Source organism: Flavobacterium sp. GL_143 (assembly GCF_057834355.1).
The window spans coordinates 3517962-3575632 of sequence record NZ_CM174401.1 but is presented as its reverse complement, the minus strand read 5'-3'; the positions used below and the strand labels follow the sequence as shown (position 1 = coordinate 3575632).

General features: G+C 32.8%; 42 protein-coding genes (1 of these 42 only partly in view). 16 read left to right on the top strand and 26 right to left on the bottom strand.

Annotated features, from left to right (window positions below; all coding sequences use genetic code 11):
- From AC3IPI_RS15320 to AC3IPI_RS15280, 9 genes are all read right to left on the bottom strand, one after another.
- A protein-coding gene (locus AC3IPI_RS15320) for a glycoside hydrolase family 125 protein (protein ID WP_039114115.1) crosses the window boundary here: on the bottom strand, positions 1-154 show its beginning. Its footprint begins 1307 nt before the window's first position; only the first 154 of its 1461 coding nucleotides appear in the window; its start codon is at positions 152-154; the stop codon falls past the left edge of the window.
- A 4-nt stretch (positions 155-158) separates the two neighbouring features.
- Positions 159-2441: a GH92 family glycosyl hydrolase gene (locus AC3IPI_RS15315; RefSeq protein ID WP_489153804.1), complete on the bottom strand. Its 2283-nt coding sequence runs from the start codon at positions 2439-2441 to the stop codon at positions 159-161.
- 286 nt (positions 2442-2727) lie between these two features.
- Entirely contained in the window at positions 2728-5004 is a 2277-nt protein-coding gene (locus tag AC3IPI_RS15310) for a GH92 family glycosyl hydrolase (RefSeq protein ID WP_489153802.1), read from the bottom strand.
- A 355-nt stretch (positions 5005-5359) separates the two neighbouring features.
- Positions 5360-7348, bottom strand: coding sequence for a beta-mannosidase (locus AC3IPI_RS15305; RefSeq protein ID WP_489153800.1), 1989 nt, complete (start codon positions 7346-7348; stop codon positions 5360-5362).
- 491 nt (positions 7349-7839) lie between these two features.
- Positions 7840-9354, bottom strand: a complete 1515-nt coding sequence (locus AC3IPI_RS15300; RefSeq protein WP_489153797.1) for a SusD/RagB family nutrient-binding outer membrane lipoprotein — start codon at positions 9352-9354, stop codon at positions 7840-7842.
- Between the two features lie 16 nt (positions 9355-9370).
- Positions 9371-12460 carry a SusC/RagA family TonB-linked outer membrane protein gene (locus AC3IPI_RS15295; protein ID WP_240474734.1) on the bottom strand — a complete coding sequence of 1030 codons (3090 nt, stop codon included), beginning with the start codon at positions 12458-12460 and terminating at the stop codon, positions 9371-9373.
- 310 nt (positions 12461-12770) lie between these two features.
- Positions 12771-13781 carry a LacI family DNA-binding transcriptional regulator gene (locus AC3IPI_RS15290; RefSeq protein WP_039114058.1) on the bottom strand — a complete coding sequence of 337 codons (1011 nt, stop codon included), beginning with the start codon at positions 13779-13781 and terminating at the stop codon, positions 12771-12773.
- 337 nt (positions 13782-14118) lie between these two features.
- Positions 14119-15084: a type I phosphomannose isomerase catalytic subunit gene (locus AC3IPI_RS15285; protein WP_489153794.1), complete on the bottom strand. Its 966-nt coding sequence runs from the start codon at positions 15082-15084 to the stop codon at positions 14119-14121.
- Between the two features lie 280 nt (positions 15085-15364).
- The gene (locus AC3IPI_RS15280; RefSeq protein ID WP_489153792.1) at positions 15365-17467 is read right to left on the bottom strand and encodes a glycoside hydrolase family 97 protein; all 2103 of its coding nucleotides are present in this window, start codon (positions 17465-17467) and stop codon (positions 15365-15367) included.
- A gap of 268 nt (positions 17468-17735) precedes the next feature.
- Here AC3IPI_RS15280 and AC3IPI_RS15275 point away from each other — a divergent pair, with 268 nt between their 5' ends.
- The 14 genes from AC3IPI_RS15275 to AC3IPI_RS15210 all read left to right on the top strand — a co-directional run bounded on the left by AC3IPI_RS15275 (position 17736) and on the right by AC3IPI_RS15210 (position 34162).
- Positions 17736-18092 carry a DUF6769 family protein gene (locus AC3IPI_RS15275; protein ID WP_039114054.1) on the top strand — a complete coding sequence of 119 codons (357 nt, stop codon included), beginning with the start codon at positions 17736-17738 and terminating at the stop codon, positions 18090-18092.
- 164 nt (positions 18093-18256) lie between these two features.
- A complete protein-coding gene (locus AC3IPI_RS15270; RefSeq protein WP_489153789.1) occupies positions 18257-18619 on the top strand; it encodes a heavy-metal-associated domain-containing protein in 363 nt (120 codons plus the stop codon).
- A gap of 165 nt (positions 18620-18784) precedes the next feature.
- Positions 18785-19273, top strand: coding sequence for a TlpA family protein disulfide reductase (locus AC3IPI_RS15265; protein WP_240474733.1), 489 nt, complete (start codon positions 18785-18787; stop codon positions 19271-19273).
- Between the two features lies 1 nt (position 19274).
- Positions 19275-19802 (top strand): heavy-metal-associated domain-containing protein, encoded by a 528-nt coding sequence (locus tag AC3IPI_RS15260; RefSeq protein WP_240474732.1) that lies wholly within the window; start codon positions 19275-19277, stop codon positions 19800-19802.
- A gap of 2 nt (positions 19803-19804) precedes the next feature.
- Complete coding sequence (locus tag AC3IPI_RS15255; RefSeq protein ID WP_489153786.1) at positions 19805-20611, top strand: hypothetical protein; 807 nt, start codon at positions 19805-19807, stop codon at positions 20609-20611.
- Between the two features lie 583 nt (positions 20612-21194).
- Positions 21195-21554, top strand: a complete 360-nt coding sequence (locus AC3IPI_RS15250; RefSeq protein WP_409416259.1) for a hypothetical protein — start codon at positions 21195-21197, stop codon at positions 21552-21554.
- A 155-nt stretch (positions 21555-21709) separates the two neighbouring features.
- Positions 21710-22192: a TlpA family protein disulfide reductase gene (locus AC3IPI_RS15245; RefSeq protein ID WP_489153784.1), complete on the top strand. Its 483-nt coding sequence runs from the start codon at positions 21710-21712 to the stop codon at positions 22190-22192.
- A gap of 266 nt (positions 22193-22458) precedes the next feature.
- Positions 22459-24429, top strand: coding sequence for a protein-disulfide reductase DsbD family protein (locus tag AC3IPI_RS15240; protein WP_489153782.1), 1971 nt, complete (start codon positions 22459-22461; stop codon positions 24427-24429).
- 392 nt (positions 24430-24821) lie between these two features.
- Entirely contained in the window at positions 24822-25502 is a 681-nt protein-coding gene (locus tag AC3IPI_RS15235; RefSeq protein ID WP_039114045.1) for a response regulator transcription factor, read from the top strand.
- A complete protein-coding gene (locus AC3IPI_RS15230; RefSeq protein ID WP_489153779.1) occupies positions 25499-26884 on the top strand; it encodes a HAMP domain-containing sensor histidine kinase in 1386 nt (461 codons plus the stop codon). The genes AC3IPI_RS15235 and AC3IPI_RS15230 overlap by 4 nt, the downstream gene beginning before the upstream one ends.
- Before the next feature lie 905 nt (positions 26885-27789).
- On the top strand, positions 27790-28872 hold the full coding sequence (locus AC3IPI_RS15225) for an efflux RND transporter periplasmic adaptor subunit (protein ID WP_489153777.1): 1083 nt from the start codon (positions 27790-27792) through the stop codon (positions 28870-28872).
- Between the two features lie 196 nt (positions 28873-29068).
- Positions 29069-32167 (top strand): efflux RND transporter permease subunit, encoded by a 3099-nt coding sequence (locus AC3IPI_RS15220; RefSeq protein WP_489153775.1) that lies wholly within the window; start codon positions 29069-29071, stop codon positions 32165-32167.
- A 26-nt stretch (positions 32168-32193) separates the two neighbouring features.
- Positions 32194-33486, top strand: coding sequence for a TolC family protein (locus AC3IPI_RS15215; RefSeq protein ID WP_489153773.1), 1293 nt, complete (start codon positions 32194-32196; stop codon positions 33484-33486).
- A gap of 16 nt (positions 33487-33502) precedes the next feature.
- Complete coding sequence (locus tag AC3IPI_RS15210) at positions 33503-34162, top strand: outer membrane beta-barrel protein (protein ID WP_489153771.1); 660 nt, start codon at positions 33503-33505, stop codon at positions 34160-34162.
- A 633-nt stretch (positions 34163-34795) separates the two neighbouring features.
- Here the strand turns inward: AC3IPI_RS15210 and AC3IPI_RS15205 are convergent.
- The 3 genes from AC3IPI_RS15205 to AC3IPI_RS15195 form a co-directional block, all read right to left on the bottom strand.
- Positions 34796-36178, bottom strand: coding sequence for a PepSY-associated TM helix domain-containing protein (locus AC3IPI_RS15205; protein WP_489153769.1), 1383 nt, complete (start codon positions 36176-36178; stop codon positions 34796-34798).
- Positions 36179-36458: 280 nt separating this feature from the next.
- Positions 36459-37691, bottom strand: coding sequence for a DUF4374 domain-containing protein (locus tag AC3IPI_RS15200; RefSeq protein WP_039119101.1), 1233 nt, complete (start codon positions 37689-37691; stop codon positions 36459-36461).
- Between the two features lie 26 nt (positions 37692-37717).
- Positions 37718-40114, bottom strand: a complete 2397-nt coding sequence (locus AC3IPI_RS15195; RefSeq protein WP_489153766.1) for a TonB-dependent receptor — start codon at positions 40112-40114, stop codon at positions 37718-37720.
- A 108-nt stretch (positions 40115-40222) separates the two neighbouring features.
- Here AC3IPI_RS15195 and AC3IPI_RS15190 point away from each other — a divergent pair, with 108 nt between their 5' ends.
- Positions 40223-41254, top strand: coding sequence for a helix-turn-helix domain-containing protein (locus AC3IPI_RS15190; RefSeq protein WP_489153764.1), 1032 nt, complete (start codon positions 40223-40225; stop codon positions 41252-41254).
- Between the two features lie 436 nt (positions 41255-41690).
- Here the strand turns inward: AC3IPI_RS15190 and rclC are convergent, their stop codons facing one another.
- From rclC to AC3IPI_RS15125, 13 genes are all read right to left on the bottom strand, one after another.
- Positions 41691-42248 carry a reactive chlorine resistance membrane protein RclC gene (gene rclC / locus AC3IPI_RS15185; RefSeq protein ID WP_489153762.1) on the bottom strand — a complete coding sequence of 186 codons (558 nt, stop codon included), beginning with the start codon at positions 42246-42248 and terminating at the stop codon, positions 41691-41693.
- 82 nt (positions 42249-42330) lie between these two features.
- On the bottom strand, positions 42331-43179 hold the full coding sequence (locus AC3IPI_RS15180; protein WP_489153760.1) for a helix-turn-helix domain-containing protein: 849 nt from the start codon (positions 43177-43179) through the stop codon (positions 42331-42333).
- 7 nt (positions 43180-43186) lie between these two features.
- Entirely contained in the window at positions 43187-43534 is a 348-nt protein-coding gene (locus tag AC3IPI_RS15175; protein ID WP_489153758.1) for a hypothetical protein, read from the bottom strand.
- 106 nt (positions 43535-43640) lie between these two features.
- Complete coding sequence (locus AC3IPI_RS15170) at positions 43641-43880, bottom strand: hypothetical protein (protein WP_039114035.1); 240 nt, start codon at positions 43878-43880, stop codon at positions 43641-43643.
- 88 nt (positions 43881-43968) lie between these two features.
- On the bottom strand, positions 43969-44211 hold the full coding sequence (locus AC3IPI_RS15165) for a hypothetical protein (RefSeq protein ID WP_039114033.1): 243 nt from the start codon (positions 44209-44211) through the stop codon (positions 43969-43971).
- A gap of 281 nt (positions 44212-44492) precedes the next feature.
- Positions 44493-45275 (bottom strand): hypothetical protein, encoded by a 783-nt coding sequence (locus AC3IPI_RS15160; protein ID WP_489153755.1) that lies wholly within the window; start codon positions 45273-45275, stop codon positions 44493-44495.
- Positions 45276-45474: 199 nt separating this feature from the next.
- On the bottom strand, positions 45475-45687 hold the full coding sequence (locus tag AC3IPI_RS15155) for a DUF5808 domain-containing protein (protein ID WP_039114031.1): 213 nt from the start codon (positions 45685-45687) through the stop codon (positions 45475-45477).
- Between the two features lie 87 nt (positions 45688-45774).
- A complete protein-coding gene (locus AC3IPI_RS15150; protein ID WP_039114030.1) occupies positions 45775-47124 on the bottom strand; it encodes a DUF4302 domain-containing protein in 1350 nt (449 codons plus the stop codon).
- Between the two features lie 44 nt (positions 47125-47168).
- Positions 47169-48035 (bottom strand): zinc-binding metallopeptidase, encoded by an 867-nt coding sequence (locus tag AC3IPI_RS15145; protein ID WP_039114029.1) that lies wholly within the window; start codon positions 48033-48035, stop codon positions 47169-47171.
- A gap of 19 nt (positions 48036-48054) precedes the next feature.
- Positions 48055-49530, bottom strand: coding sequence for a RagB/SusD family nutrient uptake outer membrane protein (locus AC3IPI_RS15140; protein ID WP_489153752.1), 1476 nt, complete (start codon positions 49528-49530; stop codon positions 48055-48057).
- Between the two features lie 12 nt (positions 49531-49542).
- Positions 49543-53250: a SusC/RagA family TonB-linked outer membrane protein gene (locus AC3IPI_RS15135; RefSeq protein ID WP_086895868.1), complete on the bottom strand. Its 3708-nt coding sequence runs from the start codon at positions 53248-53250 to the stop codon at positions 49543-49545.
- Between the two features lie 154 nt (positions 53251-53404).
- Positions 53405-54538 carry a FecR family protein gene (locus AC3IPI_RS15130; RefSeq protein WP_489153749.1) on the bottom strand — a complete coding sequence of 378 codons (1134 nt, stop codon included), beginning with the start codon at positions 54536-54538 and terminating at the stop codon, positions 53405-53407.
- Positions 54539-54627: 89 nt separating this feature from the next.
- Positions 54628-55239, bottom strand: a complete 612-nt coding sequence (locus AC3IPI_RS15125) for an RNA polymerase sigma factor (RefSeq protein ID WP_039114026.1) — start codon at positions 55237-55239, stop codon at positions 54628-54630.
- Between the two features lie 754 nt (positions 55240-55993).
- Here AC3IPI_RS15125 and AC3IPI_RS15120 point away from each other — a divergent pair.
- Entirely contained in the window at positions 55994-56863 is an 870-nt protein-coding gene (locus AC3IPI_RS15120) for a cupin-like domain-containing protein (protein ID WP_039119115.1), read from the top strand.
- 139 nt (positions 56864-57002) lie between these two features.
- On the opposite strand, the gene AC3IPI_RS15115 is transcribed toward AC3IPI_RS15120, so the two are convergent.
- On the bottom strand, positions 57003-57629 hold the full coding sequence (locus AC3IPI_RS15115; protein ID WP_039119116.1) for an alpha-ketoglutarate-dependent dioxygenase AlkB family protein: 627 nt from the start codon (positions 57627-57629) through the stop codon (positions 57003-57005).
- Positions 57630-57671 lie beyond the last annotated feature (42 nt).

The window sequence follows — 57671 nt, the reverse complement described above, 5'->3', positions numbered from 1 at the left end:
ATTTTCTTTCGGCTAATGGCGGTCTTTTGGTAATAAAATCTTTTAATGCAAAATTGAAAGCATCCGACTGCATTCCGAAAACATCAGATTGAAGTGCCAATAATCCTGCTGAAAAAATCCCTGTGTTTTTTATAAATTTTCTACGTGATTGCATAGTATTATTTTGAAGTTGAATAAGAATATGGATAGGCACTTGCTGAAGTTCCTCTTTGTAAATTAGGTTTGCTGGTCATGTCAAAATTTAATTCACCACCTTTTAATACATCAAAATGATTGATATAATTTTTGGTATGAGTTGCATTATTCCATTTTAAATCCTGAACATATTTATTAGTTTCAGAATTATTTTGAGCATTTATAATAAGCTCCTTTCCGTTTTCTAACTGTAATGTTACTTTCTTAAATAATGGTGCTCCCAGAACATATTCGTCTGTTCCCGGGCAAACTGGATAGAATCCCATTGCTGAGAAAACATACCAAGCCGAAGTTTGTCCGTTATCCTCATCTCCGCAATATCCATCTGGAGTTGGTTTATACAAACGGTTCATTACTTCTCTTGACCAATATTGTGTTTTCCAAGGTTCGCCAGCATAATTATACAAATAAATCATATGCTGAATTGGTTGGTTTCCGTGTGCATATTGTCCCATATTCATGATTTGCATTTCGCGGATTTCATGAATAACTGCTCCATAATAACTATCATCAAAAACTGGTGGAGTGGTGAAAACTGCATCTAATTTGGCTGTAAATTTTTTCTCGCCTCCCATTAAATCAATTAAACCATTTATGTCGTGAAATACACTCCAGCTGTAATGCCACGCATTTCCTTCGGTAAAAGCATCTCCCCATTTAAACGGATTGAAATTTTTAGGAAAACTTCCGTCTTTATTTCTACCGCTCATTAATCCAATTTCTGGATTATAAAGTTTTTTATAATTCATCATTCGTTTTTCGAATAAACTAATTTCTTTTTTCGGACGGTTTAGAGCTTTCGCCAATTTCCAAATCGTGAAATCATCATAGGCATATTCTAGTGTTCTTGCAGCATTTTCGTTGATTTTTACATCATAAGGTACATACCCTAAAGTGTTGTAATACTCCACTCCTTTTCTTCCCACAGCTTCTAACGGTCCTTCGTTATTGGCTCCATGCAACAAGGCTTCGTATAATTTATTGATGTCATAACCACGCAATCCTTTGATATAAGCATCAGAAACTACAGATGCCGAATTGTTTCCTACCATTACGTTTCTAAATCCTGGACTTGACCATTCTGGCAAGAATCCGCCTTCTTTATAATCGTTGATTAATCCTTCTTGCATTTCTTTGTTTATAGTAGGATAAACTAAATTAAGCAAAGGATATAAAGCACGGAATGTATCCCAAAACCCTGTTCCTGCGTACATATAACCCGGCAATACTTTGCCATTGTAAGGACTATAGTGCACAATTTCTCCCTTAGCATCTATTTCGTATTGTTTTTGAGGAAAACAAACAGTACGGTATAAACAAGAGTAGAATGTTTTTAGTTGCTCTTCGCTTCCACCCTCAGCATTTAATTTTCCAAGAACTTTATTCCATTCTTGTTTAGATTCGGCTACTGTTTCATCAAAAGATGCTTTTCCTAACTCGCTATTCAAATTTAATTCGGCTTGCTCTATACTGATAAAAGATGATGATACTTTTACATTTACTTTCTCGCCTTTTTTGGTTTTAAATCCAACTATTGCACCTACATGATTATCTTTTAATTCTAGTTTGTCTTTTTCCAGAACCTTATCATGCCATGTATAATTTGTTGCAAATGGTTTATCGAATTGTAATACAAAATAGTTTTTGAAATTCTCTGGAACTCCTCCACTATTGCGAGTTGTATATCCTATAATTTTATTTTCTGACGGAATTATTTTGATATAAGAACCTTTGTCAAATGCATCGATTACAATAGAAGATTGCTCGTTTTCTGGGAATGTAATCTGAAAATGTGCTGCTCTTTCGGTTGCTGTAATTTCGGTTGTAACATCATAATCGGCTAGATATACGCTGTAATAATAGGGCTTTGAAACCTCGGCTTTGTGGCTAAACCAACTTTCTCTTTCGTCTTCTGTAAAAGCTAATTTTCCTGTTACTGGCATGATTGAAAACTGCCCGTAATCATTCATCCATGGCGAAGGTTGATGTGTTTGTTTGAATCCTCTAATCTTTTCGGCTGTATAAACATACGCCCATCCGTCACACATTTTTCCTGTTTGTGGTGTCCAAAAATTCATTCCCCAAGGTCGGCAAATTGCAGGATACGTATTTCCGTTAGAAAGGCTATGCAAAGACTGTGTTCCCATTAATGGATTAACATATTCTACTGGATCAAGGGTTTTGTTCTGTGCATTTACTGCAAAAAACTGCATTAATCCTAAAAAAATTAAACTCTTTATTTTCATATCTATGTTGTTATCCTACAAGGTTTTTAAAACCTTGTAGGTATTATGTATTTGTATAAAATGCAAAAAGTGAGTATATACTCTAAACTCTAATTCTTAAATCTTTGTCGAGCTACTTGCGAAGATCCCTCGTTCCTCGGGATAACAAAAATGCGCAGACTAACTTTGACAGAGCTTACGTAAACCAGAAAACTTAAAATATACCTACAAGGTTTTTAAAACCTTGCAGGAATGCTGAACGTTCCTACTTCTTAAATCTAAAATCTGAACTCTTAAATCTAAAATCCTAAAGCGGTCTGTCTTCTTTCTTCACTCCAAACGTCGTTGAAGGTTTACTTCCCATATACAATTTTAATTCTCCTCCTTTTACAATCATATCGTGTGTGATGTATGATTTTGTGTATGGTTTTCCGTTGTACTCGGCTTTTTGGATATAGATATTGGTTTTACTATTATCTATTGCTTTTAATGTAAATGAAATTCCTTCTTTGTGATGGATTGTCGCTGTGTTTACTAAAGGGCTTCCTAAAACATAAATTCCGTTTGCTGGATTAACGGAATAGAATCCCATTGATGAGAATACATACCAAGCCGACATTTGTCCTAAATCCTCATTTCCGCATAATCCATCTGGTTTTGTCGAGTAGAATTTATCATCGATTTCACGGATTAATTTAGCGGTTTTCCAAGGTTGTCCTGCGTATGCATACAAATACGGAATATGGTGATTTGGTTCATTTCCTTGTGCGTATTGACCAATTAATCCACTGATATCTGGTGAAATCTCTTCGCCTTCTACTTTATCTGTTATCAGGAAAAGTGAATCTAATTTGGCTAAAAATTTATCTTCGCTTCCAAACAATTCGATTAAACCGTAAGGGTCTTGCGGAACTAACCATGTGTATTGCCAAGCATTTCCCTCTACATAATCGTCTTTACGATGTGCTGATGAAAGTGGGTTGAATGGCGTTCTCCAATTTCCATCGGTTAATTTTCCTCTCATAAATGTAGTTTCTTTATCGAAATACAATTTGTACAAATTGGCTCTTTTTGAGAAATAATTGTAATCATCAGTTTTGCCTAATGATTTTGCCATTAATGCCACACAATAATCGTCAATAGCATATTCTAAAGCATTACCAACTGATTCTAATACTTTATCGGCTGGAATATATTCTAGTTTCTGAACATAATCCATTCCGTCACGCGTTTGCATCGCTGTTTTTTTTATGGCTTCATACGCCAATGCAGTATCGTAATCTCTATATCCTTTCATGTAAGCATCTACAATAACGGCAATCGAGTGATTTCCGTTCATTGTATTGGTTTCATTCCCCATTAAATGCCAAACTGGTAATCGCCCTTGTTGCTCGTAGATTGCTAAAAATGATTTAACGATATCATTGATTTTATCGGGTTGCGTGATAGTATATAATGGATGTAAACCACGATAGGTATCCCAAAGTGAAAAAGTTGTGTAATTGGTAAAACCTGCTTTTTCGTATACTTTTTTATCGGTTCCTCTGTAATCTCCGTTTACATCATTAAAAATTGATGGTGCAAACATGGTATGATATAAGGCTGTATAAAAAACTTTTGTTGTTTTATCGTCTGCTTTTATCTGAATTTTATTTAGCTCTTTATTCCATTTTGAAGTCGCTTCTTTTGCTACAGCATTAAAATCCCAACCCGGAATCTCCGCTTTGATATTCGCGGAAGCGTTCTCATAACTTACTGGAGAAATCCCAACTTTTACTAAAACTTGTTTATTTTTTAAAGCTTTAAAATCTAAAACCGCTTTCATACGTACTGCTTCGCCTTCGTTTCCTGGAACTGGAGTTGTATTATCATATAAAGCTATATTTGAAATTGGTTCAGAAAATTCCATTGTAAAGAAAATACGCTGATCTGCAGCCCAACCCGCAGAATATCTATATCCTACAAGTGTTGTTTCGTTGATTTTTTTGATGAATGTTTTTACGGGTTTATCCCATCCCACACCATCGGCTAGATCTAATAAAACGTGATTATCTGTAGTGGTATTAAATGTGTATTTATGAAAACCTACTCTTTCGCTTGCTGTTAGCTCTGCTTTAATTTTGTATTTATCAAGAATAACGCTGTAATACCCTGCTTTGGTTACTTCGTTTTTATGAGAGAAATAGGAACCATAACCTGTTGCCATATCTTCTTTTGTGCCTTTGGTAAGTGGCACTTTTCCTGATACTGGCAACAACAGAATATCGTTTAAATCTCCAATTCCTGTTCCGCTTAAATGTGTGTGCGTGAACCCTAATATGGTATTACTTGCGTAGTTGTATCCGCTGCACCAATCCCAACCTTCAAAAACATTTACTGGACCAAGTTGTACCGCTCCAAAAGGAACATTGGCACCAACAAATACGTGTCCGTGTCCCGCAGATCCTATCAATGGATTTACGTATTGAGTGTAATCTATACTAGTTTGTTTTGCTTTCTTTTCCTGTGAAATTACAGGATTAGCAAAAAATAGATTTAAAGCGATAATACCACTAAAAGCTATTTTGTTATATATTTTAAACATATTTTATTTTTTTATTTGACTTGTGTAATGGCACGCAGATGACACGGATTAAACAGATTTACGCGGATATTTTTTTAATCTTTGAACATAAAAATTTAACCGCAGAGTTCGTAAAGTTTCCCTTTGGAGCCTTTAGACGCACTGCGGTGCGTCTCTACAGAAAACCTTTGAACATAAAATTTAACCGCAAAGTGAGCAAAGATTTTCGCAGAGATCGCAAAGTAGACGCACTGCGGTGCGCCTCTACAGAAAACCTATGAACCTCTTTTTATTCGCAATACAAGAAACCTTTGTCGCTTTGAGCCTTTTTTTATTCGCAATACAAGAAACCTTAGCACCTCAGAACCTTAGTGCCTTAGTACCTTCCTAAAACATCATAAAGAGAATAAACCTTAACCTCTGGCTTAGCTATTTTCCCTTCGAACGTAATTGTTCTTTCTTCTCCTGCTTTTAAGTCGATGTAGTTATCGCTCCATTTGCCAGTGTATCCTTTTATGGAAACATTTACATATTTAGCAAATTTTGATGCTTTTAGAGTCAGTTTGTTTCCTTGTACTTTCCAAGTGATTTTTGGGTCTTCGAGTTTTAAATCTATCGGACGTGTCAAATCAATTGTCGGAGTTATATCATCTCTGTAAGCTTCTTTCATGGCGTACCAAGCAGCTTTAGGTTGTCGATCATAATAATCGGTTACACTCCAACTTGCTACTGGCCAACAATCGTTAAGTTGCCAAACCAATGTTCCCATATTATAAGGTGCTTTTGAGCGATGGATTCCGATAATGTTTTTAAGCGAATAATATTGTAAACACTGTGTGAGGTACGTATAATCCTCGACATTCATTTTCTTTATTTTGGTCGAATCAATAAAATATCTATTCAAATAAGAATCTAATTTCATGAATCCTTTCCCTGCTTTTTGATGCGCTTGCAAAATATCTGAATATAAATATCGGTCTTCAGCTTTTGTAAATCTTTCAATAGAAGAATAATTTGGCATCGCTTGCATTCCGTATTCACTCACAAAACGACCAGTTTTTTTCTGTACTGCTTCTATATCTTCTAATCCCCACCAAGTTCCCCAATAATGGCTATCTCCTTCGGTAATACTTTTTTCTTTTGACCAATGAAATAATGGTGATGAACTAATGTATGGTCTTTTATTATCGACTTCTTTTACCCATTTTGGAATACTATCCTGAAACAAACGAACATAATCTTTCCATAAACGCGTCGAGTCTTGTTTGGACATATTCATGCTTTTTTGCCAACCCCAGTTTTTAAATGCTTCGTCGGCTTCGTTATTTCCGCACCACAAAACAATACTCGGATGATGACGTAAACGCTTTACTTGATATTGCACTTCTTTTTTTACATTGTCAAAGAAAGCATCATCTCCTGGTACCATCGTTCCTGCAAACATAAAATCTTGCCAAACATTAATTCCGTATTTATCGCATAAGTCATAAAAATAATCATCTTCATAAACTCCTCCTCCCCAAATACGTAACATATTCATATTGGCATCTTTTGCCATACCAACTACTTTTTCGTATTCTTTTTTGGTAACTCTAGAAAGAAATGCATCCGACGGAATATAGTTAGCTCCTTTCATATACACTGGCTTTCCATCGATTTTAAAGTAAAATGATTTACCTAAACTATCCGGTTGCTGTACCAACTCTATCTTACGATTAAGCACATATGGTTTCTCTGGAGTTTTTTCGTCATAAGCTTCCAATCGTGGTGTTTTCCAAATTCCGCAAGTGGTGAATTTTGGTCCCCAATCCCATCCAAAATGGTATTGCGCTTTACGCACATAAGCACGAGGATTATCTGGAATTACAAATGGTAAATCTTTCTTTGCAAGTGAATCGACTACATTTTGTGCCGATTTAAATACGATTACTAAATCATTATTTCCTGATTTAATTATTTTCTTTACATCAACTCTCCATTGGCGGAACATATTATCGGCCTTTAAAACCAATTGATTGTTCAGGTAAACTGTTGCGTAAGTATCTAGCCCGTCAAAAACTAGTTCAGCATTTTTTTTGTTAAACGTTGCTGATGTAACCTGAAAAGTCGTTTTATACTCCCAATCTTTCTTTTCTATCCATTCTAGTTTTTTCTCATTGTCCCGATAAAATGGATCTGGTATTAATTTATTGTTTAACAAATCGGTATGAATCTCTCCAGGAACTGTTGCCGGATTCCACTTTTCAGTTTTTACTTCCCGATATTGCCAATCTTTTTTTATATCTATATTTTGTGCATTTAATGCAAATGAAAAATTTGCAAGACATATGCCGACAAACCAATAAAAGCTTTTTTTACATTCCATTTTTACTGAGTAATAAAATTATTATTTATGTCTAATTTTTAAGTGTGTGTTTGCAAATAGCAAAAGGTAATTTAACCGTTGGCAGTGGGAGAAGGATAATTGCTTGCACAATTAATTCCTTCTCTTTTAGGTTTTATATCCTAGAATAAGAGTAACTAACAAAAATATCTAGACATTATTTCCTTTTTTACGGCTGCCAAACTTATATTAATTTTAGATCGGTGATTTTAGTTCCAATCCCGAAACGCTGGGATGGTATTAGATTTTAGATTGCTCAAAAAATCATTCGTTTATTTTAAGTTCTTTGGAAAGTAATTCCATCTTTTTCAGCAAAAAGCAGTTGTGCTGATTGCGAAAAAAAAGGTACTAAAAAACAATATATTAACCTCTTTATAACAAATGTTTTTTTTATAAAAATCAAAATAGAAACTTAAAAATAAGCCGGGAGGGTATATCCTACCCGACTTATTATAACTAATCAACCAAATTAATTATTTATCCCACCAAATTCTAGTTGTCATTAAATCCAACCCTTGACGTTGTATTGCTTCTTTGTAGTTTGCTCCGTTTGTAATTAACTCCGATTGATCGTATATTAATCTTCTTGGAATTGTACCGTCAGTTTCTCCTAAAGGATCATTTACTGGTACTAAAACTGGATATCCTGTTCTTCTCCACTCAGAGAATGCTTCGAAACCATTAAATAATAAAACAATCCATTTTTGAGTAATAATTTGCTCTATTTTCTCTGCTTCTGTTCCTGTAGCTTTAAATGGATTTGCTGTAATATAATCGTTATACTCTGCAATGGTAACTGCTGGTACTTTGTCTCCAAAAATTGATAGGATTTGCATCGCTCCTTTTACTCCATCTTCGTAATGTTGCTGAGCTGTTCCTGATACATTCCAACCTTTTGCTGCTGCTTCTGCCAATAAAAATTCTACTTCGGCATAAGACATGATTAAAGTAGGTGCATCTAAACGTAATACTGTAGAAGTATTAGGATCTGAGAAAAGTTTTTTGTCTCCACCCGGAAACTCTTTTGCATCATTTGCAAGTCCTTGCTGATCAGCAGGATTATTATTTCCTGAAGCTTCTAATTTTGCATAAACTCTTAAACGGGGATCGTTTGTATTCTTTAATAAGTCTATAAAAGTTTTACTGTATTTTATATTTGATTCTCCTCCGTTTAAGTCATTTCTAACCCAAGATGATGTTATTGGGTTTGTTCTAACTCCTTGTGGTCCTGAATCATGTTTTAACACTGCACTATCTATATTAGAATTAAAAACTCCTTTTGCAAAAGCTTTTTCTACATATTGTTTTGATTTTGCAGGATCTACTTTGGACAAACGCATTGCAACTCTTAACATTAATGAGTTTGCAAACTTTTTCCATTTTGCTACATCACTTTGGTAAAATAAATCGGCATTACCTACAAAAGGTTTATTAGCATCTAATGCGTCTCCTGCTTCGTCTAATTCTTTTAATAAATCATTGTAAATGACTTGTTGCGTGTCGTATTTAGGAGCAAAAATGTTTCCGTTAAATCCTTGTCCTGCTTCAAAATATGGAACCTCTCCATACGTATCTGTCAGTTTCTGGAACATGAATACTTTCATGATTCTACATGCCTGAATCATATTTGAGTTTTCTGCAGTTTCTGGTAAAACAGACATCAACTGAAGAATTTGATTTAATCCCTTACCGTATGATTCTCCAAACAATGAACCTGAATATTCTGATGAATACGAATATTTTGAACCTGGCCCTCCTAATGAAGAAAAGTGTTGTACTATTTGTGCAGCATATCCATTATTTCCTCTTGTGTTAGAATAATCTTGTCCGTCGATATATATTTCAGCAAGTGTGAACATCGATTTTGGTGCTGGATCTATTAATGCATTTGGATTCTTGTTTAAATCCTCGAATCCTTCATCGCATGCTGTGAATGTCATTGCACTAACAATAGCGATACAGAATATTTTTATATATTTATTTTTCATCTTTCTATTTTTATTATTAGAATTTGACATTAAGTGTTACACCATAATTTCTAGTTAAAGGCATAGAAGCTCTTTCAAGTCCTTGTGCATTGCTATTAGAATAATTTGACTCTGGGTCAATGTTTGGTGTTGCGCTATAAATTGTCCATAAATTATGAGCAGAAAATGCTAAACTAATAGATTGAAATGGCGAATGTGCCAAATATGCTTTTGGGAAATTGTAGCTAAAAGAAACTGCTCTTAGCTTAACAAAATCGGCATCATAAACAAAATTTGATGTTATATCGCTATAACTTCTCCAATAATCGTATGCCGAAACGTGTGCGCTTACGCTATTTCCAATAGGTCCAACTCCCTCTACGTCAAATCCAGTTTCACGTCCTTCAACAGTCTTATCCGTCAATCCATAACGTGTTCCTAACTGGTTTGTGGCCGAATAGATTTCTCCTCCAAATTTAGCGTCTACAAAAACCGAAAGTGTTAAGTTTTTATAAGTAAAATCATTAGATAATCCCATAGACGTTGGAGCTACTCCTTGTCCTGCAATGATTAAATCTCCTCTCATGAATTTACCATTAGAATCTAATGCAATGTTTCCTTTTTCGGTTCTTAAATAATCATATGCTTTAATTACTCCAAAAGGCTGTCCTTTTTCTAAAACTACCGAAGCTCTGGAATCTCTATTTCCTTCTAATGTTTTGGTATTAATTTTGTCTGATAAACTCAATACTTCACTATTATTGTAAGCAAAATTATAACCTACATTCCAACTGAAATTTTCTGTTTTTATCGCTTTTAGATTTACTGCAAACTCAACCCCTTTATTTAAAATCTCTCCCACATTAATCTTGGTTGTTCTGTAACCCGAACTTTGAGAAATATCTGCATCAGTAATATCATTAGTTGTTTTCTTGTAGTAGAAAGTTAAATCTGTACTAAGTCTATTATTGAAGAATGTGTTTTCGAAACCAAACTCAATTGTACTTACATTATAAGGTTTTAGGAATTTATTAGGAACTGTTTCTCCTTTAATACCCAAAATTGGTTGTCCTAATGCATCTGTTTGTCCGTCTGGTGCAGTATAATTCAATGATAAAGCATACGCTTCTTGCAATCCACCTCCTACGTTACCCCAACCTGCTCTAAATTTACCGTATGACATCCACTCTGGAAAATCGATAACTTCTGAGTAAACAAAACTTGTACTTACAGATGGGTAAAATGTACTGTTATTAGCAGGGTCTAAAGTAGAGAACCAATCTTCACGTCCTGTAACATTTAGATATAAGAAATTTTTATATCCTATATCGGCAGAATAAAAAAGAGAGTTTACTTCGGTTTCACCATATAATTTCTCCGTTTTGTCTGGCATCGTATTTCCATAAAAGTATTTAAACGGAACGATAAAGTTGTTCCCTTTCATTTTAATACCACTAAATCTGTTATGCTGACGGTTTGCTCCAATAAAAGCATCTAATGAAAAGTCTTTACCGATATCGCCTTTGTATCCTAAATAACCAGATGCATTAACTTCTGAACGGTTTTCAATCCTGTTTTCATAAGATCCTCCTGGGTTATAATTAATTCCTGTAGGTTCTATTTCAGTATATTCGTAATTAATATCATCAATTCCAATTACTGCTTTAGCGTAAATTTTGTTTGTGATGTTATAGTTTACTTTCGCAGAACCAATAAAACGTTTTCTAAGATCATCATTTAATGTTTCTTGTGTTGCAAAATATGGGTTAGTTTGGTACGTATTTGCTCCAAAATAATCTGCTTCTCCTCCGTTTTCATCATATCCGTTACTTAACCATCTAATATCTGATCCTGGAGTTAAAAATGTAGTAGGAAAAGATGCATTTCTTGGTGAATCATTCAAATAAGGTCTGTTATGACTTTTCTCAGAAATATATTGTGCATTAGTTTCAATACTTACTTTTTCATTTACTGTAGAGTTTAAACTCAAAGCAACATTACTTCTTCCAAAATCTGTTCCTGGTAAGATTGACTCATCTTTTGTATTTCCGAATGATAATCTAAAATTTGTATTCTCGTTACCACCAGACACTGCTAAAGTATTACTGAAAGAAAATCCTGTTCTGTAAAAGTTTTTCACATTATCTTTTCCGTAGGCTTGGTATGGTCTAGTTTGCCCATCAAGAGAAAGTGAAGGTGTTCCGTCATATTTATCTCCCCAAGCAAAATAGTAAGAATCTCTAAGTTCTTGCAAGTTATTAAATCTTGTAGCAACTCCATTTACTGGTGCCCCCGCTCCGTATTGGTCTTGCCATTTTAATAAACTTACTGGTGTATTAAATGTAGCGTTTGTGCTAAAATCTACTCCAATTCCTTTTCCTGCTTTTCCTTTTTTAGTTGTAATTAAGATTACTCCATTTGAACCTCTATATCCATAAAGTGCAGATGCCGCACTACCTTTTAATACTGACATAGATGCAATATCATCCGGGTTAAATGATGACATACCATCACCTTTATCTGCTCCACCCCACATATTTGCATTTCCTTGCTGGCTATTATCAATAGGAATACCATCTACTACATACAAAGGTTGGTTAAGTCCTGAAGCCGAAGTTGCTCCACGAATTACCACACGACTTGAACCTGATGGTCCAGAAGCTGGTGCAGAAACATTCACCCCTGCTATTTTACCCTGAAGTGCATTTCCTAAGTTGATTTCTTTGGTTTTTGTCAAATCATCTCCTTTGAGTTCTCCAACTGCGTATCCTAAACTTTTCTTTTGTTTTTTTACTCCAAATGAAGTAATCACAACATCTTTTAATTCTTCTACGCTAGATAGTAATAATATATTAATAGTATTTTCTTTCTCTCCTACTTCTATATATCGTGTAACATAACCAATAGATGATACTGTTATACTAATTCTTCCTTCCGGAACTGTCATTGAAAAACGTCCATCGGTATCCGTTATAGCACTAATGGATTTTCCTTTTACCTTTATTGTTGCAGAAACAATTCCCTTGTTATCTGCATCTGCTACTATGCCTGTTATTGATCGATTTTGTGCCACAGCCCCTAAGCTTGTCAACAATACCATTCCTAACACTGCTAAAATTTGTTTCATACGCATTCGTTTTGGTTTATTTGTTTTGATTTGTGTTTGTGTTTGACTTGTTTGTTTTTAAAATATTAATAAAAAATATGAACTCAATTTTAATATGCCATTCGTAATCTCTAAACTATGAATGTCATTGATTAGCATCAACTTGATACTTCCGCCATTTTGCTAAATCGATATAGTAAACTGATCAAAAAATTTTAATAATTCTTCTTTTTTGATAAATTAAAACTTACTAAAACGATTTAGTAAAAAGAATAAAAAAAAACCAAAGTTCCCTTCATTCTTTTTTTTTAGAAAATGGCATTTTATTATATTATACAGATTCTCTTATTATTAAATTTCCTTTTTTACGTATTCCTTCAATAACAAAAGGTTTAATCCCTGTCATTTGATCCATCAATAATTTTATTGCATTTTCGGCGATTTCTTTAATCGGTTGTGCAATAACGGATATCGTTGGTGTATGTAATCGAAAACTATCGTGATCATCAAAACTTATAACCGAAACATCTTCTGGAATCCTAAACTTCATTCCTCTAAAAGCCTGAAGTCCTGCTAATCCCATATAATTTGCCAAAAATAATACAGCATCGATCTTTGGGTTCTTTGTAAAAAAACTGAATATATCGGCAATTTTACTTTCCTCACTACTATTGTAATCCATATGGAGAACAAGGGAATCATTATAAATACCTTCTTCTTTTAAAGCATCTCTATATCCCTCTTCTCTAAGCTTCATCTGGATCATTCCAGAATTAGTATTAACAACAGCAATATTTTTTCTTCCTTTATTTAATAGAAATTTAGTTGCAGAATGCGAGCCTTCGTAATTATCCATAACTACATGACTTACTTTCTGGTTAGGAAAATATCTATCTATTAATACAACTGGTTTTTGCAATTTTAAAAGTAGGTCTATGCTTTTTTCCAACTTTTCTGTTGGTGTAATTATAAAACCATCCACATTAGCTTGCAAAAGACTATGTATCAATTCTTCAGAACGTTCATCATCACCACCTGTACTACAATAAAAAACTCTATAATCAATACTCTTAGCTTCATCCTCTATAACTCTGGCAAGATCTGCAAAGAACTGATTCGAAATATCTTCAACAATAAGTCCGATAGATCTAGTCTTTCCTGTTCTAAGACTTGTCGCAATCATGCTAGGTCGATAATTAAGCTTTTCGGCAACTTCTTGCACTTTTTTAATTACCGCAGGACTAATGCCCATTTTTTCGCCTTTATCATTAATGACAAAAGATACAGTAGATATAGACACTTGCGCCTCAGTGGCAATATCCTTAATAGTAATCTTTTTCATCTAGCGAGTTAATTTTTTATTAAGCTGTTATTAATTATATCACAAATATATATAAAAATAGTTACTAAAACGATTTTGTAATTATTTTTTTGAATAAAACATTATTTTATAGACACTTCTAAGAATTATCATCAGTAATCATAAGTGTTTACCAATTAATTAGCATATTTACTTAGTGGTCAGTATTTAGTCGCAGTATTCAGTTTACAGTCTTCAGTAGCAGTGTTCAGTCTCAAAACCTTTGCCTCTTTGTGCCTTAGAATCTCAGAACCTTTGTCACTTTGAACCTTTGCCTCTTTGAACCTCTGAACCTTAGCATCTCAGAACCTTTGAACCTCTAAATAGTAACTTCCAAAATTGATGCTTCTCCATTTAGCACATAAGCATCCATAGCTGCAGGAATTAAAACCGTATCTCCTTTTTTATATTGATACGTTACATTTTCATATCTAATTTCAAAAGTACCTTCAATACACATATAGACTGTAAAAGTATCTCCTTTTTTATTTACTTTCACTACTCCCTTTAGCGGAATATAATTTGTTGTAAAATATGGACAATCTACAACTACATTAGATTTATTTACAGTCTTTTCATACTTCTTGTACGTATCAACTTTATTATAATTAATGGCGTCTAAAGCTAAATCAACATGTAATTCTCTTTTATTTCCCTGAGCATCTACTCTATCAAAATCATATAAACGATACGTAATGTCTGATGTTTGCTGAATCTCGGCAACAACCAATCCTGCTCCAATAGCGTGAACAGTTCCTGTTTCCAGAAAAAACACATCACCCGCTTTGGCTTTTACATCATCAAGAATAGAAACCAACGTTTTATTGTTTAGATTTTCTAGATATTCTTCTTTACTCGAATCTTCTTTAAAACCAACAATAATCCTTGCATCGGTATCAGCTTGCATTACATACCACATTTCGGTTTTACCAAATGAATTATGACGCTCTTTTGCCAACTGATCATTAGGATGTACTTGTATCGATAAATCTTCGCGAGCATCTAGATATTTAAACAACAATGGAAATTGTTTTCCGAATCGGGTATAAACAGCTGTTCCCAGAATTTCGTTAGGCAATGCATCAATTAAATCTGTTAATGATTTTCCTTTTAATTCGCCATTGGCAACAACACTTATATCTCCTTCTACTGTAGATAATTCCCAACTCTCTCCTGTAATTTTAGAAATGATAGGTTTGTTAAGAATTGTTTTTAATTTTTCGCCACCCCAAATTCTCTCTTTTAAGATTGGTTCAAATTGCAAAGGGTAAATTTTTATGCTCATATTATATTTTTTTAATTGTTTTGTTTTTTTTTGATTGTCTAAAAGGGAACGCGGATGACGCAGATTCGCTATCGCGAAGACACGGATAAAAGCGGATTTTAAAACAATACTTTGTTTTCTTTCTAACTTAAATCTGCTCAATCTGCCAAATCTGCGAGAGAAAAGTTTAACCACAGATCGAGCAGATTTTTTAATCAATGCTTAAAATAAAAAATCCGTTTTTATCAGCGTCTTTCCTTTAGGAAATCCGCGTCATCCGCGTACCATTCTCAAACAAAATCTATTTTATGGAAATTGCCACACCACCACTTGCTGCTAATTTTTGTTTTAATTTAGTTTTACTGTTTACAGTTACTTTTCGGATGTTGTACGATTGCGGATTGGTTTTATAATCTGCCGTTTTTCCGTCTTCATAGATTGTTGCAGTAAATGATTTTTCTTTTGGTAAAAAGCTAAAATCAATCATAGCCGTACGCGAATTTTCATCGGTTATTCCGCCTACAAACCATTCTTGTTTTCCTTTGGTTTTTCTTGCAATGGTGATATAATCTCCCGGTTCGGCTTCGAGGATGTATGTTTCGTCCCAATCTAGTGCAACATCTTTTATAAACTGAAATGCATCTGGAAAACGCATATAATTTTCGGGTAAATCGGCAGCCATTTGCAACGGACTGTACATGGTAACATACAATGCCAGTTGTTTTACTAATGTTGTGCTTAACTTATTCTTTTTGGATCCATAAACCGATAAATCTCCCTGAAAAATCCCTGGTGTATAATCCATCGGACCGCCCATTAATCGGGTAAAAGGTAAGATTGTAGTATGATCTGGATGAATTCCCTCCATGGCTTCAAACTCTGTTCCTCGTGCCGATTCCTGAGCAAACCAGTTAGGATACGTTCGGTGCAAACCTGTAGGTCGAACTGCCTCATGAGAATCTACCATAATCTTATGCTTCGCAGCCTCTTTGGCAACATACGTATAATGATTCACCATTTGTTGTCCGTCATGATGCTCTCCTCTCGGAATAATTGGTCCAACATACCCTGTTTTGACCGCATTATAATTATTATCGACCATAAAATTTAATGCGCCATTTAATTGTCGCTCATATTCGCCAGTCGAAGATGTTGTTTCATGATGCATCACAATCTTCACGTTTTTTTTACTTGCATAATCGCTTAAACCTTTTACATCAAAATCAGGATATGCTTTAGTGAAACTATAAATGCGTTCTTTCTTAAAAGCCGTATTATCTTCCCATCCTTCATTCCAACCTTCGACTAGAACAGCATCAAAACCGTTTGCAGCAGCAAAATCTATATATTCTTTTACATGTTTCGTATTTGCTCCATGTGTTTTATTAGGTTTTAATTTAGAGAAATCGGTAGAACCAATAACAACATCTTGATTATCTGAATACGCCCAAGTAGATCCGCCACCTGTAAAATATTCCCACCAAACACCAATATATTTTACTGGTTTAATCCAAGAAGTATCTTCAAAATTGCATGGCTCGTTAAGGTTCAATATCATCTTTGAAGCTAAAATATTTCTAGCATCATCACTTACAACAATTGTTCGCCAAGGCGTAAAACTTCCTGTTTGTATATATCCTTTATTACCCAAAGCGTCAGGAACAAGATGTGAACTCAGCGAATAGGTTTTATCATCGACATTAAGGCACATGGCAGGATAATTTTTTAAAGCTGCTTCATGAATATTGATATAAAGTCCTGCATCGGTCTTTATCATTAAAGGTGTTTGTGTAGCCAGATTTTTAATAGTCGTTTGTGCAGCCAAAGAAACATGAGTTGCATTATATACCAAAGATTGCATCTCGGATATTTTAGAAGTTGTATAACTATATTCGTTGGTATCATAATCTCCCGGAATCCAAAAAAGTTTATGATCTCCTGTCAAGTTAAACTCGGTTGTTTCTTCTTGAATAATAAAATGACGCAAGTTATCTTGTACAGGAAATTCATATCTAAACCCTAAACCATCATTAAACAAACGGAAATAAATTGATATTTTTCGTTTGCTTTTCTCTTGAACAAGCTCCGCTTTTAATTCATTATAGTGATTTTGTATTTCTTTTTGCTCTCCTAAAACAGGTTTCCAAGTACTGTTTTCTGATTGAAATTTGGTGTCAGCAATCTTGAAACCTTTATTCAGCATAATATCAGATTTTATGATAAAGCCTAATTTACTTTCCTTAATCACTTCTTTTTTCTTATAACTCAAAGAATAAATTGGTGTTCCTTCAGGATTTAAATGAAACTCTAAAATCAAATTTCCATCGGGCGATTTAAGTTCCTGAGCATTCACAAATGCAGTTGAAACGAAAGTAAAAAAGCAGATAAAAAGTATATTTTTCATAATTTTAAGAAAGTTATATGAATTGCTAAATCGATTTAGCAAACATAATAAAAAATGTCATACTTGCATACTTAATACAAAAATTATGATTATAAAATAATTAATCTCGCTTGAATATGAGAATATATCTAGTTAGTATTCAAAAAATTGCAAATAATTACAAACCTAAAACCAAGCATTAAAAAGTACCAAAAATCAATCAACCTAAAAGGTTTATAAAAAAATTAACAACTACGACAGCCAAGAAAAAGTATCTTTGCCCTCAACTATGACAAAAAAGTTCTACATATTGCTACTCGTTACGCTTGGTTTCCTTATGGGACCAACGCTTACTTATGCGCATGGAACAAAAAATGAAATGTCATGTTGCAAAAAAGAATCTACAACAAAAGACTGTTGCAAGAAAAAGCATTCTAATAAAAAAGAGCATAATTGCGATAACAGTTGTTCAGGGAATTCTTGTGGTTCTACAACTGCAAACTGTGGCTTTTCGCCAATGGCACTTTTTCAAACAGAAAACAATTCACTTTTTAGTTTTTCTGAAAGAAAGCAAAATTACTATTATTCAGAAATCTTTATTTCTTCAGATTTCCGTTCTATCTGGCTTCCACCTAAAATAAGCTAGATTTAATTTCCCGACAGCCATAAGTCTGTCTCATTCAAAGTCATTTTAAGGCTTTAAATCAAAAAAAACATTTTTTAATCCCAATTCTATTCGCAGAAATAGCTGTATTTGCTATAGTTTCTGTTATGTTTTAGGATTAATCCATCCAAAAAAAATTACATACAATGAACTCAATAAAAAAATTATTGATGGTAATGACTCTATTACTATCAGTTACTTACGCCAGCGCGCAAATAAAAAACAAATCTACCGAAACTGTAAAAATCAATGGTAACTGCAGTATGTGCAAGAAAACCATCGAAACTGCAGCAAACATAAATAAGGAAGCCAAAGTAAACTGGAATGAAAATACTAAAACGGCAACTATTACTTACGATAACAAAAAAACTAATCTTGATGCTATACTAAAACGTGTTGCTGATGCAGGATATGATAATGAAAAATTTACTGCACCAAATACTGTTTATGATGAACTACACGGATGTTGTCAATATGATAGAGAAGCAAAGCCTAAAAAAGCAGAGTAATCATAATCAAAAACATTTAAATAACATTGTTTACCTGTAATGCTAAATGGAGCGCAGCTTGAACCATATAAGTCATTTAAGAAAATATAAGTTTTAGATGCTTCTCTTAAATGAACTTACATTACTTACATGGTTAGCCTACACACAAACATTAAAAAAAATATCATGTTCAAAATAAAAAATATAATCACATTATTCGTCCTTGTAGCGACTGTTTCTATAGCAAGTGCACAAATAAAAATAGGAGATTCTTTTCCAGATGTTCAGCTTCAAAACAATAAAAATGCTACCGTTAAACTAAATTCTTTTAAAGGAAAAACAGTTTTAGTAGACTTTTGGGCTTCTTGGTGTGCTCCTTGCAGAATGGCCAATAAAAAATTGGTAAAACTATATGACCAATACAAAGGTCAGAACTTTGAGATTGTTGGAATATCAATAGACATCGACAAAACAAAATGGTTAAAAGCGATTGAAAAAGATAAAATGAAACACCAGCAATTAATCGACCCTAAAGGTTTTGATGCTAAAACGGCTGTAACTTTTGGAGTTGATGCTTTGCCATCGACCTATCTTTTTGATGCATCAGGAAAACTGATTGCTATAAACCCAACTGAAGCGCAAATAATTGCTCAAATCAAAAAAAACAAAAAATAAAATGAAAGCCTTACATATAAAATTCATAGCCGCAGCACTTTTAACAGTAATAACAAGTGTAAATTCTTATTCTCAAATCACTAAAGCCGAAATAATGGCAACAGGATTAACTTGTTCTATGTGTTCTAATGCCATAAACAAACAATTAAAATCTTTTACAGAAGTAGATAGTATCGCTACAGACTTAAACACAAATACGTTTACAGTTTACTTTAAAAAAGATAATTCATTACAACCTAAAGTATTGAAAAAAGCAGTTGAAAAAGCTGGTTTCTTCGTAGGTTCACTGGTTTTAACAGCTAAATTTCATACTGATAAAATCGAAGATAATACAACCTTAAAAGTTGATGATGCTACTTATACTTTCATCGATATTAAAAACCCAGTAGCTCATGCTGAAGCAAAATACAGAGTTCTGGATAAAGGTTTTGTAACCCAAAAAGAGTACAAAAAACTAGTTAAATCATATTCTAAGTATCCTGGTTATGCTACAGAAAATGAGGATGAATATTACTTAAAAGCATTATAAAAATGAAATATCTATCATTAGTCTTCCTATTTTTTATTTCATATAATATAGATGCCCAAGAATTATTTGTAGTAACCGAACCCGCTAGTAACGCTCCGGCGGGTTCTATCGGGGTTCGTGTTGGGCAATCACTTATGGATAACAAACACGAAAGTGGTTCTATGTACAATTTAACGCCTGAAGTTACTTGGGGAATTAATAAAAATCTGATGGTTCGTACCTCAGCGTTTTTAAGCAACCAAGAAAACGGATTGGGGCTTAAAGGTGGTGGTTTTTATGCCAAATACCGATTCTTTTCTGTAGATGATTTACAGAGTCATTTTAGGATGGCTGCCTTTGGACGATACAGCTATAATAACTCATTTTTTAATCAGGAAGCTATAGACCTGACCAACGGAAATTCTGGTTACGAAGCAGGTTTAGTAGCAACTCAGTTAATTCATAAAGTTGCCTTGAGTTCATCTGTAAGTTATGTGCGTGCGCTTAACAACCCAGATTATAGCTTTCCAGATGCTTTAGGTAAAAATGCAGTAAACTATACGTTTTCGGTAGGTAAATTAATGTATCCTAAAAAATATACAAGTTATAAGCAAACCAATATTAATGCAATGTTGGAATTTACGGGACAAACAATTACTGAAAATGGAAAATCATATATGGATGTAGTTCCTTCTATTCAGTTTATCATCAACAGCCAGGCGAGAATTGATCTTGCTTACAAAAAAGAATTGTATAGCTCGATGCAACGTGCCGCATCTGATGGTGTTTTCTTAAAATTGGAATATACTTTTTTTAACGTGACGAAGTAAGGGTTTAATTCTATCTTGTAGTTTTTAATCTTTGGCTAGAATTATTTCTTGCAGATTTCAAAAAGATTTAAGCTGATACGAGCAAATTTATTTATAAACTAAAATTGAATCTGCTCTAATCTGCAAAATCTGCGTGAAACAAAAGTTATTTTTAATCTTTGGTTAGAAATAATTTCACACAGATTTCAAAAAGATTTAAGCTGATACGAGCAAATTTATTTATAAACTAAAATTGAATCTGCTCTAATCTGCAAAATCTGCGTGAAACAAAAGTTATTTTTAATCTTTGGTTAGAAATAATTTCACACAGATTTCAAAAAGATTTAAGCTGATACGAGCAAATTTATTTATAAACTAAAATTGAATCTGCTCTAATCTGCAAAATCTGCGTGAAACAAAAAAGTTTTTACTCTTCGGTTAGAAAAAAATAAAGATCGAGACATACTTTTGATTGTGTAGAAGGTCGTTTTACACAATAAATTAAGTCTCATTCCAAACCTAACAGGTTTTAAAAATCTGTTAGGTTTAATTATATAGAAATTAACACCTAGTCTGATAATTAAATTTTATTTTCGCATTTCTTATGGCAAAAAAATTCTACATACTATTAATTATAACGTTTGGTTTCTTTTTGGGACCTACGCTTAATTTTGCCCGTGGAATTAAAACAGAAAAGATATGTTTTAAAAACAAAACATTCTTAAAAGCCGCTTGTAAAGAAACAGACTTTAAAACAAAAGAACACAGATGTGCTAATGGTTGTATAGAAAGTGCCGCAGATTGTCCTGTAGTTTACTGTAGTTATTTTTCACCAATGATTTCTTTTCAAATAGACAATCATTCATTTTTTAATTTTTCTGAAAGAAAGCAAAACTATTATTATTCAGAAATCTTTATTTCTTCAGATTTCCGTTCTATCTGGCTTCCGCCAAAAATAAGCTAGATTCCTTTTGCGACAGCCATAAATGCGTTTTATCCAAAACCAAATTAAAGCTGTAAATCATTAAAAAAAAATCCAATCCTATTCAGGGAATATAGCAGTATTTGTTATGTTTTCTGCTGTGCTTTGGAATTAACTCTTTCAAAATTACAAAAACAATGAATTCAATAAAAAATATATTGATAGCAATAACCTTATTACTATCTGTCACTTCTGTTAATGCACAAATCAAGAAAGGTGATGCATATCCAAATATCCAATTACAGAATAATAAGAATAAAGTAATCAAACTAAATTCTTATACAGGAAAAACAGTTTTAGTAGAATTTTGGGCATCTTGGTGTCCGTATTGCCGAATAGCCAACAAAGATTTGGTGAAGCTATATGACAAATACAAAGGGCAAAATTTTGAAATTGTTGGAATATCAGTAGATATTGAGAAAGCAAAATGGTTACAAGCCATTGAAAAAGACAAACTAAAACACCCACAATTAATAGATCCAAAAGGATTTGATGCAAAATCGGTAGCAATCTTTGGAGTAAAAGGAATACCTAGTACCTATCTTTTTAATACTTCCGGGAAATTAATTGCCATCAATCCAACAGAAGCACAAATTATTGCTCAAATCAAAAAACAATAATTATATCAACCCGTTGCGTGCAATTCTTAAAAAATTATTTAACACATAGAAACATAGGTTTTATGTATAAAAAAGAGAACAAAAAGAAACATATTTCTTTCACATAGTTAGGCAAGCTATGTGCATTTAAAACAAGTGAAACGCCTTTTTTGCGTGTACAAGATCTATGTTTCTATGTGTTAAAAATTGCACCCAACAGATTAATTATATCAGTATATAAAAATCAAATTATCACCAGAACAACTCGTTCTTATTAAACTTATAAAATGAAGAAAATCTTATATTTATTACTCCTGGTTTTTGCTTTTGCCAAAGTTCAGGCACAGATTATAAATCCTGTGAAATGGGAAGCTTCAATTGAGAAAAAAACCGATGCCGAATTCATTCTTTCTTTTAAAGGAGCTATCGAATCAGGCTGGCATGTATATTCTCAGTTCACTCCCGAAGATGGTCCGCTGCCTGCCGAATTCCTTTTTCATGATAACAAAAATAATTATGAACTAGTTGGAAAAGCAACTGAAAGTGAAACTAAACGTGCCTTTAATGAAATCTTTGGCGTAGATGAAATCTTCTTTTCAGATAAAGTAGTTTTTACTCAATTAGTCAAACAAATTAATCCTAAGAAAGAGACAATACAAGTAGAGCTAGCTTATCAGGTTTGTAAAGAAAACTGTATTAGCGAAACAAAATATTTTGAGTTTAATCTTAAAACGCTCGAGGCAAAAGAAATACAAGCTGCAGATATTACAAACGAAAAAACGACCAAAGTTGATGCAAATACTGTGGTAAAAAAGCAACCAGAATCGGATAAATCTGACTCTAGTTTATACATGATTTTCTTTATTGCTTTCTTATCTGGTTTTGCAGCATTGCTTACTCCATGCGTATTCCCGATGATCCCAATGACGGTAAGTTTCTTTACAAAACAAAGTAAAACCAAAGCCAAAGGAATCAAGAATGCGATTATATATGGCGTTTCTATCATCTTAATTTATGTATTTCTAGGAAGCGTAATTACTTTACTATTTGGTGCCGATGCTCTAAATGCATTATCTACCAACGTTTGGTTTAATGTTATTTTCTTTGTGTTATTGGTCGTATTTGCTCTATCTTTTTTAGGTGCCTTCGAAATCATGTTACCTAATTCCTGGGCTAATAAAGTGGATCGTCAAGCGGATAAAGGAGGAGTATTAGGAATCGTGTTCATGGCATTGGCACTAGCAATCGTTTCTTTTTCTTGTACTGGACCAATTATCGGAACTTTACTTGTAGAAGCAGCATCTAAAGGCGGTATTGCTCCAATTGTAGGAATGCTAGGTTTTTCATCTGCTTTAGCATTACCATTTATGTTGTTTGCAATGTTCCCCGGTTGGTTAAATACATTACCAAAATCTGGTGGATGGTTAAATACTGTAAAAGTTTTTTTAGGTTTTCTAGAACTGGCTTTAGCATTTAAGTTTTTATCAAATGCTGATTTGGTTCTGCAATTACATTGGTTTGAAAGAGAAATTTTCTTAGCCATTTGGATAGCGATATTCGGTACATTGGCATTCTACTTATTCGGAAAAATAACTTTACCACATGACTCTCCTACAACTTCTATTTCAGTAGGAAGATTGTCTATAGGATTAGTTGTATTGGTATTTACCATTTATATGATTCCGGGATTATGGGGCGCACCTTTAAAACTAATAAGTGGCTTCCCTCCTCCTATGACGTATAGCGAATCTCCTTATGGTGTAGGTGGCTCAAACAAGCAAACTGCATCGGCAATAGCATTACCAGACGGAGCACATAAAGGTCCGCATGATATCATGGCATTTACCGATTATGAAAAAGGATTGGCCTACGCCAAAAGTGTAAACAAACCAATTCTCTTAGATTTTACAGGATTTGCTTGTGTAAATTGCCGAAAAATGGAAGATTACGTTTGGTCTGATCCACGTATTTTATCAATCTTAAATAATGAAGTTGTATTGATTTCATTATACGTTGATGACAAAAGAGAATTACCTATCGAGGAACAATATGTATCGAAAGAAACAGGCAAAAAGATAAAATCAATAGGTAATAAATGGAGTGATTTTCAGATTACCCGTTATAAAGCAAATGCCCAGCCGTATTACATTATATTAGATACTAATGAACAAAGCTTAAATAAACCTACTGGATATACGCCAGACATTACTGAATATGAACAATGGTTGAAATCTGGAATTCAAGGATTTAAAAAATAGTTTCTAGGAAATATTAACCGAAAAGTTCGCAAAGTACGCGAAGTTTCAAAATCTGTGCCTAAAGATGGAACGCGGATGACGCGGATTCGCTATCGCGAAAACACGGATAAAAACGGGTTTTTAAAAAATTAAAATCTTTTAATCTGTGGCTAAAGAAGTATTCAGTACAAGTATACAGTCTCAGGACCTTTGCATCTCTGTACCTTTGAACCTTTGAACCTTTGCATCTCAAAAACTCAGAACCTTTGCAACTTAATAAAAAAGGCTATCCAAAAATAATTTGGATAGCCTTTTTTTGTAATAATTTCATTACTAGAATCATCATAGACAAAAAATATCTTATTTTTTATATTTGAAGGCTAATCTAAAAAGGAAATAGTAACTTTATAACGATGAATATTTTAGTAATAGAAGACAACCAAAGAGTAGCAGAACTAATCCTAAGAGGACTTGAAGAACATGGATTTATACCTACAATCGCTTACGATGGTCGCTCAGGAAAAAAGTTAGCCCTTAGTAATCAGTATGATTTGATTATAACAGATATTATTTTGCCAAAACTCGACGGACTTGATTTATGTAAAGAAATACGATTAGTAAAACCCGATTTACCTATAATAATGCTGACAGCTTTAGGCACAACCGACGATAAAGTAGAAGGTTTTGATGCCGGAGCAGATGATTATCTGACTAAACCTTTTGAAATGAGAGAGCTTTTGGTACGAATAAGAGCTTTATTAAAACGTAGTAATAACAACATAAATAATACTGGATTTATCTTAAAATATGCCGATCTTGAAATGAATCTGCAAACCAAAAGCATAATAAGAAATGAGACTGCAATAAACCTTACTCCAAAAGAATTTAAACTCTTGGAATATATGCTGCAAAATTCTGAGCGTGTTTTATCCCGAACAGAAATTGCTGAAAAAGTATGGGATACCCATTTTGACACAGGCACCAATTTTATTGATGTATATATAAACTATCTGAGAAAAAAAATTGATAAAGATTTTGATAAAAAACTCATTCATACCCGATCTGGCATGGGATTTATTTTAAAAGCGGAATGAAAATCAGAACTCGATTAACCATATTATTTACATTTATAACAGCCACTATCTTATTAGTGTTTGCTTCTATTATACTTATTTCTGCTAGAGAAAATAGAGAGAAAGAATTTTATGCATTATTAAAAAAAGAGGCAATTACAAAAGCCAATTTATTCTTTAATGCCAAAGTAAATAGTAAAACATTACAAAACATTTACAGAAACAATAGGGAAACATTAAACGAAGTAGAAGTTGCCATTTACACAACTTCATTTCATTTATTGTATCATGATGCTGTAGACATTGATGTTGTAAAAGAAACAAGACCAATGATAGATGAAATCGCTAAAAAAAGCGAAATACAATTTTATCTAAATGATTGGCAAGTAATTGGAATTAAATATAAATTTCAGGAAAAAGAATATATTGTTACTGCTGCGGCTTACGATGGATTTGGGTATATCAAGCTAAATAATTTGCTTAAAACCTGTATTATTGTTTTCATAATATCCATTTTACTGCTTTATATGATTGGTCGTTTTTTTTCAAAAAAAGCGTTCGAACCTATTGTTAAAATGACCGATAAAGCCAAAACAATTTCAGCTACAAATCTGGATTTACGATTATACACAAACGAAAGTAAAGACGAAATTTCTGAACTAGCAACGACCTTTAACAAAATGCTGAATCGTTTAGAAAACTCATTTGATTCTCAAAAACAGTTTGTTTCTAATATTTCTCATGAACTCCGAACACCTCTTTCGGCTATTATTGCAGAACTAGAACTATCAACTCATAAGGAACGTAATAATAACGAATATAAAGTTGTTATTCTTAACACCTTGCAAGATGCCAAAAAGCTAGCTAAACTATCTAATAGTTTGCTGGACTTTGCCAAAGCAAATTATGACCCTTCAGAAATTGCATTCAAACAAGTTCGCATCGATGAGATTTTACTCGATGCCAGACAACAAGTCCAAAAATCAAATCCTTCTTATAATATTGCAATTCATTTTGAAAGTGATTTTGAAGATGACAATCAAATTTCGATAAATGGAAACGAATACTTACTAAATGTAGCATTTATAAACCTATTTGAAAATGGTTGTAAATTCTCTGAAACCAAACAAAGTAAAGTTATTGTTTCACTCGAAAAAGAGAAGATTATTTTACAATTTATCGACAATGGTATTGGTATTCTGGAAGAGGATTTAAAACATATTTTTAAGCCATTCTACCGAGGATTAAATAAAATCTATGCCGACGGTAATGGTATTGGATTGTCTTTAACCCAAAAAATCATCTTACTTCATAAAGGAACTATCTCCGCTACTTCCGATAAAAAATCAGGTACTATATTTACTGTTGAGCTTTATCATGGTATAAAAAACGCTACAGTTTAAAGTTGGAGCCTATAAAAGGAACGCGGATGACGCAGATTCGCTATCGCGAAAACGCGAAAAAAAACAGATTTTCTCTCAATTTCATCCTGAAGCTTCGGGATTTAGATTGGATTATTTTTTTAAAATCTGTTTTTATCAGCGTCTTTACTTTTGTAAATCCGCATCATCCGTGTTCCATTATAAGATACGAAACTGTGCGTGAAAAAGAACGCGGATTAAACAGATTCGCTAAGGCGAAAACACGGATTAAAACAGATTTTCTCTCAATTTCATCCTGAAGTTTCGAGATTTAGATTGGATTATTTTTTTAAAATCCGTTTTTATCAGCGTCTTTACTTTTGTAAATCCGCATCATCCGTGTTCCATTATTTGACGTTAATCTTTTAGCATCTATGTGTAAATCCATATCATCCGCGTCCCACTATAAGATGCGGTTTCTAATAAAATTCTAATTTTTTTCTAAAACATCTCTAACGGCCCCTCTTCAGGGGTTGTTCTATTTTTGCACCATTATAAACGGAAAATAATTTATTCAATAATATCAAAATGGATATTCCTCCTCCCAGTAAACAAAAATTATAAATTTCGCTTCTGCAGATATGTCATTGACTTTTTCGCAGCAGCGAATTAAAATCAAAAAATCATGTCAAAAAACTTCTTTAAAACTCCACTTAAAAAATTTAATGCTGATTAAAAATTAGTATTAAAAACACCTAACTCAATCTTTAATCTGACTTGTGTCTCAACTTTATTAGAGATACAGACTTGTTATTGCTTGTTAATACAATTCGTAAAATATATTAATAAAAACTACTATGATTCCTAAAAGAAACCCAAACTGCAGAATACAGATATTTAAAGCTTTAAACAGAAAATTAGAACATCCGAATATTATAATTTATTTCATGATAATCACATTTTTCACTGCTTGCAATGATAAAAAAGCTGTAACCGAAAATGAAAATTATTCTCTGAAAGGTGACACAATTATTGTTCCTGCAACATCGACAATTGCTCCCAAATTAAAACTTGAAACGGTCACGAATGAACCCTATCAATTAGAACTAATAACGGCAGGAACTGTAAAAGCTATTCCTAATTTTTATGCCGAAATTGCTCCTCCGTTTTCTGGCAGAGTTACTAAAGTATATTTAAAACTAGGAATGAAAACTCAGGCTGGAACGCCCCTTTTTGAAATGGTTTCGCCTGATTTTATCGATGCTCAAAAGAACTTCTTTCAGGCAAAATCAGCTTATCAGGTTGCTAAACTTTCATTAAAACGTCAGCAAGATTTAAAAAGTAATGGAGTTGGTTCTCAAAAGGATTTAGAAGAAGCTGAAACCAATTTTGAAGTCAACGAAAAAGAATATCAAAATGCAATTGCAAGCCTAAAAATATTTGGGGTAAATGTAAATAAACTAGTCTTTGGTCAGCCACTTGTAATCACCTCTCCTATTGCTGGAGAAATTATTACAAACGAAGTCGTAATGGGACAATATATAAAAGCTGATGATACGCCCAAAGCTAAAGTTGCCGATTTAAAAAAGGTATGGGTTGCAGGGCAGGTTAAAGAAAAAGACATTCGTTTTATACACGAATTAGATGGTGCCGAAATTCAGGTTGCTTCCTATCCCGATAAAAAAATTACAGGAAAAATATACCATGTCGATGAAATGGTTGACGAAGCCACCCGAAGCGTACAAGTATTAATAGAATGTGCCAATAATGACCATGCCCTAAAACCGGGTATGTATGTAACTGTGAAATTTATCGATACTCCCGAAAATACTTTGTTTGTTCCTGCTAAAGCTGTCTTACAATTTAATGACAAAAGTTTTGTCCTTGTACAGATTACCAAAGGAAAATACGCCAGACGCTATGTAGAAACTGGAATTTCCAGCAAAGGAAAAATAGCAATCCTATCCGGATTAAATCCTAATGAAACAATTATAAGCGAAGGTGCTTTTTATCTGCTTGAAGCGAAATAAAGTCAAGAGGTTCTGAGTTGCAAAGGGACAAAGGGACAAAGGTTTTCTGTAGATAGCGTTAAAAAACTTTTGAATCTTTTTAATCCTTTATCCCAATAGCTATCGGGTGTGGTAAAAAAAATACCCAGTCTTAAAACCTTAGTATCTCAGAACCTTTAAGCCTTTGAACCTTTGAACCTTATCAAAAAAATGAAAAATGAAAAAAAATATATTTGAAACAACAATAGCAAAACGCTGGCTAATTCTAGCGTTATTTTTACTCCTATCCTTATTTGGGTATTATTCATGGACACAACTTTCGGTAGAAGCTTACCCAGACATTGGCGATGTAACCTCGCAAGTCGTAACACAAGTTCCCGGATTGGCAGCAGAAGAAATAGAACAGCAAATTACAATTCCGATAGAACGTGCTATAAATGGTTTACCTGGCATGCATGTTATGCGAAGCAAAAGTACTTTTGGTTTATCTATGGTAACCATTGTTTTTGATGATGGTGTCGAAGATTACTTTGCCCGAACAAGAATTCAGGAACGTTTAAACGACGTCGAATTACCTTATGGAGCAACGCCAGGTTTAGACCCGCTTACATCTCCTACTGGCGAGATTTACCGCTATATCATCGAAAGTAAAAGTCATGATTTACGAGAATTAAGTGAATTACAAGAATACACTATTATCCCTCGTATAAAGCAAGTTTCGGGTGTTGCCGATGTTACCAATTTTGGAGGAATCACAACTCAATATCAAGTTGAACTTGATCCTCGAAAAATAGAGCAATATGGTTTATCACTAAGTGAAGTAACCGAAACTATCGAAAAGAATAATGCCAATGTTGGCGGGAGCGTCATTAATCGCGGAGATCAATCGTATGTTGTACGTGGAATAGGTTTGGTGAAAAATCTGGAAGATATTGGGCGCATCGTGGTGAAATCTGTAAATGGCGTTCCTATTTATCTCAATGATATTGGTACATTAAAATACGGAAATCTTGAGCGCAAAGGTGCTCTAGGATATTCAGATAAACGTGGTGCAGATTATTCCGATAATATCGAAGGGATTGTGCTTTTGCTAAAAAACCAAAACCCATCGGTAGTTTTAAAAGGTGTAAACGAAGCAGTTGATGATTTAAACAAAAATTACCTTCCCGAAGGTGTTCAGATTCATGCTTTTTTAGACAGAACCGATTTGGTTGATACAACACTTACAACCGTTTCTCATACTTTACTGGAAGGGATGTTACTGGTAATTATTGTATTAATCGTTTTTCTGGGTAGTTGGAGAGGCGCATTATTAGTCGCGATTACAATTCCTATTTCGCTTTTGATTGCATTTATCTTAATGAAATTAACCAACATTCCTGCCAATTTACTTTCGCTGGGAGCGATAGATTTTGGAATTATTGTAGATGGCGCAATTGTAATGATGGAAACTATTCTGAAAAAACGAGAAGATAATGAAGCCGAAGAACTCACAGAAAAAAGCATTGCCGAGAGAGTAAAAAGTGTCGCTCGTCCTATCTTTTTTGCCACCTTAATTATCATTACTGCTTATTTACCATTATTTGCTTTTGAGCGTGTCGAGAAGAAACTATTCACACCAATGGCATTTACTGTTGGCTATGCACTTTTTGGAGCATTATTGGTGGCATTATTACTTATTCCGGGATTGGCTTATTTTATTTATCGCAAACCACAAAAAATGTATCATAATAAGTGGCTGGATAAACTGACTAATTCCTATCATAACAGAATTCTAAAAATAATGAAAACTCCAAAAAAGGTATTTGCTCCTTTAATTGGTGTATTATCCCTTGCTTTTATTCTTACTGTAATGGTCGGGAAAGATTTTTTACCTCCACTGGATGAAGGGTCAATCTGGTTACAGGTTTCGTTACCACCGGGTATTACTTTAGAGAAATCGAAAGAAATGAGCGATACGCTTCGCCATCGGACTTTAAAACATGATGAAGTAACTTATATGATGGTTCAAGCAGGACGTAATGATGACGGAACCGATGCATGGACGCCTTCTCATTACGAATGCAGTATTGGCTTAAAGCCCTATAGTCAGTGGAAATCGGGTAAGACTAAAGCCGATTTAATCAAAGAACTTGCTGCTGAATATGCTACAATGCCCGGATATAATGTTGGTTTTTCGCAACCTATGATAGATGGTGTAATGGATAAAATCTCCGGAGCGCATAGCGAATTAGTAGTAAAGATATATGGAGAAGATTATAAGGAAACCCGCCGAATTGCCGAGGATATTATTAAAACCCTAAAAGATGTAAAAGGCGCTGTAGATCTTGCTATAGATCAAGAACCACCATTGCCACAAATACAAGTTATTGCCGACCGCCAGAAAATCGCTCAATACGGATTGAACGTAGATGATGTATCGGAATTGATAGAAGTTGCTATGGGAGGAAAAGCTGTTTCGCAAATTTTTGTAGGCAATAAAGTTTATGATATTATAACAAGATACAATGAAGAAAGTCGCAATAATCCTGAAAAAATAGGAAACCTAATGTTGACGAATTCCGAAGGTATTAAAATTCCATTATCTCAAGTATGCGATATCAAACTCAATACTGGAGAAAGTACTATTGCCAGAGAAATGAACAAACGCCATCTTACGGTTCGGTTAAACTTAAGAGGAGCCGATTTAAGTTCTTTTCTTAAACAAGCACAAGCTAAAATTGAACAAAATGTAAAATACGACCATGAGCAATTTAAAATAAAATGGGGCGGGCAATTTGAAAATCAAGAGCGTGCCTATAGCCATTTGGCAATAATAGTTCCGCTGGCTTTGGCATTAATGTTTGTATTATTATATGGTGCATTTGGTAAATTCCGTCAGGCAGGATTATTAATGAGTATCGTTCCGCTGGCATTATTTGGAGGAATGCTGGCGCTTAATGTTCGTGGCATGACGCTCAATGTATCATCTGCAGTAGGTTTTATTGCTTTGTTTGGGGTTGCAATACAAAACGGAGTCATCATGATTTCGCATATTAATCAGCTTCGTAAAAACGGAATGGATTTACTAAGTGCCGTAACAAATGGTGCTAAACAACGCTTTCGCCCTGTATTAATGACTGCAACTGTTGCCGTATTAGGATTATTACCTGCTTCATTAGCAACTGGTATAGGCAGCGATGTACAGCGACCTCTTGCAACGGTAATTGTTTACGGACTTATGTTTTCTACAATACTGACACTATTCGTTTTACCTTCTCTTTATTATCTCATCGAGAAAAAATTTGATACAGAAAACGAAGCACTACAACATTAAATCGATAATCTATAAAACGATATATTATGATTAAAAATATAAAACATAAATGGGTATTTCTTTTGTTACTGCTGAATATTTCGGCAGTAATAAATGCTCAAATTGATACCACATTTACACAAGTAAAAATGAATTATCCTGATTTCTTATCCCTAGTAAATAAGAACAATTTAGGATATGCAGCCGAAAAATTTAATATGAATATAGCTGAAGCTAATGTAGAAGCTTCAAAAGTATTTCCTGATCCTGAACTCGCTATTGGAGCTAGTGATAATGGACAAGGCAGAATGCAAATGGGCTATGGTTTTTCGACTGAATTAAGTTGGACATTGGAACTTGGTGGAAAACGAAAAGCCCGAATAAATGTAGCAAAAAGTACTAGCGAACTAACAAAAGCTTTATTAGAAGATTACTTTTGTAACCTACGTGCCGATGCAACTTTAAATTATTTAACCAGCTTAAAGCAAAAGGAAATATTTAAGGTACAATTAAACTCTTATACGATTCTTAAAAATATAGCTGTAGCCGATAGTATTCGGTTTAAGTTGGGTAGCATAACCGAAATTGATGCACGCCAAAGTAAACTAGAAGCTAATACGATGCTAAATGAGGTGTACCAAAGTGAAGCCGATTGGAAAACTACTCTATTAGAACTAGGAACTTTGGTAGGAAATCAAAAAGCAGATACTTTGTATTCACCTATTGGGGATTTAGTAAAATTCGATCGCTTATTTGATTTGAATGAACTTATAATTTCTGCCGAAAACAATCGAGCCGATTTATTGGCTGCACTTAAAAATAAAAATGTATCACAGGATATTTTAAAATTAGCCAAGGCAAATAGAGTTCTGGATTTAGGATTAAATATAGGAGTAGAAAGTGCTTCTGTAGTAACAAATAGTGTTGCTCCTACCCCATCTTCTTCGGCTGTTTCTGGAGGTATTTCTATTCCGCTTAAGTTTTCTAATCGAAATAAAGGCGAATTAAAAGCAGCTGAATATAGTGTGCAACAAGCTGATGTATTGTACAAACAAACAGAATTACAAATCCAGATAGAAGTACGAAAAGCATGGTTTAATTATCTCACTACACAAAAACAAGTACGCCAATTTAATACTGGTTTATTGGCCGATGCACAACGTTTGCTCGATGGAAAGGTTTATAGCTACAAACGCGGTGAAACCAGTTTACTCGAAGTATTAAACGCGCAACGAACCTATAATGAAACTCAACTTAATTATTATGAAACTCTATATAATTATGCTGCAGCACTGGTTGAACTAGAAAAAGCAGCTGGTATTTGGGATATTAATTTTTAAAATAATACTTATAACAATGAAAAATACATATACAATTTGCATCATGCTTTTTTTTATACTCAAAATTAGCGCGCAACAAGATGGTCTCAGCTTTGGTATAAGTGGTGGCATAAACTGGACATCATTAACAGGTAGAGATGTTGATAGTTTATCTAATGATGGATCTCAGAAAAGTTTAATCGGACAATCAATCGGGATTACGCTCGACAATAAAACATCTAAATACTTCGGACTGAAACACGAATTATTTTACAGCCAGCGAATAATGTCTATCAAAATTGATGATGGAATAAATCCCGAATTCTCAAGTAAATTTAAACGTCAGTATATTGATATATTCCCCGTTAGTCCAACTTTTTATTACAAAGGATTACAAGTTTATGCAGGACCATATCTGGGCGTTTTATTAAATACTTCCATACAACGTAAAGGTGCCGATGGAAACCTATATACCGATAAATTGATTTATGGTTCTGGCGAAGCTTCTAGTAATTATAGTCAGAAAATGGATGTTGGGTTTGTTGCAGGTCTAAATTATGAATTCAAAAATGGAATTAATCTTGGCGGAAGATTTATTCGTGGCTTTGTGCCAATAATAGAAAATGCGAATACAAAACAACAGTGGAAAATTTACAATGAAAGTTTTTTTGTTACCATTGGATATAGTTTTTATTAAGTTACTAAGGTTCTGAGGTACTAAGGTTCTGAGAGGCAAAGGGACAAAGGTTTCTTGTATTGCGAATAAAAAAGGTTCATAGGTTTTCTGTAGAGGCGCACCGCAGTGCGTCTTCAATAGATATTAAAGCTTAAAATCTTTGCGTCCTTTGCGTAAACCTTTGCGCACTTTGCGGTTAATTTTTTTTGCCACAGATTAAAAAGGATTAAAAAGATTTTTTACCATTAAGGGATTAAGAAAATTTAAGCTTTGTTCTTAATGAAACTAATGTCTTAATGGTTAGTTTTTTTCACCACAAACTTGTCTTTCTGAGGAACGAAGAATCTCCGTTAGTGACTCGGCAAAGATTATGGAGTTTCTTGTGGAGATTGCTTCGCCAGTTCGCTATCGCTCGTGTCTTCGTTCCTCAGAAAGACAAAATTGGAGAGTTTCTGCACGAATCAAGAAGATTTTTTACCATTAAGGTATTAATAGCAAAACTTAATTTTTCTTGATTTCATAATGGTGAAAATTTACTTTAAAAAATTTGCAGTTAAATTCCTTATCCATAATAAGAAAGCCACTAAGAAATTAAGTTATGACTCCTAATTTTCTTAATGGCTTAATGGATAAAATTTTATTTAGGCTAATAGTCTAAAATGACATTTCTTCTTCTAGTTCTTTAGGAGCTTTCACGGCTCTGGAAGCTACTTTGGGCGTTGGAGCTGTTTTTGCCTTTTTGCTGAATTTTTGTTTTCCCCACCAAATTAAAAATCCTGTGATAGGTAAACTGGCAGAAATTAAACTTGCAAAAAAAGCTAAAAACTTTCCTGTAAGTCCCAAAACTGCTCCTACGTGAATATCATAATTCATTCGGCGTATTTTATCTGGAACGCTGGCATCTTCATACTTTCCAGAAAAAGGGGTTTTGATTGTAATGTCTTTGAGTGATTGCTGATCGAAACTATAGCGATCCATATTGTAAAAAGTATTGCTTTTTTTGTAAACAAAAGCTCCAATAGGATCTGATGGTTTTTCGGGCATTGATATTAAAATCCCAGCTGCCTGAGGACTTTCTTTTGCTAATTTAAGCATCACTTTATCTACTGTAGCAACATGAAATGCTTTAACGTTTGTTGTATCTGATTTAGGTGATTCTCTATTTTCTACTAATGGTTTTCCTCCAGAAGTTACCCAATATAATGATTTGCTAAACCAGCCAAAACTCCACACTAAACCTGTTAATGAAATAAATAATAGAAAAAACATGCTGTAAAAACCAAGTACATTATGCATATCATAATTTACACGTTTAAAACTAGCCGACCATTTAATTTTGAAACTCTTATCACGGATCGATTTAATCCATTTTGTTGGCCACCATAAAATTATTCCTGTAATTAATATTACTACAAAAATTAAAATAGCAACTCCTACAATAGGACGACCAATATCATAAGGCAACCATAAAGCACGGTGGCCATTAAGCATAAATCTAAAAAAATCGGGGTCTTCTCTAGAAAATGCTTTAACATTAAGAACTTGTCCTGTATAAGGATTCATATACACATTAAAAGTGGTACCACTTCGTCTTTTTTTACGTTTTGGTTCTTTATCTTTAGGTTTGTCATTTGAAGCCAGATTACCAGCTTTTGCTTGTTTTTTCTCTTTTTGTGCTTCTTCTTCCTTCCCTTTATTATCTTCTTTCTTTTCTTTTTTAGCAACAAAATATCCAACAATTGCTGCTTCGTCTTTTTCTCCAAAAGTAACACTAGTGGCTTTTTTGCCTTTCATTTCCTTATCGGCAATACTTATAAGCTGCGATGGCAACAAATAGGCCTTTTCCTGTGGAGTTACAAAACGCCAATCTTCTATAAAATCTTTTATTTCATGCTCAAAAACGTACATGCAGCCAGTAAGACTCACAATAACTACAATGATACCAGAGCCTAATCCTAACCACAAATGCAGCCAGGCTGCAGTGCGTTTGAAAAGTGACTTTTTACTTTTTTTCTTTTTTTGAGTAGTGGTAGACATGTTTTTGAAATCTATAAAAATTATGTAATAAGAACCATAAGCTCTAAAGGCAAAAGGTTAGCAAAAAATAACATCCTGAAAACGCAAATTTATAAATTTACTTTTATTTAATAAGACTAATTATAAATAATTTTCATATCAGAATAGCAATAATTTGTTGCTTAAATTATCTTTATACGCCTATACTTACAGGGCTTACTAAGGATTAGTAAACACGTTTTATGTTGTTTACTAAATTTATAAAATGCCGTTTCAATTTGAAACGGCATTTTTAATCACATTAATATTTTAATTTAGCAATAGCTGTAATTTCTCCACCTTCTACTTTCATACCTTTAGTAGCAACTCCTGTTGAACCATTAATTGTATAAATCCAGTTACCATCTGGTGTATTAATACCTAATATAAGTGAGTTATTATCTTCTGTAGTAATATTATAATTTGTAGTAGTTGATTTAATTACCTCAGGTCCATTAGTAACCCACTTAAAAGTTTGAGCGTACACATCGGCTACAGCCAATTTAGCCACTCCGTTATTTTTACCAGCATTACCATACATTTGTAACAACACTTTTCCTTTACCAATATAACTGCTTGAAGAAATTTTATGTCCACCAGATTTTTCTTCTACATTAAAGAAATAAGACTGATCAAATTCTGTAGTTCCTTTTTTAATTTTCAATACCGCAGATGGTTTAGTCGAAGTTATAACACTATTACTTGTTGCAACTGCACTAGAAAAACCGTATGCGTCTCCATTTTCATCCTGAATTAATCCATTTGAAAAGTAATCTCCTAAATAACTTGTACGGTTATCTTTGATTACTTTTTCTAATTTTAATTCTGGGTAGTTATATACTGCAACCCATGTACTATCTGGATATTTAGTTCCGAAGGTATCAACCTCGTCTCCTTTAATACTCATGTATGGCATATATACCTTATCTCCTACCTGTGTTGCCCATGTATAATGTGCTCTTTCTCCGTTTTTAGCCAGTTTTTTGATATCTTGTTGTGCTCCACCCACGATAAGTGATGATGTTGCATCAATTCTATACATAGATGCTATAGATGACGCACCTCTTCTTGGTATTTTTATTGTTAAAATTTCTTTGTTTACTGCTGCAAAAACCTGTACTGTTTCAGCTTGAAAGTTAGATGTTTTAGTCAATTTACCCTCAGCTGTCAATGCATAAGTAGTAACTGCTCCAGGATTTCCTTGTCCGTAAAGTAAACTAAAAAATTTATTCTGGTTTGTAATATAAAAACGGTACGAACCATCTTGCTCTAATCCGTTACCAGTTGTTGTAATAGATCCTTTAGTAATATCATCTGTAGTTAATAAATAATCAGCAATTCCTTCTGCTCCTGTAGTTGCTGTAATAATATATTTTGTTTTTTCTGTTCCTGTGCTTGGTGTTCCTCCATCTGGAGAGCTAGAGTCACTGCTACAAGAAAATGACGTAAAGGCTATTAAAGCAGCGAATATCGCTAATGTGCTAGTTTTTTTCATAATGATTATTGTTTGATTTATTTGAATTATTTATTTGATTTGGTAAAGAAATACCTGAATTTTATATTGAATGAACGACTTGGTTTTTGCAACGAAAAGTTGTCGTAAAGCTTATTATCTAATACATTTTTACATTCTAAAGCAATATTATATTTACCATCTGCAAAAGTGTATACTGCATTTAAATCATGATTAAATTGTTGCGGTATATCTAGTTTACCATCCTTAATACCTTGGCTTGGCCATGACAAATAATAAGTGTGTACGTATAAAAAATTATAACCAATAGATAAATTATTTCCCTTTTTTATGAAGTCATAAAAGAAAACGGAGGCATCGGCATTACCAAAAAGATAAGGGATATTAGGAACTCTGTCTTTATAATATGCTGATTCAACATTTTTGCCTGGCTCGTATTGTGTCATATTACGAATATTTTGATACGTCATGTTCACACCAGCAGTAAATCTATTTTTATAAGAATATCTCACTTCACCATCTATACCAAAATTTGTAACCCCTTTTTGGTTAACGTTAGTGATCATCGTTTGATTTAAATTCATTTCTGAACGAATAAAATCGGTTGCATCACGATATAAAAAATTCACATCAAATGTCATTGCATTGACTTTCTTGAAGCTAGTTTGATAACTTAATCCTACATTAAAATTATTACTCGTTTCTGGCTTAAGGCTACTATTCCCTGCCACATTATCATTAACATTTCCGAATAATTCATCAGGAGTTGGCAATCTGTAACTTTTTTCGAAAGATCCTTTTATCTGTAAATTCTGCTTTAAGTAATAACTGCTTGCAGCACCATATCCAACCAAATTTTTATTATCTGCATGCTCTATATAGGCAATATCCCCCCAATTCCCCGAAGGGTTATAACTCTCGGAATAGGTATTTCTCAAAGAATAATTTTTAACAAATACTGAAGTACTCCATTTTTCGTTATAATCAAATTTATAACCTGCACCTAAAATATTTTTTTGAGATTTCTTCGGTTGCTGATATAGTAGTGATTCAGGAACCAACTCATCACTTTCTTTACGATTAAAGGTGTTAAAAGTATTATTCAGCATAAACGAATGTCTATCGTTTAAACGGTAAGTAAAATTTGCTGTAGCGATTCCATTATTGTTTTTGAACTTACGTAACGTACGGCTACGCTCCCCTCCTAAACCAGGTATTACTATATAATCTCCAAACCAGTTATATCTTCGAAAAACAGTATCAACATTTTGTTCTTCTCCAAAATTAAAATTACCAGTAACGCTAACATCTAACCCTTTTGTAAAGAAATCTTTTACCTGATATTTAACAGTTGGCATCAAGATATTTCCTTTACCATACACTTGTCCAAATACACTAGTCATACGTGCTCCTGTTTGTATATCTGCTCTATTCTCACCAGCTGTAAAACCAAATAATAATTTATCGGCATATTTTTTTCCAGTTATACCTACATTCAGTATTACGGTTTCATTACGATATTTATCATGAAATCTTCTTACACGAGCATTTGGAAAATAAGCACCCGTATTTAAATCTGCGGCTTCTACATTTACCCAATAATTATTGTCTGAGTAATTCTGGAAGGCATTTATTTCGGTAGTAAAACCACTCTTGGCAGTATATCCTGCATTTATTGTTGTACGATGTGTATTAAATGATCCAAAAGAGTAAGAAGCATCAAGATATGTACGCGGTTTAGAATTGGTAACAATATTAATGGCTCCACCAAGTGCATCTCCACCTAACCAAATAGGCACAACCCCTTTGTAAACTTCGATTCTATCGGCAAGATTTACAGGAATATTATTCAGTTGGAACGATGATCCAAAATTATCCATCGGAACTCCGTCAATAAAAACTTTTATCTGATTCCCTGAAAACCCATTAATAGAAAGCTGCGATTTAGAACCTACTCCTCCTGATTCACGAACACGAACACCCGAAACTCTATCTAAAGCATGTGATAAGTCTAGTGTAGAATTGTGTAGTTTTTTTGCATCGATTGCTGTTACGCTATATGATTGTTTATTTATTTTCTCCGTTTGGGTGCGTCCCATTACTGTTATATTTTCTAATTCGTTTAATTCACTTTCTAAACGAACGGAGAAAATTATTTCGCTTGTCCCCTTAACTTCGATGTGTTTTTTTGAAGTTGAAAACCCTATTGCGGAAACTTTTAAAACATAATTTCCTGCTGCAACATTTTTAAAATTATATTTTCCGTTTTCATCGGACATAATGATAAAATCTGTTTTTTCTAAACTTACTGTTGCAAATGGAATACTCTGTCCTGAACTCTCCGAAATCTGTCCTGAGACTGCTATCCCCTTATTTTGTTGGGCAAATGAGAAGAAGGATACTAAAAAAATTATACTTAAAATTGAAAATTTATGAGTTGACATATTTTTACTTAGACTAATTATAAATAACTTTGCAGCAAAAGTACCACGAACGTCTCCTTTTTATATAGGGAAAAACGGATTATTATTTTGTAAAAACGGATTATTATTTTGAAAATTAAATCGAAACTTCTCAGTCACGAACACCCAATAATTTCTATTGCGGTTTATGATGGCTATGACCCAAAAAGTCACTTGGCAGACGAAAATGTATTTATAAAAAATGAAACTTTAGAAGAAATAAAAAGTCATCATTTAATAACTGATGGTCTTGTGATTCTTGATACTCAAATGTATTTTTCTGAACCACAAACGGCATTATTTGAGATTACTTGTGAATCTATTGTGATGAATTTTATATGCTGTAATAATGTCGAAACCTATATTGATCAACTAGAAACTGAAAAATATTCAAGAGAAAACACTCACAATATTTTCTATACTTCAAATTATAAAGCCACATTTAAAATTCCGCCATTTGAGCAAATAAATTACTTTTCAATAATCTTATCAAAAGATTTTTATTACAATATTATCAATGAAGACTGGGAACTTCATCAAAAATTCTCCAAGAATATTCTCCTAAAGAAATCGAGTTATTTAACTTCAAGATATATTCCTTTTACATCATCAATACAATGGGTAATCCACGAAATTAAAAATTGCAATCGCCAAGGTGCTTTAAAAAGAATGTATATCGAAACTAAAATTAAAGAACTATTAATTTTACAACTGGAATCTCTTATTGAAAAAACAATTCCTAACGATTTAATAGATGAGGAGGATTATATCAAACTACAAGAAGCTAAATTAATCTTAGATAAAGATTATGTTCATGCCCCTTCTCTTCCTGAACTCTCGAGAATGATTTCTCTTAATGAATTCAAGCTAAAAAAAGGATTTAAAGCATGTTTTGGAACTACTGTAAAAAGTTATATTATCGAACTTAGGATGAAACATGCCAAGGAATTATTTAAATCTAAAACCATAAGTGTTAGCGAAGTAGCTTACAAATGTGGTTATAAAGATGTATCGCATTTCTCGGCTGCTTTTAAATCTTTCTATGGTTTTTCTCCTCAAAAATTTAAGATTAATTGGAGCAGTATTAATGCCTGGATAACTAGTTTTTTATTGCTTGGTTAATAGTAATTACAGCATTTATTTGCCATAGATTGTCTATGATAGGACGCGGATGACACGGATTCGCTAAAGCGAAAACGCGGATTAAAACGGATTTTTTTCAATAGTTTAAAAAACCCGTTTTAATCCGCGTCTTTACTTTTGTAAATTAGTATTATCCGCGTTCCTTTGGCATAGTGCTAGATAAAATTATAATAATGTCACCCCGATGGGGTTCTTTTAAAAATCGCTAAACTTTCTATAAACATGGCGTCCCGCTTGGACTTACTTAACTCAAACTCATCTATAAGGGAACGCGGATTAGACGGATTTTCTACCATCTCATCCCGAAGCTTAGGTATCTTCATTGAGACTGTTTTAGAAAATCCGTTTTAATCCGCGTCTTTACTTTTGTAAATCAGTATTATCCGCGTTCCTTTGGCAAAGTTTTAGAAAGCAATTATTTACTTTGGGTAATTATTCTTTTCGCACAATCGGATGCACATAATAATCCACCAGCCATCATGATAACATCTTTAATTACCAATCGTCCTGCTCCTGATAAATAAGGAAATCCATGTGTAGAACTACCCAAATCAGGAACCCAAGTTTCGGGTGTTGTAATTAAAAAAGTTAGCGTAACCAATGCCATACCAGCAGTTAGAATTCCTCCTACAAGTCCTAAACGAGCATTAAAAATTCCAAATAAGGTTAGCAATCCTATAATTATAATTACTGTACCCAATATGTACGAAAAAATATAAGTACCGTTATCGTTATGCCATTTGATATTTTCCTCGACTACTTCGCCTTCTTTATTTTTGTGATCTTTATACTCGCTCGGATTGTTATAAAAGAAACTCATTAATGGGCTATTTGCAACAAAAGGTACAATTCCATCTGCTTCATACTGAAAAGCTTTGAGTCCGCCAATCCACACCATTACAATAAAAATGGCTATTCGCATTAAATTAAAAAACTGATTTTGTAGATTTGATAACGTCGATAATATGTTCATACTTTTATTTGTTAATGATATTTACATTTAAATGCCAAAATTAACTACTCTATGATCTGCTCACAATGGACAAATATGGCTATTACCTAGACGAATCTGCAACGATAGATATACCAACATTTTCTCGAAATGCAGTTGGTGTAATCCCTGTATGTTTTTTAAAATAACGACTGAAATAATTTTCGTCATCAAAATTTAATTCTGCTGCAATTTGTTTCATGCTTTTATAACTAAGATGAATTAACTTTTTTGCCTCAAGTATAACTCTTTCCTGAATTAATGTAGATGGTGTTTTTAGAAAATAATGCTTGCTTAATTTCGAAAAATTATTGGGTGAAATTCCCATTTGCGTAGCATAAAAAGAGGGTTGTCTTTCTTTACGAAAGTTGTTTTCTAATAAATCTTTAAACTGAATTAATGGGTGATGTATGCTCTTTTCTTCGTGAACAAGATTATCTTCCGATTTTATTTTGCTACATAATGCTAATATTAATTGCAAATAAGAACGTACTACTGCCATAGCATAACTACTAGTGTTTTCAAGCTCTATAATTAGTTTACCTAAAATATAATCTAATTCAATATACTCTTCAGTCGCAAGATTTACATAAGGTTTCTGATAAATATTATTGAATAAAAGTCCGTTACAGGCAACCTCTTTTTTATGATATTCTATACAATAAAAATCACCATGAAATTGTAATCTTCTGGTTTTAATTGGCTTTTTTATGTCAAAATGAATGATTTGGTATGGTGTTGTAAACAATATAATTTTACCTTCAAAAGTGTATTCTACCAAATCTACGCTAACTTTTCCATTGCCTTCCAATAGAAAAATACTGTACATTCGTGAACTTCCATTCAGGTTAATATAATCTGTATCGCATTCCTGAACGGTACAATTTTCATGGTCAAATTCATTATCTTTCATTAATTTTCTATTTATTCTTGCTGTACCATTTTATCTTAAAATAGTTTTCATTTCTAGTTTTATCTACTGAATCATTTTTACGAAGCTTGGCACCAATTGCAACTAATTCCCAAAAAGAAGTTGAATCTTCGGGATATGGAATTCCAAAAAAATTAGTTTTATCTCCATATTTACAAATCACGGCATTGATATAATCCAGCACATGAAATGTATTAAAACTTTCTCTAAATTCAGGACGAACTTCATCATTATTTGCAAAACATACTGCTCCTGTAGCATAAGAATCTGATATAAAAGGGATACCAATTATCTTTTCTATCTTATCTAAAATGTCTTTATCAAAGTTAGGAATCATAATGCATTGTGTAAATATTTTTTTTAATTTATGATGAGAAATGGCATTAAAACTAAAAAACCGTTTCAAATTACGAAACGGCTTTTTTATCTTTTTTCAATATTTATTAGCATCCAGTTACACTACCATCCTCTAAAAGTGTTGGTAGGCAAGGTCTTTCTTGAGGACCAATACATGGATAATTAGGATAGTCATAAGGATTAACACCTGGACCTGAAGGCGCCCAGTCACCATCAGAACATCTAGGTACAGATATCGGGCCATTATAACCTTTACCAATTGTGTTTTTTTGTTGATCTTTACTTAGTAATTCTACTCCATTTAAATTCAAAATTGTTTTTAACATAGTAACTTAAATTATAAAATTTTTAAATTAATCAATCATTTTGAGTCCATTGATTTTTAGACTTTTTAATATAGAGAATCCTATTTATTTAGCATTCAGTTACGGTACCGTCTGCATGAAATGTAGGAAAACAAGGTTCTGTTACTGGTTCAGCAATATCTGCACATGGATAATTAGGGTAATATGCAGGATTAGCTCCTGGAGGTGCCCAATTACCATCTGAACATCTAGGAGTATTTCCCGACCCTCTTTGTCCTTTGCCGACAATGTTTTTTTGTTGATTTTTACTTAGTAATTCTACTCCATTTAAATTCAAAATTGTTTTTAACATAGTAACTTAAATTATAAAATTTTTAGATTCACCAATCATTTTAAGTCCATTGATTTTTAGACTTTTAAGCAATTAAATATAAGAAATTACTTTTAAACTGAAACACTTTTTTATGTAAATTATCTAATAAAACAATTAAAAAAAACTAACTTTTTTTGCGACAAGAAATACCTATAAACAAAAAAAAGCAGCAAACTTACGCTTGCTGCTTTTTTGGAAAATTAACTTATATTATATTAGTTCGGTATTTTCTTTTAGGAACTAAACTTAGAGATTCTATACTAGTACGTATATTCATAAGTTTCTCCATTACTAACTTTTTTCGTCAAGAAATTGTTTGTATCATAAGTGTTCTCATAAGTATGAGTTCCTACAATTACGTCTCCTTCTTTTTCTATTAGTTTAGTAAAATTATTTACTGTATTAGCTTCCTGATCAAAAGCTTCAGAATCTAATAACTGTGCATATCCTAAAATATTTTTAAACGGACTATTTTTAGTATCATACTCAAATAAATTGATACTATCATTAAATTCTACCTTAACTATATTCCCACTAGCATCTAAAGTAAATATGCTCGAAGAATCTAATGTTTCTACTTGAGCAGTCGAAATTAAAAAAGTAGCAGTCGAAATTGTTCCGTTTGCATTATAGGTATAGTCTTTTCTTCTTTTAGAAGAATTACCAGATGGAGTTTCCAGATACGATTTTAATTTATTGTTTTCATAAGTAAAAACCGTAGTTGTAACTAATACATTTTCTTCATAATATTCGGTTTTGGTAATTAAATTACCTGTGTAGGTAAATAAAGTTTTATGACCTCCATCAGCTACAAGACTCACAATTTTATTTTCATTATAAGTATAGGTAGTCGTCGAATTTTCTTCTGGATGAGATGCATATGTATACTTCTCTGTTTTAGGTAAAATAACTGTTTCAACGGTAGGAAGGATAGGAATGACAGGAACGTCAGAAATGATAGAAGCAGCATTGTCATCAGTATCACTAGAGCAAGAAGTAAATACTAAACTTGCAGCACAAAATAAAAGTAAAAGTTTTTTCATTGGTTTTGGGGTTTTAAATTTGGCACAAAAATATAATAATATCTATAATAATAAACTTGTTTTTTATGCTGTTTTAAACTGTACCTCTTTTAATTCTTTTTGTTCTTGAACCGATATCCTAATCCTATTAACACAACCAAAATCGATAAAATAAATATTGAATTATTCATAAAATTTCACTTTCTATTTTAATTATTATTTAATGATATTTTGATAAAATATAAATCACTACAAGTAAGATTAACAAAAAGAAAACTGAATTTGGATTTGCAAAATTTATTGTCCAACCTAATTGTTTTATTCTCTTTGGAGGAAGTATTCTTTTGTCTTCTTTATTAAAATAAAAAATTCCCCAAATCCAATTTGATGGATCTTGATGCCACTTATCTTTGGTTTCTTTACTTGGTTCCATAAATTTTACTTTTTGTTATACATTAAAAAAAACAAAAGGACTATCTTTTTATGACAGCCCTTTTGTAAAATTATTTTTTGCATTTAACTATTGAAAAGCATATGTTGCTAATCTGAAATTACTAGCAGCTGAAGTAAAAGTATAAACTGTATTAGGTACTCCTCCTAGTTTATAAGTTTCTTTTTTAAAGTATAAACCTTTTGGATTTGTTAGTTCCTGATCAAATTTCTTTAATAATACTGGCTCAGCAATAAGTGCAGTTGCAGTTTGCCAAGAAATATGTTTAAGGACAATTGTTTTATTTACGGCATCCTCAACAACTTCTACATTATGATATAGTGTTGCTTTTCCTCCTGTGAATGTATATACTATATACGTACTTCCTGCATCATTGAATTGAAATTGAACTCTGTTAACCTTTTGTGCTGCAGGTAAACTAGCATTAATTTCATTCAATAATGTTTTACATAAAAGAGAATTTCCAGCCGTATTACTCAAATACTGTGCAATGTATCCAAATGCTGTTGCTGGTTGTCCATCTAAAATGATTTTATAATCATCTGTTAAAACTAACGGTTTTGTAGTGTACTTAATAGTAGCAGATACCCCATTTGTTCCAGTTGCTGTAAAGCTACCATCCGCATCATTATAAACAAATTCAGACAAAGCTTGATCTTTTACTACAATAGCAGGGCTTACTATCATTCCTGTTGCAGAATAACCAACACCTACATTATAACTTTCAGAAAAACCAGCTGTAATAGGATCAGCAGTGGCAAAACGAGTCGCATCATCAAAATTAAAATCAAACTGACGTACAGTTGTTCCATCATTTGTTTCTAATAATCTAAAAAGTGGTCGTGTATTTGCTCCAATTACATTCTGCTCCATTATTGTATTTTGTGGTAAGTTATCCCAATCGGCAGCAGTAGCTTTTACAAAACGTAATTCTATAGACTTTCTGTTGGTTCTAAAGATAATATCTCCTTTATCTTCTCCATAAAATAAAAACTGAAAATCACCCAGATATCCTTGACCTTTCAAATCTTCCGTTGGGTATGATCTTGAGTCAGATAAAAGGTGTATTCTGTTAGCAGTAGTAAAAACTACACTTACAGTACTCCCTAATTGAATCTCGTATTGACTATCATACTTTTTTGTATCACTGTCAAAATCTGATGCCATTGTTACTTTCCCTCCAGGAGAGAATTTAAATAAATGTGTATATCCTCCTAATTGTGTATTATCAGTAAAATAAACGGCTTTCCATCCATACTCTGATGCCAGCAATAACTCATCTAATTTTTTAGACTGAGCATTTGTTCTTGCAGTAGGTGTTTGATCAAACTTTTCCTCAGTATCACCGTTACTGCAAGCAACTAATTGAATTGCTACAAAAGCAACAATTAGCAACTTATATAAATATTTTATTTTCATAATGTTATTTTAAGTTAATGTTTTAGAACTTAATAGTATAATTACTAATTGCCATTAATTACAATTGTAGTATTTTTTTCAGCCTCGTCTCTTAATGCATAGAAATCCATATCAAAGGCATCTTTAAAATACTTCACTACAATAGCTTCTTTCTTTTTAATATCTTCTCTTCCTTTCGGACTTGTTATACTTGCTAAAATAGCTGCATATTCTGCCTTAGAGCTAATTAAGATTATAGAAGCCGTTTCAGCAAAATCTTCAACAATATTGTTTCTTGCATAATTCGTTATAAATCCTAATTCTCTCGATGCCGAATTAGTTTCTAAATGCCAGGTTGCTGTATATCCTGAAGGAGTTAATTTACCCCAAGCTTGCTCATCAAAAGGTTTGTTCTGATTTAAAATATGAACATACTCATGCTGAATAGTATGAATAAACTCTGAAACTATTGCACGATTTTGTCTGTTGATATAATCTACTTCAAAAAGTGTAATTCTTTGTCCACCTTCTGCAATTCCTAATGTTCTGGTACCATTGTCATTCATATTTACTCCACCAACTAAAACAACTTCTCTTGGTGCAATTTTCTTAACAAAATCAGCTCCACCGATGGTTGCGTAACTAGACAACCATATTTTTTGAACAATTTCTAAGGCTGGCTGCACTTTATCGATCGTTGGAGGAAATAAAAACCTACTATTATCAACCGTGTTCTGATTCCATTTATATCGTGCATTAATATTGTACGGAATAAGGTAATTTGTAGTAATCCATTTATCTAAATCTGTTTGAACTGGCTGAGTAAAATCTAACTGGCTTTCACCCGGTTGATCCTCATGAGCACAACCAGAAAAAATCATAACTACTCCAGCAATTAATGCTAATTTTTTATATTGGTTTAATATTTTCATAATACTTTATATTAAATTTTTATCTAGGATTTATTTCAACTCCGTTGCTTGATGCACTTAGCGGTATTTGTAACGCTCTGCGTTTATCATCTTTAACTAATGTGTTTGACGGACTATTGAAAATATCATGCTTCACTACAAGATTAAAACGCTTCACATCAAACCATCTCATACCTTCATGAATAAATTCTCTTCTTTTAGCCTCAGCAATAGCTTTTACATACGATGTCTGTACTGGAGTCATAGTATAAAATGGTGTATACTCATCTGTAATAACTGGATATTTAGCAACAATTTTTGCCTCTGTTAACTTATCAGTTGCTGCATTATAAGCCTTTGTTCTCATTCCTAAAAAGAACTCTAACTCTGTATTTGCTTCAGCAATTCTGTTAGACATAACAAGTGCTTCAATTCTGTTTAAATAAAATTCATCGTTTGTAAAAAGCACTGTCCCTAAATAAGGTTCTCCAATTGCAGCTGTTAGGTTAGTATACTTGAAATATTCTTTGTACTTAGGACGGAAATCTGTCTTACTGTTATAAGAGTATGTAGTATAGTACCAAGCTTTGTTATATATATTTGTTGCGTTCCCAAAAATTTCAATCGCTTGATTTGAACCTAAATAAAATCTATTTTGTTGAGTCGCTCTAGAATAAATAGAATAAGATGAAATTACTAATAAGTTTGTAGGATGTTCAGCTTTTGCATAATCGATAAACTGTACGTTTGGATCTAAACTTGTATATGCTAAATAATCTCTGATTTTTCCAGCAGGTTTTGATCCTAATCCTTCTGTAACCTCTAATACTTTAGCCCAGTCCCCTTTTATAAGATAAAAACGGCTTGCAAATGCTTTTCCTGCTTCTCTATTAAAATGAAACTTTGGTTCTTTATACTCGTTTGTTACATATTTCAAACCTTCTTCTATATCTTGTTGAATGAAATCATAAACTTCTGCAACAGTATTTCTTGTATATTTTTTAATTAATACTTCTTCTGGTTCGTTTACGTACGGAATACCTAAATCAGTCGCAGCAGTAGTTGGATTGTATCGATTAGACCAGAATGTCACTAACATAAAATGAGAATAGGCTCTTGCCAATAATGCTTCTCCTCTTTGTGAATTTAAATTAGAAGGATACCCTAACTGTTTAATAGCCTGCAATGCCTTGTTAGCATGTGCAATAGCTCTATAACATGCATCCCAATAGTTTGCCTGAGTGTCTATATTAGTTTCGTCCTGCATTTCCCAATTATAATTCTGCAGGTTTTTAGGTAATGTCTCTGTTAATCTTCCATCAGTAACGTTATCAGACATTGTTTCGGCAAAATCCATATAAGTTCCACCCACTGGATAGGCATTTACCAATAATTCTGATATTTTTTCCGGAGTATCTATTTGTGTTCTGTTATCTGGTGTTTCCGAAAGAAACTCATCGCAACTACTAATACCTAGAAGTAATAATAATGCTAGCGCTATTTTTATATTTTTCATAATTTAATACTATTATAATGAAATATTTAAAGTAAATGTGTACTGAGAAGTTATAGGAAATGCTACTCCTCCTGTATTACGGAATTCAGGATCCTGACCGTTTAATCTTTTATCAGAATAAATTAACCAAGGGTTAACTGCAGATCCTTTAAGAGTAAAGGTATTTACACCAATTTTTCTCTTAAAATCTTTAGGAAATTCCCAGCTTAATGAAATGTTTTTCAATCGTACAAAATCACCATCAGCTATTCTAACATCTGAATAATTGTAAGTGTTATATGCTCTTGCAAGCGTACGAGCACCATCATAATTAGCATTTAATCTCTTATCTGCAATAACTGGAACATTGGTAATGTTTTCGTCACCTGGATTGATCCATCTGTTAGTAAAATCTTTTGTAAATACTGTTAAATCATCGTATTCACTATCATAAATAGGATTTAAACGAACTTTGTTTCCTGCTGATCCTACAAAGAATACATATAATGACCAGTTTTTATAAGTAAAAGTATTAGCAAGTCCAAATGATTTATTTGGCTCTATTGATCCTTCGTATTTTAAATAATCTGTTACGTTATTATTATCCTGAAAATTAGCTCCAGTAATGTTATTTGCCGCTCCATCTTGCATTTTAAATGTTGGAAGACCTTGATTATTTAAACCTGTAAATTGGTAAGAATAAATAGAGTTTCTAGGACGTCCTATAGCGTTTCCTCCATTTCCATCAATTAAATCAAAAGCAGTTGGTTGGTTTTCTAACTTCGTTATTTCCTGATTAAATACTGAAAAATTGAATGTTGTAGACCATTTAAAATCTTTACTTACGATATTTTGCGTTGTTAAACCAATCTCTAAACCTTTGGTTTCCATGTTTGCATTATTACCTTGTTTAATTTTTTGTCCACCAATACCTGATGTTACAACATAATCAACTAAGTCAAAAGCTTTACGTCTGTAAACATCAGTTACTAATTGTACTCTGTTATTAAACAATCCTAAATCTAAACCAATGTTAGTTTCAAATTGTTTCTCCCAAGTTAAATCACCATTTTGTAGTTGATCGATTTCAATACCTGTTTCTCTATCATTTAAGTTTAAACGATTAGCTATCATACTTTTATATATAGCCAAAGAGTTTGTTGCTGGTCCAGCAGTTGCTGTTAAACCATACGAACCTCTTAGTGCTAAATTGTTTACAGCTTTTAAGTTTTGCATGAATTTTTCTTCAGTAACATTCCATTTACCACTAAAAGTATATGTTGGTAACCATCTGGAAGAACCACTATTTCCTTGTCTGTTAGAACCATCATAACGTCCTGTAACAGAAGCAGTATAACGACGATCAAAAGTATAACCTACTTTCCCGAAGAAACCTACAGTTCTTTCTTTTTCTGCATTAAATGCAAAATAAGAGTTCCCTTCATTAATTACTTTTTCGATCATTCTAGGATCAGTAAAAGCAGTAAGCCCTCTGTCATATTGAATACCTGCAGCTGTAAAATTATCGCTGTTTCTATCTAATGATCTTAACTCAGTACCAAAAAATCCTTCTACTTCATGTTTGTCATTAAATGTATTTCTATAATTCACACTATTTCTAATGTTATAAGAAGTCATATCATTTGTAAACTTTCTCAAGAATCCTCCATTAGGTAAAACTGATACTGGCGGTATAGATATATCATTTGGATTTTTGTATAAGAAGATATTTGCATCTCTTACAATTGTAGTTTCCATTGCGTTATAAGCTCCAACAACATTTGAATCTTCTAAAATTTTATGCTCTCTAGTTGTATTTGCATAACGAGCAGATCCAGTAAGGTTATAAGTTAAATGTTTGTTTATTTTATAATCTAAATCCACCTGAAAACGGATATCTTTTACATTAATATCTAAATAGTTATTTTCTAACTCATTAATAATGTTCATAGGAGCCCAGTTATTACGATAGTATTCCAGGTTTCCTTTTTCATCATAAGGTCTTAACGTTCTGCTTGTATTTAAAACATAGCTAAATGGGTTAATATCAAAATCTCTAGTAACTTTTCCAAAAACCTCATCCTTTTGGCTTTCGTATGTACCCGGAGCTTGTTGATCTCTAACAGATGCCATTGTAGATAAAGTAATATTTAAGTTGTCATTTATATAAAATGTTCCTTTAATATTTGTAGATAATTGTTTCACTTGATCAGCAATAGTCCATCCCGGATCTGTATAATATCCTAAAGACGCATAAAATGTATTGTTTTTTCCTCCTCCAGAAAAACTCAAAGAGTGGCTTTGTGTAATAGATGGTCTAAATAAAACTTTAAACCAATCTGTATTAGCTGATTCATATTTTTTCAAAAAGTTATTACGACTTACAGGATCATTGTTTACTAAATAACCACCAGTTTCTGGTACGTAAGTATTAATAGCTTTTCCTAAAATATTATATACTCCACCGTATCTTCCTTGTACAGTTGATGGCAAATCTAAATACCCTTTAGATTCCATTTCTTTAAAAATACTCATAGATTCTTGTGAGTTCAAGATATCATATTGAGTATAATTTGGTACTGATCTAACAGTTTGCTCTAAAGAGTAGCTTACTTTTAAAGGAGAATCTCTACGTCCTTGTTTAGTTGTTACAACTACAACTCCATTTAAAGATCTTGATCCATAAATAGATGTAGCCGAAGCATCTTTAAGAATTTCAATACTTTGAATATCGTTAGAGTTTAATCCTGCAACAGATGAACTTAATAATGTTTCTGAGTTTCCAGAAGCTAAATCTGCAAATGAAATATTGATAATATCTTCTTGTACAACACCATCAATAACCCATAAAGGTTTTGTATCTCCAAAAATTGAAGATGATCCACGCACAGTAATTTTAGGAGCAGTACCAAATGTTCCAGTAACGTTTTGTACTGTAACACCCGCAGCTTTTCCTTCAATCATTCTGCTGATATCTACAACTCCATCAACTTTTAATTCAGTTCCCGAAATTTTACTAATCGCTCCTGTAAAAGTTCTTTTAGATGTTTTTTCGTAACCTGTAGTAACCACAACCTCTTTTAAGTTTTGTCCTTGTTCACTTAAAGTAATTGTAAGCGGTGAGTTTGTTATATTTACTTCTTTTGTTTCCATACCTACGTAAGAAACAACCAATTTTGTAGTGTTAGCTGGCATATCGATAGTAAAATTACCATCGAAATCTGTAAGTACTGCAACCTTGCTTCCTTTTGCAAGTACAGTTGCTCCTGGTAACGGATCACCACTTTGGTCTACAACTTTTCCTTTTACAACTGGAATAAATAAACTCTCAAACAATGAGCTTGGGAGGTCTATATCTTCAAAGTTAGCTGCTTGTGAGCTATCTTTTTGCAAGATAATCTGATTACTTACCTCAGAGTAAGTAATATTAAATGGTTTTAGTACTCTATTAAGAATACTAGATAAAGTTTCATCATTGGCTTCGATACTCACTTTCTGATTCAATTGAGTCATTCTTGAGTTGTACGAAAACTTAACTTTAGCTGATTTTTCAAGTTTAGATAACGCGTTATCCAAACTCAAATTAACAACGTCAATAGTCACCTTCGTATCCAATTTCCTTTGTCCTTTCACACTATTTGCCATAGTGACAGTTGAAAAGACAAATGCCAAGACAAACTGAAATAATGTTATTTTCATGATTCGAAAGAGTAATCGTTGTTTAACAACATGTTTTTTCATAATTTTGGTTTGTTTAATTAATACTATTTACTGGGTATTGAGGAACATTACAAATTGCCCTTTACAGAGAGCAACTTGATATTATCTAAGCGTCGAAAATGTTACAGCATCTTCGGCGCTTTTCTTTATATATTTATTACATAAGCACTAGGGTTTATTCACATCCATTAGATGTAATAATGATCTGATTTCCATTCATTTCATAACTTGTATTATTACCGAGGCTTTTACAAATAATTTTTAGTTTCTCTGGTAATGGTTGATCACTCAACGAAGTAGTAAGATGGCAATCTTTTAATTTCGAATAAGGAAAATCAATTTTCACCAAATACGCTTGTTCTATTGTCCTAAATATTTGGGTAACTGGAATATCATTAAACTCAAAACTTAATTGTTCAATATTACCTACCGAGTGCGCCAAAGATTCATCTAGTGTGATATCGGTGATTTTATTAAAAGTAAATTCCTCACGTACAAAACGTAGCGCTTGGTTAGGTAATAAAACAACTTCTTCTCCTTTAGAGCTTGATTTTGAATTTGTAATTAATTCGTTAGATTTTACCGTTACTTTTCCTGTACGTACAAGTACCTCAACATTAGGCTGATCAGAATATGCTTTAATCCTGAAACTTGTTCCTACAACTCGGGTAACTATCTCATTGGCGAAGACGAAAAATGGTTTTTTGGGATTCTTACTAATTTCAAAAAAGCCTTCGCCAGATAGATAAACTTTTCTTTCGTTTCCTATAAATATTTTAGGATAACTAAGCTTACTGTTTGGTTTTAACAAAACAGAACTGCCATCAGATAAAGTTATAATTTGTGATTTGTTTGTATTATTGGTTTGTTCTACTAATCCTTCATTATTCTCACTTACCAATTCTTTATAAGTAACAACTTCAGTATTAATAGTACTATTTGTGTTGCTGGTATAAAACCAACTAGCAACTAATCCAAAAAATAAAACTGCTGCAGCTCCACTAAACCAATAATTCTTCCAAAGTTTAAGTACTGGAGAATTTGTAGCTTTTTCAACAATTTCTTTTCTTTCGATTTTATTCCAAGTAGATTCTAATGCAGATTGAATATCTGCCGGAGATAAAGTAGTTTCTGGAACATTCATGGCTAGCAACCATAATCGTGCTTCTTCTACCAATTTGGCACGTTTATGATTTTCTAGAGTCCATTCTTCCCAGCGATCAGAATCATCTTCAGATTGTACCCACAATCGAAATGATTCGTCAGCCAAAAAATCTTCTACTTCTGTATAATTGTTACGTTCTTGCATCTAAAAATAAGGTTACAAAAACATAGAGGACACTTTTTTATTTATATACTCACCAAATTATGATTTTTTTTACATTTAATTAAAAAAAACTAAAAAAGGCTTGATGATAACAGCAATAAAAGGGAAAGATTACCTTTCCATTCTTTACGAAGATTTAATAAAGCGCGATGCAACAAGTTATTTGCCGATTGATAATTAACATCCAGCATGTCGGCAATTTGCTCCACACTAAGTCCCTCATTATATCTTAGATATAAAGCTTCTTTTTGCCTTCCTGGTAAAGCATTTAATAATTTATTAAGATGTGATACTTTGCCCAACGTTTCTTCATCGGCAATAAGTTGATGCTCTACCGAAAAATCAAATAAAAATTCAATGGAGTCTGTAGATGTTGTTTTACGAAAAATATGATCACGTTCATGAAGTCTGGCAATTCGCTTACGTACGCTTGATAGCAAATACGCTTTTACAACAACCGAGTCATTTAGTGATTCTCTATAAACCCAAACATCCGTAAATACATCCTGCACGCAGTCTTGTACTTTTTCGGCAAAGGGAGACAGTGAATTCCCGTAACGAACTAAATGAGCATAATGCTTTTCAAAAAGTAATGAAAAAGCCTTTTCATCTCCCGCTTTCAGATTATTCCATAGTATGGAATCATCAAGAACATCTACTTGTGTTATTGTTTGGCTTTTCATAATTTGGTTTTGGTTAATTGGTAATTTTCAATGCGAATATGCTGACGTACAAGCCAGTCGAAATTCTCATTAAAGTTTTTTGGTTTAAGAATTTTAATGCTAACAAATAAAAACCTACAATTTATTTTTTTGATGAATTGATGTTCTACTGTATTTTTTAATTTATAAGTAGAAGTCAATTTAACAAATGATTTTATTTTTATTAACATTTCAATGAATTTCAATCTTAATAGCATTGCGTTAATTCAAGCAAATACTCTTATTTACAACACTTTACAACCCTTACTATCAGGGGACATTTTAGTAATAGGCTCTTTTTTATTAAACAAAACATCCTAAAACATAAAAGTTAATTTTAACCTTATATTTAATGTTTTATTAACAAACATAAACAATTATGAATAGAAAAATAATTTATAATCACAAATTTTTAAAGAAATGTAACAATCAAAATGAAATTGCATTTTTTTATAGAAATTTACTTTTTTTGAGCATGTAAATTAAAAATTCAATAACTTTAGGTTAACAAATAATCCTCCGAAAAAACTGAAAAACCTTAAGGAATATGCCTTGTTAGTAGATAACCACATTCTATAATGATATAATTTCATCTCTCAAACACGTTAAATACTATAATCTTCTTACAGTTTATACGTTTATCTTGTTGTAAATAATACTGAATATCTCTAACTTATATAATAAAAACCAAGAATATGTGACTTTATAATTTTCGAACAATTTTAAAATTTTAATTATGGCATTTGAATATATAGAAATTGAAAGAGTAGAAAAACTTACAAAAAAAGAATTTATCGAAAACTATTATAAGCCTCAAAAGCCAGTAGTTATAACCAATCAAATAGAAGATTGGCCCGCATTTACAAAATGGAATTTTGATTTTTTAAGAGAAGTTGCAGGCGATAAGACTGTTCCTTTATACGACAATCGTAAAACCGACCATACCAAGAAAGTTAATGAACCTGATTTTACAATGACTATGTCCGAGTATATTGATATACTCGAAAAAGGACCTACGCATTTACGCATATTTTTATATAATTTAATGAAAGATGTGCCTTCTATGAAAACCGACATACGATGGCCTAAATTAGGTCTTCGGTTGATAAAGAGTTTACCGCTAGTTTTTTTTGGCGGTCAGAATGCAAAAGTATTTATGCATTATGATATTGATTTCCCTAATATATTTCATATTCATTTTCAAGGAAAAAAACAATGTGTTTTAGTAGATCCTAAAGAAACAAAATACATGTATCGTCTTCCGTATTCCTGGATTTGTAATGAAGATATCGATTTTGATAATCCTGATTATGAAAAATTCCCAGCTCTTAAATTAGTAAAACCATATATTACTAATTTGCAACATGGCGAAATGCTTTATATGCCCGAAGGTTGGTGGCATTACATGAAATATACCACTCCGGGATTCTCCTTAAGTCTGCGTTCTTTATCCGGAAGACCTACCAATGTACTAAAGGCATTGACAAATGTAGCCATTATTCGCTATTATGATAACTGGATGCGAAAACGCAAAGGACAAGCCTGGCTGGATTATAAAGACGAAGAATCTATTCGCAGAACAAATGCCTTGCTACAGGAACAATGATTTTACCATTAAGAGATTAAGAAAAATTAAGCTTTGTTCTTAATGAAACTTTATTTCTTAATGGTTCAATTTTTATTTTAAAACAGCTTTAAAACTTTACGCTCTTTACGGTTAACTTTTTTCTTCACAGACTAAAAAATCATAACTTCCTGTCTACAATCCTAAAAGTAAGATTAATTCTTGGCAGAATATCCTTGGTCGTTTTAGGAACCTGATGCTGCCAAAAACTCTGTGTTGTTCCGCCCATCAATAAATATGAACCATGATGTAACGGAATTTCTAATTGTGGAATTTCTTTTTTAAATTTATGTCGCAACTTAAAAATTCTTGTTTCGCCAAAACTTACTGAGGCAATAATAGCATCTTTTCCAAAATTTTGTTCCCTGTCGCTATGCCAACTTACTCCATCTTTTCCGTTTCGATATAAATTAAGCAGAACACTATTAAATTTAACTCCTGTCTCTGCTTCAACTCGCTCCTTAATCAGCAATAATTCGGGTGTCCAATCTGGGCGATCTGGTTCTGCGCCAATATTATTTTTATCTTCATACCAAGAAATCATTCTAGGCACTTTAAGCGTTTTATCATAAATCTCCATTTCATATTCACGCCATGCAGTTGTGTTGAGCAGAACATTATAATATAAATCTGCCTCTTCTTTTGTAAAAAGAGTATCACACAATATTAATTCCGTATCTGGAAGATCAAAAACCTTTTTCTCCCTATTACCACTTGTAAATATCTCGGTATCATTAAAAAGTAACATGCTTCTTGAATTAAGTGAAATGAACTAATAATTAGTCTCTTT

Bases quoted from the DNA above. Each gene is read 5' to 3' on its own strand.
- AC3IPI_RS15315 (WP_489153804.1), bottom strand. From the start codon at position 2,441: ATGAAAATAAAGAGTTTAATTTTTTTAGGATTAATGCAGTTTTTTGCA.
- AC3IPI_RS15310 (WP_489153802.1), bottom strand. From the start codon at position 5,004: ATGTTTAAAATATATAACAAAATAGCTTTTAGTGGTATTATCGCTTTA.
- AC3IPI_RS15305 (WP_489153800.1), bottom strand. From the start codon at position 7,348: ATGGAATGTAAAAAAAGCTTTTATTGGTTTGTCGGCATATGTCTTGCA.
- AC3IPI_RS15300 (WP_489153797.1), bottom strand. From the start codon at position 9,354: ATGAAAAATAAATATATAAAAATATTCTGTATCGCTATTGTTAGTGCA.
- AC3IPI_RS15295 (WP_240474734.1), bottom strand. From the start codon at position 12,460: ATGAAACAAATTTTAGCAGTGTTAGGAATGGTATTGTTGACAAGCTTA.
- AC3IPI_RS15290 (WP_039114058.1), bottom strand. From the start codon at position 13,781: ATGAAAAAGATTACTATTAAGGATATTGCCACTGAGGCGCAAGTGTCT.
- AC3IPI_RS15285 (WP_489153794.1), bottom strand. From the start codon at position 15,084: ATGAGCATAAAAATTTACCCTTTGCAATTTGAACCAATCTTAAAAGAG.
- AC3IPI_RS15280 (WP_489153792.1), bottom strand. From the start codon at position 17,467: ATGAAAAATATACTTTTTATCTGCTTTTTTACTTTCGTTTCAACTGCA.
- AC3IPI_RS15275 (WP_039114054.1), top strand. From the start codon at position 17,736: ATGACAAAAAAGTTCTACATATTGCTACTCGTTACGCTTGGTTTCCTT.
- AC3IPI_RS15270 (WP_489153789.1), top strand. From the start codon at position 18,257: ATGAACTCAATAAAAAAATTATTGATGGTAATGACTCTATTACTATCA.
- AC3IPI_RS15265 (WP_240474733.1), top strand. From the start codon at position 18,785: ATGTTCAAAATAAAAAATATAATCACATTATTCGTCCTTGTAGCGACT.
- AC3IPI_RS15260 (WP_240474732.1), top strand. From the start codon at position 19,275: ATGAAAGCCTTACATATAAAATTCATAGCCGCAGCACTTTTAACAGTA.
- AC3IPI_RS15255 (WP_489153786.1), top strand. From the start codon at position 19,805: ATGAAATATCTATCATTAGTCTTCCTATTTTTTATTTCATATAATATA.
- AC3IPI_RS15250 (WP_409416259.1), top strand. From the start codon at position 21,195: ATGGCAAAAAAATTCTACATACTATTAATTATAACGTTTGGTTTCTTT.
- AC3IPI_RS15245 (WP_489153784.1), top strand. From the start codon at position 21,710: ATGAATTCAATAAAAAATATATTGATAGCAATAACCTTATTACTATCT.
- AC3IPI_RS15240 (WP_489153782.1), top strand. From the start codon at position 22,459: ATGAAGAAAATCTTATATTTATTACTCCTGGTTTTTGCTTTTGCCAAA.
- AC3IPI_RS15235 (WP_039114045.1), top strand. From the start codon at position 24,822: ATGAATATTTTAGTAATAGAAGACAACCAAAGAGTAGCAGAACTAATC.
- AC3IPI_RS15230 (WP_489153779.1), top strand. From the start codon at position 25,499: ATGAAAATCAGAACTCGATTAACCATATTATTTACATTTATAACAGCC.
- AC3IPI_RS15225 (WP_489153777.1), top strand. From the start codon at position 27,790: ATGATAATCACATTTTTCACTGCTTGCAATGATAAAAAAGCTGTAACC.
- AC3IPI_RS15220 (WP_489153775.1), top strand. From the start codon at position 29,069: ATGAAAAAAAATATATTTGAAACAACAATAGCAAAACGCTGGCTAATT.
- AC3IPI_RS15215 (WP_489153773.1), top strand. From the start codon at position 32,194: ATGATTAAAAATATAAAACATAAATGGGTATTTCTTTTGTTACTGCTG.
- AC3IPI_RS15210 (WP_489153771.1), top strand. From the start codon at position 33,503: ATGAAAAATACATATACAATTTGCATCATGCTTTTTTTTATACTCAAA.
- AC3IPI_RS15205 (WP_489153769.1), bottom strand. From the start codon at position 36,178: ATGTCTACCACTACTCAAAAAAAGAAAAAAAGTAAAAAGTCACTTTTC.
- AC3IPI_RS15200 (WP_039119101.1), bottom strand. From the start codon at position 37,691: ATGAAAAAAACTAGCACATTAGCGATATTCGCTGCTTTAATAGCCTTT.
- AC3IPI_RS15195 (WP_489153766.1), bottom strand. From the start codon at position 40,114: ATGTCAACTCATAAATTTTCAATTTTAAGTATAATTTTTTTAGTATCC.
- rclC (WP_489153762.1), bottom strand. From the start codon at position 42,248: ATGAACATATTATCGACGTTATCAAATCTACAAAATCAGTTTTTTAAT.
- AC3IPI_RS15180 (WP_489153760.1), bottom strand. From the start codon at position 43,179: ATGAAAGATAATGAATTTGACCATGAAAATTGTACCGTTCAGGAATGC.
- AC3IPI_RS15175 (WP_489153758.1), bottom strand. From the start codon at position 43,534: ATGATTCCTAACTTTGATAAAGACATTTTAGATAAGATAGAAAAGATA.
- AC3IPI_RS15170 (WP_039114035.1), bottom strand. From the start codon at position 43,880: ATGTTAAAAACAATTTTGAATTTAAATGGAGTAGAATTACTAAGTAAA.
- AC3IPI_RS15165 (WP_039114033.1), bottom strand. From the start codon at position 44,211: ATGTTAAAAACAATTTTGAATTTAAATGGAGTAGAATTACTAAGTAAA.
- AC3IPI_RS15160 (WP_489153755.1), bottom strand. From the start codon at position 45,275: ATGAAAAAACTTTTACTTTTATTTTGTGCTGCAAGTTTAGTATTTACT.
- AC3IPI_RS15155 (WP_039114031.1), bottom strand. From the start codon at position 45,687: ATGGAACCAAGTAAAGAAACCAAAGATAAGTGGCATCAAGATCCATCA.
- AC3IPI_RS15150 (WP_039114030.1), bottom strand. From the start codon at position 47,124: ATGAAAATAAAATATTTATATAAGTTGCTAATTGTTGCTTTTGTAGCA.
- AC3IPI_RS15145 (WP_039114029.1), bottom strand. From the start codon at position 48,035: ATGAAAATATTAAACCAATATAAAAAATTAGCATTAATTGCTGGAGTA.
- AC3IPI_RS15140 (WP_489153752.1), bottom strand. From the start codon at position 49,530: ATGAAAAATATAAAAATAGCGCTAGCATTATTATTACTTCTAGGTATT.
- AC3IPI_RS15135 (WP_086895868.1), bottom strand. From the start codon at position 53,250: ATGAAAAAACATGTTGTTAAACAACGATTACTCTTTCGAATCATGAAA.
- AC3IPI_RS15130 (WP_489153749.1), bottom strand. From the start codon at position 54,538: ATGCAAGAACGTAACAATTATACAGAAGTAGAAGATTTTTTGGCTGAC.
- AC3IPI_RS15125 (WP_039114026.1), bottom strand. From the start codon at position 55,239: ATGAAAAGCCAAACAATAACACAAGTAGATGTTCTTGATGATTCCATA.
- AC3IPI_RS15120 (WP_039119115.1), top strand. From the start codon at position 55,994: ATGGCATTTGAATATATAGAAATTGAAAGAGTAGAAAAACTTACAAAA.
- AC3IPI_RS15115 (WP_039119116.1), bottom strand. From the start codon at position 57,629: ATGTTACTTTTTAATGATACCGAGATATTTACAAGTGGTAATAGGGAG.